Source organism: Janthinobacterium sp. MP5059B (genome assembly GCF_001758645.1).
GTDB classification, from domain to species: Bacteria; Pseudomonadota; Gammaproteobacteria; order Burkholderiales; family Burkholderiaceae_D; genus Janthinobacterium; species Janthinobacterium lividum.
The window spans coordinates 230,687-287,360 of sequence record NZ_LRHX01000016.1; the positions used below are offsets into that span (position 1 = coordinate 230,687).

At 63.0% G+C, this 56,674-nt stretch carries 57 protein-coding genes and 1 pseudogene (2 of these 58 cut by a window edge); 29 read left to right on the plus strand and 29 right to left on the minus strand.

Annotated elements, in window-relative coordinates:
* The 9 genes from JAB1_RS30345 to JAB1_RS18110 all read left to right on the plus strand — a co-directional run.
* Positions 1-420, plus strand: the 3' portion of a protein-coding gene (locus JAB1_RS30345) for a hypothetical protein (protein ID WP_254672156.1). It extends 174 nt beyond the left edge of the window; the window shows 420 of its 594 coding nt (coding positions 175-594); the start codon falls outside the window, past its left edge; the stop codon is at positions 418-420.
* A 359-nt stretch (positions 421-779) separates the two neighbouring features.
* Positions 780-2,261: a flagellin gene (locus JAB1_RS18075; protein ID WP_070281289.1), complete on the plus strand. Its 1,482-nt coding sequence runs from the start codon at positions 780-782 to the stop codon at positions 2,259-2,261.
* A gap of 84 nt (positions 2,262-2,345) precedes the next feature.
* The gene (locus JAB1_RS18080; RefSeq protein ID WP_070281290.1) at positions 2,346-2,714 is read left to right on the plus strand and encodes a flagellar protein FlaG; all 369 of its coding nucleotides are present in this window, start codon (positions 2,346-2,348) and stop codon (positions 2,712-2,714) included.
* 244 nt (positions 2,715-2,958) lie between these two features.
* Positions 2,959-5,637: a flagellar filament capping protein FliD gene (gene fliD, locus JAB1_RS18085; RefSeq protein WP_254672157.1), complete on the plus strand. Its 2,679-nt coding sequence runs from the start codon at positions 2,959-2,961 to the stop codon at positions 5,635-5,637.
* A gap of 21 nt (positions 5,638-5,658) precedes the next feature.
* The gene (fliS, locus tag JAB1_RS18090; protein WP_070259350.1) at positions 5,659-6,105 is read left to right on the plus strand and encodes a flagellar export chaperone FliS; all 447 of its coding nucleotides are present in this window, start codon (positions 5,659-5,661) and stop codon (positions 6,103-6,105) included.
* Positions 6,106-6,108: 3 nt separating this feature from the next.
* A complete protein-coding gene (locus tag JAB1_RS18095) occupies positions 6,109-6,435 on the plus strand; it encodes a flagellar protein FliT (protein WP_070259351.1) in 327 nt (108 codons plus the stop codon).
* 17 nt (positions 6,436-6,452) lie between these two features.
* On the plus strand, positions 6,453-7,640 hold the full coding sequence (locus JAB1_RS18100) for a flagellar hook-length control protein FliK (RefSeq protein ID WP_070281291.1): 1,188 nt from the start codon (positions 6,453-6,455) through the stop codon (positions 7,638-7,640).
* Positions 7,633-7,959, plus strand: a complete 327-nt coding sequence (locus JAB1_RS18105) for an EscU/YscU/HrcU family type III secretion system export apparatus switch protein (RefSeq protein ID WP_034787205.1) — start codon at positions 7,633-7,635, stop codon at positions 7,957-7,959. The genes JAB1_RS18100 and JAB1_RS18105 overlap by 8 nt, the downstream gene beginning before the upstream one ends.
* A gap of 25 nt (positions 7,960-7,984) precedes the next feature.
* Positions 7,985-8,731: a flagellar brake protein gene (locus JAB1_RS18110; RefSeq protein ID WP_080753686.1), complete on the plus strand. Its 747-nt coding sequence runs from the start codon at positions 7,985-7,987 to the stop codon at positions 8,729-8,731.
* 139 nt (positions 8,732-8,870) lie between these two features.
* On the opposite strand, the gene fliE is transcribed toward JAB1_RS18110, so the two are convergent.
* Positions 8,871-9,173: a flagellar hook-basal body complex protein FliE gene (fliE, locus tag JAB1_RS18115; RefSeq protein ID WP_230539976.1), complete on the minus strand. Its 303-nt coding sequence runs from the start codon at positions 9,171-9,173 to the stop codon at positions 8,871-8,873.
* A 338-nt stretch (positions 9,174-9,511) separates the two neighbouring features.
* Here fliE and fliF point away from each other — a divergent pair, with 338 nt between their 5' ends.
* The 13 genes from fliF (at position 9,512) to fliR (ending at position 20,817) form a co-directional block, all read left to right on the plus strand.
* Positions 9,512-11,227: a flagellar basal-body MS-ring/collar protein FliF gene (gene fliF / locus JAB1_RS18120; protein ID WP_070281292.1), complete on the plus strand. Its 1,716-nt coding sequence runs from the start codon at positions 9,512-9,514 to the stop codon at positions 11,225-11,227.
* A complete protein-coding gene (gene fliG / locus JAB1_RS18125) occupies positions 11,220-12,218 on the plus strand; it encodes a flagellar motor switch protein FliG (RefSeq protein ID WP_034787109.1) in 999 nt (332 codons plus the stop codon). Before fliF ends, fliG begins: the two co-directional genes overlap by 8 nt.
* 43 nt (positions 12,219-12,261) lie before the next feature.
* Positions 12,262-12,963, plus strand: coding sequence for a flagellar assembly protein FliH (locus JAB1_RS18130; protein WP_052140559.1), 702 nt, complete (start codon positions 12,262-12,264; stop codon positions 12,961-12,963).
* Between the two features lie 89 nt (positions 12,964-13,052).
* A complete protein-coding gene (gene fliI, locus JAB1_RS18135) occupies positions 13,053-14,369 on the plus strand; it encodes a flagellar protein export ATPase FliI (protein ID WP_225317475.1) in 1,317 nt (438 codons plus the stop codon).
* A 32-nt stretch (positions 14,370-14,401) separates the two neighbouring features.
* Entirely contained in the window at positions 14,402-14,842 is a 441-nt protein-coding gene (fliJ, locus tag JAB1_RS18140) for a flagellar export protein FliJ (protein ID WP_070259362.1), read from the plus strand.
* Between the two features lie 19 nt (positions 14,843-14,861).
* Positions 14,862-16,130: a flagellar hook-length control protein FliK gene (locus JAB1_RS18145; RefSeq protein ID WP_070281294.1), complete on the plus strand. Its 1,269-nt coding sequence runs from the start codon at positions 14,862-14,864 to the stop codon at positions 16,128-16,130.
* Between the two features lie 186 nt (positions 16,131-16,316).
* Complete coding sequence (fliL, locus tag JAB1_RS18150; RefSeq protein WP_070259366.1) at positions 16,317-16,829, plus strand: flagellar basal body-associated protein FliL; 513 nt, start codon at positions 16,317-16,319, stop codon at positions 16,827-16,829.
* 6 nt (positions 16,830-16,835) lie between these two features.
* Positions 16,836-17,822: a flagellar motor switch protein FliM gene (gene fliM, locus JAB1_RS18155; RefSeq protein ID WP_034754035.1), complete on the plus strand. Its 987-nt coding sequence runs from the start codon at positions 16,836-16,838 to the stop codon at positions 17,820-17,822.
* A 50-nt stretch (positions 17,823-17,872) separates the two neighbouring features.
* A complete protein-coding gene (fliN, locus tag JAB1_RS18160) occupies positions 17,873-18,307 on the plus strand; it encodes a flagellar motor switch protein FliN (protein ID WP_034754038.1) in 435 nt (144 codons plus the stop codon).
* On the plus strand, positions 18,304-18,894 hold the full coding sequence (gene fliO / locus JAB1_RS18165) for a flagellar biosynthetic protein FliO (protein WP_070281295.1): 591 nt from the start codon (positions 18,304-18,306) through the stop codon (positions 18,892-18,894). Before fliN ends, fliO begins: the two co-directional genes overlap by 4 nt.
* Before the next feature lie 82 nt (positions 18,895-18,976).
* Positions 18,977-19,660: a flagellar type III secretion system pore protein FliP gene (gene fliP, locus JAB1_RS18170; protein WP_223279098.1), complete on the plus strand. Its 684-nt coding sequence runs from the start codon at positions 18,977-18,979 to the stop codon at positions 19,658-19,660.
* A 10-nt stretch (positions 19,661-19,670) separates the two neighbouring features.
* Complete coding sequence (gene fliQ, locus JAB1_RS18175) at positions 19,671-19,940, plus strand: flagellar biosynthesis protein FliQ (protein ID WP_034754044.1); 270 nt, start codon at positions 19,671-19,673, stop codon at positions 19,938-19,940.
* 22 nt (positions 19,941-19,962) lie between these two features.
* Positions 19,963-20,817, plus strand: a complete 855-nt coding sequence (gene fliR, locus JAB1_RS18180) for a flagellar biosynthetic protein FliR (RefSeq protein WP_070281296.1) — start codon at positions 19,963-19,965, stop codon at positions 20,815-20,817.
* A gap of 9 nt (positions 20,818-20,826) precedes the next feature.
* Here the strand turns inward: fliR and JAB1_RS18185 are convergent, their stop codons facing one another.
* From JAB1_RS18185 to flgB, 13 genes are all read right to left on the minus strand, one after another.
* Entirely contained in the window at positions 20,827-22,086 is a 1,260-nt protein-coding gene (locus tag JAB1_RS18185; protein ID WP_070281297.1) for an MFS transporter, read from the minus strand.
* A 48-nt stretch (positions 22,087-22,134) separates the two neighbouring features.
* The gene (locus JAB1_RS18190; RefSeq protein ID WP_070281298.1) at positions 22,135-22,578 is read right to left on the minus strand and encodes a MarR family transcriptional regulator; all 444 of its coding nucleotides are present in this window, start codon (positions 22,576-22,578) and stop codon (positions 22,135-22,137) included.
* A 167-nt stretch (positions 22,579-22,745) separates the two neighbouring features.
* Positions 22,746-23,987, minus strand: a complete 1,242-nt coding sequence (flgL, locus tag JAB1_RS18195; protein WP_070253731.1) for a flagellar hook-associated protein FlgL — start codon at positions 23,985-23,987, stop codon at positions 22,746-22,748.
* Positions 23,988-24,039: 52 nt separating this feature from the next.
* On the minus strand, positions 24,040-26,007 hold the full coding sequence (gene flgK / locus JAB1_RS18200) for a flagellar hook-associated protein FlgK (RefSeq protein WP_070253730.1): 1,968 nt from the start codon (positions 26,005-26,007) through the stop codon (positions 24,040-24,042).
* 88 nt (positions 26,008-26,095) lie between these two features.
* Entirely contained in the window at positions 26,096-27,022 is a 927-nt protein-coding gene (flgJ, locus tag JAB1_RS18205; RefSeq protein ID WP_070253729.1) for a flagellar assembly peptidoglycan hydrolase FlgJ, read from the minus strand.
* 10 nt (positions 27,023-27,032) lie between these two features.
* Entirely contained in the window at positions 27,033-28,148 is a 1,116-nt protein-coding gene (locus JAB1_RS18210) for a flagellar basal body P-ring protein FlgI (RefSeq protein WP_034787148.1), read from the minus strand.
* A gap of 2 nt (positions 28,149-28,150) precedes the next feature.
* Positions 28,151-28,801, minus strand: coding sequence for a flagellar basal body L-ring protein FlgH (locus JAB1_RS18215; protein ID WP_070281299.1), 651 nt, complete (start codon positions 28,799-28,801; stop codon positions 28,151-28,153).
* A gap of 50 nt (positions 28,802-28,851) precedes the next feature.
* A complete protein-coding gene (gene flgG, locus JAB1_RS18220) occupies positions 28,852-29,634 on the minus strand; it encodes a flagellar basal-body rod protein FlgG (protein ID WP_034754070.1) in 783 nt (260 codons plus the stop codon).
* Positions 29,635-29,706: 72 nt separating this feature from the next.
* Positions 29,707-30,450, minus strand: a complete 744-nt coding sequence (locus tag JAB1_RS18225; protein ID WP_070253727.1) for a flagellar basal body rod protein FlgF — start codon at positions 30,448-30,450, stop codon at positions 29,707-29,709.
* 60 nt (positions 30,451-30,510) lie between these two features.
* Positions 30,511-32,058 (minus strand): flagellar hook protein FlgE, encoded by a 1,548-nt coding sequence (locus JAB1_RS18230; RefSeq protein WP_034787155.1) that lies wholly within the window; start codon positions 32,056-32,058, stop codon positions 30,511-30,513.
* A gap of 53 nt (positions 32,059-32,111) precedes the next feature.
* Positions 32,112-32,807, minus strand: coding sequence for a flagellar hook assembly protein FlgD (locus JAB1_RS18235; protein WP_070281300.1), 696 nt, complete (start codon positions 32,805-32,807; stop codon positions 32,112-32,114).
* A gap of 15 nt (positions 32,808-32,822) precedes the next feature.
* Complete coding sequence (gene flgC, locus JAB1_RS18240) at positions 32,823-33,224, minus strand: flagellar basal body rod protein FlgC (protein WP_034754081.1); 402 nt, start codon at positions 33,222-33,224, stop codon at positions 32,823-32,825.
* Positions 33,225-33,226: 2 nt separating this feature from the next.
* Complete coding sequence (gene flgB / locus JAB1_RS18245; RefSeq protein ID WP_034754084.1) at positions 33,227-33,679, minus strand: flagellar basal body rod protein FlgB; 453 nt, start codon at positions 33,677-33,679, stop codon at positions 33,227-33,229.
* Between the two features lie 191 nt (positions 33,680-33,870).
* Between flgB and flgA the strand changes: the two genes are divergently transcribed.
* The 3 genes from flgA to JAB1_RS18260 all read left to right on the plus strand — a co-directional run bounded on the left by flgA (position 33,871) and on the right by JAB1_RS18260 (position 35,462).
* Entirely contained in the window at positions 33,871-34,566 is a 696-nt protein-coding gene (gene flgA / locus JAB1_RS18250; RefSeq protein WP_034787159.1) for a flagellar basal body P-ring formation chaperone FlgA, read from the plus strand.
* Positions 34,567-34,677: 111 nt separating this feature from the next.
* A complete protein-coding gene (gene flgM / locus JAB1_RS18255) occupies positions 34,678-34,986 on the plus strand; it encodes a flagellar biosynthesis anti-sigma factor FlgM (protein ID WP_034787161.1) in 309 nt (102 codons plus the stop codon).
* 8 nt (positions 34,987-34,994) lie between these two features.
* Positions 34,995-35,462, plus strand: a complete 468-nt coding sequence (locus JAB1_RS18260) for a flagellar protein FlgN (protein ID WP_034787165.1) — start codon at positions 34,995-34,997, stop codon at positions 35,460-35,462.
* A 60-nt stretch (positions 35,463-35,522) separates the two neighbouring features.
* On the opposite strand, the gene JAB1_RS18265 is transcribed toward JAB1_RS18260, so the two are convergent.
* The 11 genes and pseudogenes from JAB1_RS18265 to JAB1_RS18315 form a co-directional block, all read right to left on the minus strand.
* Entirely contained in the window at positions 35,523-36,377 is an 855-nt protein-coding gene (locus JAB1_RS18265) for a hypothetical protein (RefSeq protein ID WP_139144601.1), read from the minus strand.
* Between the two features lie 71 nt (positions 36,378-36,448).
* Positions 36,449-36,811, minus strand: a complete 363-nt coding sequence (locus JAB1_RS18270) for a translation initiation factor Sui1 (protein WP_070281302.1) — start codon at positions 36,809-36,811, stop codon at positions 36,449-36,451.
* Positions 36,812-36,875: 64 nt separating this feature from the next.
* On the minus strand, positions 36,876-37,664 hold the full coding sequence (motD, locus tag JAB1_RS18275; RefSeq protein ID WP_070281845.1) for a flagellar motor protein MotD: 789 nt from the start codon (positions 37,662-37,664) through the stop codon (positions 36,876-36,878).
* A gap of 5 nt (positions 37,665-37,669) precedes the next feature.
* On the minus strand, positions 37,670-38,416 hold the full coding sequence (locus tag JAB1_RS18280; protein ID WP_034785295.1) for a flagellar motor protein: 747 nt from the start codon (positions 38,414-38,416) through the stop codon (positions 37,670-37,672).
* A pseudogene (locus tag JAB1_RS18285) lies at positions 38,398-39,136 on the minus strand (RNA polymerase sigma factor FliA). Before JAB1_RS18285 ends, JAB1_RS18280 begins: the two are co-directional and overlap by 19 nt.
* Before the next feature lie 45 nt (positions 39,137-39,181).
* A complete protein-coding gene (locus tag JAB1_RS18290) occupies positions 39,182-40,045 on the minus strand; it encodes an antiactivator of flagellar biosynthesis FleN protein (RefSeq protein ID WP_070281303.1) in 864 nt (287 codons plus the stop codon).
* A complete protein-coding gene (gene flhF, locus JAB1_RS18295) occupies positions 40,038-41,366 on the minus strand; it encodes a flagellar biosynthesis protein FlhF (protein ID WP_034785293.1) in 1,329 nt (442 codons plus the stop codon). Before flhF ends, JAB1_RS18290 begins: the two co-directional genes overlap by 8 nt.
* Before the next feature lie 267 nt (positions 41,367-41,633).
* A complete protein-coding gene (flhA, locus tag JAB1_RS18300; protein ID WP_070281304.1) occupies positions 41,634-43,730 on the minus strand; it encodes a flagellar biosynthesis protein FlhA in 2,097 nt (698 codons plus the stop codon).
* A complete protein-coding gene (flhB, locus tag JAB1_RS18305) occupies positions 43,727-44,920 on the minus strand; it encodes a flagellar biosynthesis protein FlhB (RefSeq protein ID WP_034785289.1) in 1,194 nt (397 codons plus the stop codon). The genes flhA and flhB overlap by 4 nt, the downstream gene beginning before the upstream one ends.
* A gap of 259 nt (positions 44,921-45,179) precedes the next feature.
* Positions 45,180-46,178 (minus strand): fumarylacetoacetate hydrolase family protein, encoded by a 999-nt coding sequence (locus tag JAB1_RS18310; RefSeq protein WP_070281305.1) that lies wholly within the window; start codon positions 46,176-46,178, stop codon positions 45,180-45,182.
* Between the two features lie 87 nt (positions 46,179-46,265).
* A complete protein-coding gene (locus JAB1_RS18315) occupies positions 46,266-46,976 on the minus strand; it encodes a 16S rRNA pseudouridine(516) synthase (protein WP_070281306.1) in 711 nt (236 codons plus the stop codon).
* Positions 46,977-47,232: 256 nt separating this feature from the next.
* Between JAB1_RS18315 and JAB1_RS18320 the strand changes: the two genes are divergently transcribed.
* Complete coding sequence (locus JAB1_RS18320) at positions 47,233-47,592, plus strand: hypothetical protein (RefSeq protein WP_070281307.1); 360 nt, start codon at positions 47,233-47,235, stop codon at positions 47,590-47,592.
* Between the two features lie 367 nt (positions 47,593-47,959).
* Here JAB1_RS18320 and JAB1_RS18325 read toward each other — a convergent pair whose 3' ends face one another.
* The 4 genes from JAB1_RS18325 to JAB1_RS18340 all read right to left on the minus strand — a co-directional run bounded on the left by JAB1_RS18325 (position 47,960) and on the right by JAB1_RS18340 (position 51,118).
* Positions 47,960-48,961, minus strand: coding sequence for a S49 family peptidase (locus tag JAB1_RS18325; protein WP_034785283.1), 1,002 nt, complete (start codon positions 48,959-48,961; stop codon positions 47,960-47,962).
* Between the two features lie 39 nt (positions 48,962-49,000).
* Positions 49,001-49,378 carry a Rieske 2Fe-2S domain-containing protein gene (locus JAB1_RS18330; protein WP_092608465.1) on the minus strand — a complete coding sequence of 126 codons (378 nt, stop codon included), beginning with the start codon at positions 49,376-49,378 and terminating at the stop codon, positions 49,001-49,003.
* Positions 49,375-50,034 carry an HAD-IIIA family hydrolase gene (locus tag JAB1_RS18335; RefSeq protein ID WP_034785432.1) on the minus strand — a complete coding sequence of 220 codons (660 nt, stop codon included), beginning with the start codon at positions 50,032-50,034 and terminating at the stop codon, positions 49,375-49,377. Before JAB1_RS18335 ends, JAB1_RS18330 begins: the two co-directional genes overlap by 4 nt.
* Before the next feature lie 88 nt (positions 50,035-50,122).
* Positions 50,123-51,118 carry an RluA family pseudouridine synthase gene (locus JAB1_RS18340; RefSeq protein ID WP_034785281.1) on the minus strand — a complete coding sequence of 332 codons (996 nt, stop codon included), beginning with the start codon at positions 51,116-51,118 and terminating at the stop codon, positions 50,123-50,125.
* 686 nt (positions 51,119-51,804) lie between these two features.
* Here JAB1_RS18340 and JAB1_RS18350 point away from each other — a divergent pair.
* From JAB1_RS18350 to moaA, 3 genes are all read left to right on the plus strand, one after another.
* Entirely contained in the window at positions 51,805-54,951 is a 3,147-nt protein-coding gene (locus JAB1_RS18350) for an Rne/Rng family ribonuclease (RefSeq protein WP_070281308.1), read from the plus strand.
* Between the two features lie 92 nt (positions 54,952-55,043).
* Positions 55,044-56,381, plus strand: a complete 1,338-nt coding sequence (gene chrA, locus JAB1_RS18355; protein ID WP_070281309.1) for a chromate efflux transporter — start codon at positions 55,044-55,046, stop codon at positions 56,379-56,381.
* Positions 56,382-56,410: 29 nt separating this feature from the next.
* On the plus strand, positions 56,411-56,674 hold the 5' portion of the coding sequence (gene moaA, locus JAB1_RS18360) for a GTP 3',8-cyclase MoaA (protein ID WP_070281310.1). It continues 858 nt past the right edge of the window; the window shows 264 of its 1,122 coding nt (coding positions 1-264); the start codon lies at positions 56,411-56,413; its stop codon lies off the right edge, out of view.

Sequence of the window (56,674 nt, forward strand, 5' to 3'; positions counted from 1 at the left end):
GAGCGTCAACATTTGCTGGGCTGTTTCATATTGCCCGGCCACTATCAGTGCTTCAATATAATCGAGCCAACTCGTGGCCTGGTCCGGGTGCGCGCCCAGCACGACAGCAAAATAAGGCACGGCAGCAGCCGCATCGCCGACCCGCATGGACAGCAAGCCAAGCTGCCGATTGGCAAATGGTTCCTGCGGCGCCAATTCCAGGACAGCCAAAAACAGTTGTGCAGCTATGTCCAGTTCGCCATCACGCAAATGCTGCTGCGCCATGTCCAACGCCGCATTGATGGTCTGTGTCACGTCTTGCGACAGCGGCGCGGCGGCGGAGCTGTTTGCGTCCATATCAGTCGTTATCATAAAAGCTCGAGGTTAGGCCAGATCGCGCTGCCACGACAGCCACGGCAGGCGGAATGTGCAATTTGGTAACAATATTACCAGCTATGCCATGCGCCAAGACGACGAGCACGGGGGGAAAGGGGCGGCTAATAGATGCTTTGCAGAATGATGAGGCAGACTGGCATGACTGATGGACAAGTAAAGCAGGCGTGCAAAATAATGAAAATAAACATTTTTCCACCCTCAAGTTTTTCCCGCCTCTGTCGTCTAGCGTGCCGCGGTACGGAAAAATGAGGGTAAAAAAATAAAATAAAGAATGTTTTTCCCTATCAACTTTTTCAGGCAGCCACCGATAAACATTACAACGACGGTTTGATTGCTTCAAAGTACAGAGGCAGACCAACGTGAATAGCACATAGCGCAATGTAGTACCTGTCTGGAGAATTAAAATGGCTGCAGTAATTAACACCAACATCGCTTCCCTGAACTCGCAACGCAACCTGTCGACTTCGCAATCGTCCTTGAGCACCTCGCTGCAACGCCTGTCCTCCGGTCTGCGTATTAACAGCGCCAAAGACGATGCCGCCGGCCTGTCGATTTCCGACCGCATGACGTCGCAAATCAACGGCATGACGCAAGCCACCCGCAACGCCAACGACGGCGTATCGCTGGCGCAAACGGCTGAAGGCGCTCTGTCGAGCTCGGGCGACATCCTGCAACGCATCCGCCAACTGGCCGTGCAATCGTCGAATGCCACCAACTCGGCCAGCGACCGTCAAGCGCTGCAAACCGAAGTCGGCCAGCTGAACTCGGAACTGAACCGTATCGCCACCACCACCTCGTTCAACGGCCAGGCTTTGCTGGACGGCACGATGGGTACGGCCAACTTCCAGGTCGGTGCCGATGCCAACCAACTGATTTCGGCCAATGGCGCGAACTTCCTGACCAGCACCTACGGCAACAACCGCGTGGAAAATGCTGCAGTGCAAGCATCGACGGCCAGCAACGCTGTCGCTTCCGGCAAGCTGGCAATCTCGGGCAAGTTTGGCGCCGCCACCATCGACACGACGACCACGTCGTCGGCCAAGTCGGTCGCCGCCGCAGTCAATGCCAAAACGGCCAATACCGGCGTGACGGCTGAAGCCCGCACCGACGTCAACCTGGACTTGGGTGCTGAAGCGTACTCGTTCAAGATTGCCTCGGACAATGCTGCCGACGTTACCGTATCGTTCGCCGTCACGGGCGCCGCCAACACGGCTGCTGACTTTGCCGCTGGTATCAATGCGATCAATGCCCAAACAGCGAAGACGGGCGTCACCGCCCAATTTGACTCGGTCAATCAAGGCATCAAGCTGAGCAATGCTTCCGGCGCCGATATCAAGATCACCAACGGCACCAATGCCAACGTCAAGCTGGCAGTATCCACCTATGACACGGCAGGCATTAAAGTGGCTGGCCCATTCACGGCCGCTACCGCAGCTGGCGGTGTTGCAACTGCCAACGGCCGCGTCACCTTCGACGGCGACAGCAGCTTCTCGGTCAGCGAAACAGCCGCAACCGGCCTGAAACTGACGGGTGGTGTCGCTGTTGGCGCCAACCAGGGTTCGACGCTGAAATCGGTCGCCACGCTGGACGTCACCACGTTCGACGGCGCCCAGCTGGCACTGAAGATCACGGATGCAGCCCTGTCCACGGTCAACAGCCAACGCGCACAGTACGGTGCTTTGCAATCGCGCTTCTCCTCGGCGATCAGCAACCTGCAATCGACGACGGAAAACCTGTCCGCCTCGCGCAGCCGCATCGTCGATACCGACTTTGCTGCAGAAACGGCCAGCCTGACCCGTGGCCAGATCCTGCAACAAGCTGGTACCGCCATGCTGGCACAAGCGAACTCGCTGCCAAACGGCGTGCTGAGCCTGCTGCGCGGCTAATCTTCGATTAGCAACGCCACATCGCTGGACTCAGGTTCCCCTGCCGGATTTCTTCGGCAGGGGAATTTTCACTAGGGGAGCAACATGACTATCGACACCATAGCTGCCGCCTCCGCAGCGCGCATCGACAAGAACTACCCATCCGCGGAAGCGGCTATCGCACGCCCGCAGACGGCACGCAGCGCGAACACCGGCATCGACGCGACGGCCAACAAAGCCAAGGAACCGAGCCGCGAAGAGTTGGACCAGGCCGTTTCGGAACTGAACCAGTCGCCACAGGTCAAAACTCAGGGCTTGCAATTTTCCATCGACGAAGACAGCCAGCGTACCGTGGTCAAAGTGATTGACCAGGAAACACAGGAAGTTCTGCGCCAGATCCCCACCCGGGAAGCGCTGGAAATCGCCAAGTCATTTGCCTCGGCAAAAGGCCAGCTGATCAGCCAGAGCGTCTAGGCCCATGCCGACAGCAAGCGCAGAACCAATGCAGTATCGCAACATAGCAAGGGAAGCGCGAGCCAGGGCCAGCCAGACAACCTCCGGTCTGGCCCTGCCTTTTATCATGTCACTCATGCAACACTCCTCCACATTTCCCGCCTGACTTTTCCGCAAATAGGAAACAGGGCCATAAAAGCCCCTCTCAAGTCCTGATTAATTCTGCCGATAACAGCTTATATTAGTGTTTTCCTAGGAGCAGACAGTGGCCATCGCACCAACCTTATCCTCCCCGGGCATCGGCAACAGCATCCTGGACGTGAACTCCATCATCGAAAAGCTGATGACCGCCGAATCGGCGCCCCTGGCAGGCTATGACAAGAAAACCGCTTCCTACCAGGCCAAGCTGAGTGCGCTGGGCACCCTGAGCGGTGCCGTGGGCGCCTTCCAGACGTCGCTCTCCGGCCTGAGCAACAGTAACAACTTCCGCGCCGTTTCGGCCAGCCCCGGCGACCCGCTGGTATTCACGGCCACGGCCGGCGCCAAGGCCGTGGCCGGCAACTACAATATCAATGTCAGCCAGCTGGCGCAATCGCAAACCTTGACCTCGGCCGGCTACGCCAGCAAGATCTCCACCATCGGCTCGGGCGCCAAGACGACCATTTCCTTCCAGCTCGGTAAAGTTGCCGGCGGCACCTTCGGTCTGAACGGCACGGCGCTCAGCGGCGCGACTTTGCAAAATGGCATCAGCAACGGCTCCCTGACACTGAATGGCACGGCCATTCCCACGGATAGCACGATCAAGAGTGCGCGCGCGCTGGCCGAAGCCATCAATGCCAAGAGCAGCACCACGGGCGTAACGGCCACGGCGCAGCCGGCCGCCAGCAGCGCCACCCTGTTCGCCGGCTATGGCAATGTTGCCACCGGTGCCGATGGCACCTATGCACTGTCCGTCGGCGGCATCAATATCGTTACGCAGGGCAATGGCGTGGGTGCCGGCGCCGGCATCACGGGCGCCTCGCTCGACACCACCCTGGCCGGCCCGAACGCCGTCTCGAATGCGCTGGCAGAGGCCAACATTACCGTCAGCGGCAAGGCTGCCGACGGCACCCTGCAATTTACGCGCGCCGACGGCACGAACATCCAGATCGAAGAAGTCGTCACGGGCGACGTCAAGGGCGGCATCGGCCATGCATCCACGGCCACCAACACGGGCTTCAACGTCACCGTCGCCAGCTCCATCACGCTCAGCTCGACCAATGGCAGCCCTATCACGGTTGCCGGCAGCAATCCGGCCGCCGCCGGACTGACGGCCGGCACGGGCGGCGCCTATATCGGCAGCGGCTTTACCCAGGATGCCACGCAGGCGACGGGCACGGTGGTCATCGACTCCACGAACAACTCGCTGCAAGGCATCCGCGACGCCATCAACAATGCGGGCCTGGGCGTGACCGCCAGCATTGTTTCCGATGGTTCGGACAAGCCCCACCATCTGGTGCTGAGCTCGGCAAAGTCGGGCGCCAATTCGAGCATGAAAATTTCGCTCAGCGGCAGCGATGGCCAGCCTGCAGACAGCGCGCTGAGCGACTTGCTGTCGTACGACGCGTCGGGCACGCAAAACCTGAATCAGAACAGCGCCGCGCAAAACACCATGCTCAGCGTCAATGGCATTCCCATCACGAACAGCTCGAACAGCATCGACAGCGCCATCGAAGGCGTGACCCTGAACGTGCTGAAAGTAGGCAGCAGCTCCCTGTCCATCTCGAAAGACACGTCGACGGTGAAGACCAGCGTCACCGCCTTCGTCAAGGCCTACAATGACCTGAACGCGTCGATTTCCAAGATGACGTCCTACAATGCGGAGACCAAGCAGGCTGGCGTCATGCTGGGCGATTCGACCACGCAATCGATCCAGTCGCAGCTGCGCAAACAGCTGAGCACCTCGATCACTGGACTGGCCGGCAACCTGAAGACCCTGGACCAGGTCGGCATCACCTTCCAGAAAGACGGTAGCCTGGTGCTGGATTCGGCCGTGCTCGACAAGGCTATCAACGCCAATTTCTCGGATGTGGCCGGCCTCTTCTCCGCGCTGGGAAAAACCACGGACAGCAACGTCAGCTTCACCAGTTCGACGGCCGCCACCAAGCCTGGCACGTATGCACTGAACATTACCAACATGGCCAGCCAGGGCACCCTGAGCGGTGCCCTGACCTTGCCGGCGTCGACGACGATCGCCAGCGATACCACCTGGAGCGTCACGCTGAACGACACGGACCCTGCGGCGGCCAAGAATACGGCCACCGTGACTATTCCTGCCGGCAACTACACACCTGCCCAGCTGGCCGGCATGATCCAGTCATCGATTAATGGCGTAAAAGCCTTCAGCGAAAACGGCGCGTCCGTGACGGCATCCATCGACGGCAGCGGCCGGCTGGTGGTAGCGTCGGCCCGGTATGGTTCCGTCTCCAACCTGGCCGTGGCCAGCGTGACCGGTACGGGCGTCGAGTCGCTGATCGGCGCCGGCATCACCCCCACCAAGGGCACGGACGTGGCCGGCACCATCGGCGGCCAGCCCGTCATCGGTTCGGGCCAGACCCTGACAGGCGCGCCCGGTTCGCCGGCCGACGGCCTGAAGGTCGAAGTGACGGGCGGTGGCCTGGGCGACCGGGGCACGGTGAGCTTTTCGCAAGGCTACGCTTACCAGCTGAACAACATGGCCGCCTCCTTCCTTGGCACGGACGGCCTCATCACGGGCCGCACCGCGGGCATCAATAACAGCATCAAGGATGTGGCCGACCAGCGCCAGCGCTTTGCCGACAAGCTCAATACCATCGAGGCGCGCTACCGCGCCCAGTATTCGCGCCTGGACGTGACGCTGAGCAAATTGACGTCCACGCAAACTTATTTGACCCAGCAGCTGGCCTCCATCGCCGCCAACCGCTAAGCCCAACCATCAGGAGAACATATGTTTGGAACCCAACAACGCGGCGTCAATGCCTATGCCAAGGTCGGCCTGGAAACGGGCATCGTTTCGGCCTCGCCGCATAAGCTGATCGTGATGCTGTACGACGGCGCCCTGGTGGCCGTGCTCAGCGCGCAGATGCACATGAAATCGGGCAATGTGCCGGAAAAAGGCAAGTCCATCTCGAAAGCCATCCAGATCATCGACAATGGCTTGCGCGCCAGTCTGGACAAGGAAGCGGGCGGCCAGATCGCCGAAGGCCTCGACGCCCTGTATGAGTACATGAGCGCGCGCCTGCTGACGGCCAACCTGAACAACGATATTACCCTGCTGGAAGAAGTGCAGCGCCTGCTGACCGACCTGCGCGAAACCTGGAACGCCATCGGCGCCACCCCCGCCGCCATTCCCGGTGCCGATTTGAAACGTATGCCCAGCCTTGCGAGCGCCTGACCCATGATGACGAATCAAGAAGTCCTGACCACCTACGAAGCCATGCAGACCCTGACGGGCCAGATGGTAACCGCCGCCACCAACGCCGACTGGGACGAGCTCGAAGCGCTGGAACAGCGCATCAGCGCGCATGTAGCCACGCTGAAGGCGAATGAAGAAAAAGTCGTGCTGGAAAGTGCTGGCCGCCAGCGCAAGGTTGCCCTGATCAAGCAGATCCTGGAAGACGACCGCAAGATCCGCGACCTGACCATGCCATGGATGGCACAATTGTCCAAGCTGATCAACAGCACCGGCACTGAACGGCGCCTGGCCAACGCCTACGGCGCGTAAGCGCACACGGGGGCGCCATGTTGCCGAAGATGGATGCGATCGGCATGACGCCCTTGACCCCGGTCAAGGCCACGCGGGTGGCCGATGCCGTCGCCGACCCGCGCCAGGCCGAGTTCCAGCGCTCGCTGCAGGGACTCATCGGCAAATCCATGCAGGGACAAGTACTGGCCCGCATGGGCGACGGCAGCTTCCTCGTGCGCGTGGCCGGCACCCCCGCCCGCATGCAGCTGCCCGCCGGCGTCCAGCCGGGTACGGAAATCCCCCTGACCTTGATCGGCATCAATCCCCGCCCCTCTTTTCAGATCGGCAATAACCGCGACCAGCCCGCCAGCGCCCTGCTGACGTATGCGGATGCGGACGCAGAACCGGACGCGGCCGAAACGCGTGGTCCCCAGGCCGGCGCCGCCCAGGCGGGCACGCGCGCCAGCAGCACGGCCGCCACCCTGCTCAGCCGTGCCCCCCTGACGCCAGCCAATCTGCTGCCCGCCCTCGCAGGCGACACGCCTGCGCCCGAGCTGAGCACCACCGCGCGCGCCATCAGCAGCGTGCTCAGCCAAGCCGAAAGCGTGCCCGGCGCGCCCCTGTCGCTGGTCGGCAAGACGCCGCTGATGGCCACGCCGGGGGCCGCCCCGGCCCAGGTAGCCCAGAACCTGCGCGATGCGGTCGGCAGCAGCGGCCTGTTCTATGAATCGCATGTGGCCGAATGGGCCGAAGGCAAGCGGCCGCTGGCGTCGCTGCTGCTGGAGCCGCAAATGCAGAAGGCGGCACAGGGCGACATGGCCAGAACGGGTACCGACCTGGCCTCGGCGCAACTGATCAATTTACAGCTGCATACGCACGAACAGGCGCGCGTGCAGTGGCAGGGCGAAGCCTGGCCCGGCCAGAAGATGCAGTGGGATATCAGCAAGGATGCGCCGGAAGGACAGCAGCACGATAGCCGCGATGGCGACGAGGAAGCGACGGCCTGGCGCAGCAATGTGCGCTTCCAGTTTCCCCTGCTGGGCGATCTGGCCGCGCACGTGGTCTTGCAGGGCGGCCGCGTGGCCATCCAGCTGCAAGCGGGCAGCGAAGGCAGCGCCGACACCCTGCGCCAGCATGCGGCGCAACTGGAAGCGTCGCTAGCCGCGGCGGGATGGCCATTGTCGTCGCTGACGATCGCCGGCAAGCCGGACGCTGCCGAGCCAGCGGAAGCAGATGATGCTTGACGACACCAGGCGCAAGGTGCCGCAGACGGCCGTCGCGCTGGCCTACCAGAGCGGCACGCCGGCGCCCAAGGTGGTGGCCAAGGGCAGCGGCCTGATCGCGGACCAGATCATCAGCACGGCGCGCGAACACGGCGTCTTCGTGCATGAATCGAAGGAATTGGTGGCGCTGTTGATGGATGTCGACCTGGATCGCCAGATTCCGCCCGGCCTGTATCGGGCGATTGCGGAACTGCTGGCCTGGTTATATCATATTGAATCTGCGAATGGCGGGCCGATCCCGCCGCCGCCCGACACCAGCGTCAACCTCACCGATACATAGACAGGCATCAATGCAAGCACATATTATGGATTCCGGCCTCGAAAACTGGCATGATTTTGAAGTGGAATCGCGGCGGGAAATCATCGCCTTGCTGCGCAGCATCAGCGAAAAGAACCAGCTGATCCGCATGCTGATCCACGGTGAATCCGATGTGTGCGTCACCTCCATACTGGAAGTCGATGCCGAACGCGATACCGTCATCCTCGACCGTTCCGTGAACGCCGACCAGAACCGGCGCATGGTGGCCGCCACAGGCATCTCGTTTGAAACCTCGCTCGACAAGATCCGCATCCTGTTTGCCAGCGCCCTGGTGGAAGAGTGCAATTATGGCGGCACGCCCGCCTTGAAAATTGCTATTCCAGAAACGCTGATCCGCTTGCAGCGGCGCGAGTATTACCGCATGACGACGCCCGTGAGCAATCCCGTGCGCGTGGCGATTCCCCTGCCGCCCTCGCTGGGCGGCGCCGACACCTTGTTCCCGCTGGCCGACATCAGCTGCGGCGGCATCGCCATCCTCGACAATAAACTGATGCTGGGCGAAACCATCGGCAGGGACTATCCGGGTTGCCGCATCGACTTGCCCGATGTCGGCATCGTCACCGCGACTTTACAAATTCGCAATTCGCTGGACATGACCCTGCTGAACAACAAGCTGAACCGCCGCCTGGGCTGCCAGTTCGTCGACCTGCCGCGCAGCATGCTGGCGCACGTGCAGCGCTATATCACGCGACTGGAGCGCGAGAGAAATGCGCGCATGGCGGGGTTGGGTTAAGGAAGAATTGAAGGCCACAAAACGTCCCGCCAAAGCGTAGCGAGCGGCGATGATTTGCGGCCGAGACGCGCAGCTGTACTGAAGTACAGCGAGCATCGCAGGCCGCAAAGGGCGCCGCGCAGTAGCTTTGGTGCGACGTTTACACCTGCATGTTCATGATCTCATGATATGCAGAAACTAATTTATTCCTCACCTGCACCGTCGCCTGGAATTCGATGCTCGACTTTTGCATCGACACCATCACGTCCGACAGGCTGACCTTTTCATCGCCCATGGTAAAGCGCTGGCCCAGCGCCGACGAGGCCTTTTGCGCGCCGCTCACGGAGTCCAACGCGCTCTTGAAGGCATCGGCAAAATTCACCTTCGCTGCCGGCATCTCGGTCTGGATCGCCGGTATTTTCGCCTCCGGCCGCGTGGCCGCCGACTTCAGTTGCGCGATCATCGCCTCGATCCTGCTGCTATCGATACCGCCTGTTTTCACTTTGCCTCCCGATTCTGGTCTGCTGCATAACTGTTCCTTGCCTGTTGCACCCAGAGAACAAAACCCTGGCTTGCCAGGCAACGACGGGTACAATAACTTCCGTCACATGTTGCCAGGGTTCCACAATACCAGCGCCAACGCCAGCCGCTCGGCCGAGCAGGCGGCAAAAGCGCCTTCTATTTGGACGATTGAAGCGCGTGACAGTGGCGGATAATTCTGCATATCGCCCCCTCCTCCCGAGGAAGCGGCCCCCACGCAGCACCGAATACCCGTCAAACCACACGCCCTGGAAGGCAATCATGGCTGTAGCCGAAGAAATCGATGTAAACCGCATACCGCCTGAACCGGCGCCTGCCCGCTCGCCCGTGGAATCCGTGCAAGCCTTCGCCAAGACGCCGATGGGCAAGAATTTCCTGCGCGGCCTGGGCGTGGCGGCATTGATCGCCATCGGCGTGGCCCTGTACATGTGGAACCAGCCGCCCGAATACAAAGTCCTGTTCTCCAATTACACGGACCGCGACGGCGGCGCCATCACCGCATCGCTGGACCAGCTGGGCATCAAGCACAAGTTTTCCGAAGGCGGCGGCGCCATTCTCGTGCCATCCGAACAAGTCCACGATGCGCGCCTGAAACTGGCCGCGCAAGGCTTGCCGAAAGGCGGCAACGTGGGCTTCGAGCTGATGGAAAACCAGAAGCTGGGCGTGTCGCAGTTCCTGGAACAGGTCAATTTCCAGCGCGCGCTGGAAGGCGAACTGGCGAAATCGATCGAATCGGTGTCCGCCGTCGATACGGCGCGCGTCCACCTGGCCCTGCCGAAACCATCCGTCTTCGTGCGCGAACAGCAAAAACCGACGGCTTCCGTGCTGCTGAACCTGCACCCTGGCCGCGGCCTCGACCAGCTGCAGGTGAGCGCCATCGTGCATCTGGTGGCGTCCAGCGTGCCGGAATTGCTGCCAATCAATGTCACCGTGGTCGATCAGGCCGGCACCCTTCTGTCGAACCAGGAAAAGGACAAGGACCGCGCCAACGGCATCAAGAGCCTGGACCCAAACCAATTAAAGTACGTGCAGCAGTTGCAGCAAAGCGTGATCAAGCAAGTCGAATCGATCCTGCTGCCCATCGTCGGCGAAGGCAATGTGCGCGCCGAAGCGACGGCCGACGTGGATTTCTCGCAAAGCGAGCAGGCCGCAGAAACCTACAAGCCGAATTCGCCGCCGGAAGCATCCACCATCCGCAGCCAGCAGACGAGCGAATCGACGGGCGCCGGCAATGCCAACCCGTCCGGCGTGCCGGGCGCGCTGTCGAACCAGCCGCCAGGCGTGGCAACGGCTCCGCTGACGGCCGAGGCACCTGGCGCCCCGGGCGGCGCACCGACGGCACCGACACAGAAGGAATCGACGACGAATTACGAAGTTGACAAGACCGTGCGCTACGAACAGAAATCCATGGGCGGCCTGCGCCGCCTGTCGGTCGCCGTCGTCGTCAATTACCGCCGCACCTTCGACAAGGATGGCAAGGTCACCGTCAAGCCGATCTCCCCTGCCGAAATGGTCCAGATCAATAATCTGGTGAAGGAAGCGATGGGCTACAACAAGGAACGCGGCGACAGTTTCAGCGTGGCCAACTCGCCCTTCGACGGCATCGACCGCGCGCCGGAAGGCAAGCTGGAGTGGTGGCGCGACCCGGCCAACTTGCCGCTGGCCAAGGAACTGGCGAAATTCCTCATCACGGCCCTGATTCTGCTGTATATCTTCATCAAGATCGTGCGTCCGATGCTGCGCCCCGTGATGCGCAAGATCGACGATTTCGGCGCGCCGCCGCCCGTCATCGAGCCGGAACTGGCCAAGGACGGCGAAGAAAACGAAGTCCTGCTCAGCGAAGCGGAGCTGGAAGAACTGGAAGAAGATACGGCCCGCGGTTATCGCGAAAACCTGGCGATGGCCAGGAAACTGGCGCAGGAAGACCCGCGCGTCGTGGCCAACGTAATCAAAGCATGGATAGGCAATAATGACTGAGACAACGGGACTGCAAAAAGCATCGATCCTGATGCTGGCACTGGGCGAGAGCGAAGCGGCCGAGGTCATGAAATTCCTCGGCCCGCGCGAAGTGCTGAAACTGGGTGCCGCCATGGCCACCATGAAGGGCATCGCGCACGAGCAGGTGGTCGAGGTGCTCGACGACTTCCGCGCGCAGACGGAACTCAATTCCACCGTCGGCCTCGATTCGGACGAATACATCCGCCAAGTCCTCACCAAGGCGCTGGGCGACGACAAGGCGTCCGTGCTGCTGTCGCGCATCCTGGGCGGCAAGGATGCGTCCGGCATCGAATCGCTGAAGTGGATGGATTCGCAATCCGTGTCCGAGCTGATCCGCAACGAACACCCGCAGATCATCGCCACCATCCTCGTCCACCTGGAACGCGACCAGGCTTGCGAAATCCTCGGCCACTTCACGGACCGCCTGCGCAACGACGTGGTCTTGCGCATCGCCACCCTGGACGGCGTACAGCCGGCCGCCTTGCGCGAACTCAACGACGTGCTGACGAAACTGCTGTCAGGTAACGAAAACATCAAGAAATCGTCGCTGGGCGGCGTGCGCGCGGCGGCCGAGATACTGAACTTCATGAGCGGCGAGCAGGAAGGCTCCGTCATGGACAATATCAAGAACTACGACAACGACATGGCGCAAAAGATCATGGACGAAATGTTCGTGTTCGACAACGTGATCGATATCGACGACCGCGGCATCCAGCTGCTGCTGCGCGAAGTGCAGTCGGAAATGCTGATCATCGCCCTGAAAGGCGCCTCGCAAGAGCTGCGCGACAAGATATTCAAGAACATGTCGCAGCGCGCCGGCGAGATGATGCGCGAAGACCTGGAGTCGAAAGGCCCCGTGCGCCTGTCGGAAGTGGAATCGCAGCAGAAACAGATCCTGCAGATCGTGCGCCGCCTGGCGGACGAGGGGCAGATTGTCTTAGGCGGAAAAGGCGAGGATTCGTTTGTCTAATTTGATTCCCAAAGAGCAGCAAACCGCCTACCAGCGCTGGGAAATGACCTCGTTTGGCGACGAGCGTCCCAGCGTGGTGGCGGCGCGCAAGCTGCTCGAACCGGACCCCGAGCCCGAGTTCGACCCATTTGCCGAGCTGCACGAGGAAGAACCGGCTCCGCCGCTCGAATATCCGACGCAGGAAGAACTCGACGCCATCCGTGAGGAGGCGCGCGCCACGGCCTTCGACGAAGGCCGCGCGGCCGGCTATGCGGAAGGCCATGCGGCCGGACATGCCGATGGGCACGCGCAATCGTATGCGGAAGGCAAGGCGGCTTCCGCCATCGAGCTGGCGCATCTGCAAACCATCGCCGTCGACTTCGGCACGGCCGTGCACCAGGCCGACGAACTGATCGCCAATGACGTGATGGAACTGGCCCTGCAGCTTGCCAAGGGCATGCTGAAGACGGCCTTGCCCGTGCGTCCCGAACTGATGCTGCCCGTGGTGCGCGAAGCCATCGAATACTTGCCTGTACTGCAACAACCTGCCTTGCTGATGCTCAACCCGGAAGACGCGCAAGTCGTGCGCGACGGCATCGGAGACGAGCTCGACAAGGGTGGCTGGCGTGTCATCGAAGACCCCAGCGTGGAACGCGGCGGTTGCAAGATCGACACGGCCAGCAACCAGATCGACGCGCAGACGTCCACCCGCTGGCACCGCCTGACGCATGCGCTGGGCAAAGACCTGGACTGGCTGGCGCCGTGAGCGAGTCCGTCAAAGGCCCCACAGCCCATGCGGCGCGCTGGCGCGCCTACCTGAGCGACTGTTCGGCCGTGGTCGGTTTTGTCGAACCGATGCAGATTTCAGGCCGGGTCACGCGCGTGGCCGGCCTGGTGATGGAAGCCGTGGGCCTGCGCCTGGCCGTAGGCGCCGCCTGCACCGTGCCGCTGCCGAATGGCGGCCGGGTGGAGGCGGAAGTGGTGGGGTTTGAAGGCGAACGCCTGTTCTTGATGCCGCAAAGCGACGTCGAAGGCATCGTGCCCGGCACGCGCGTGTTTTCCGTCGAACCGGCCATTCCCCGCCCCGGCAGCGTGGCGCATCCGCGCCGCCGCCCCAGCGACCGCGCGCGCCACCTGCCCGTGGGTCCGCAACTGCTGGGTCGCGTGCTCGATGGCGCAGGCCGTCCGCTCGACCAGCTGGGCCCGCTGCACACGACCGACAGCGCCCCCATCAACGTGCGCCCCGCCAATCCCCTGGGCCGCGCGCCCATCGTCGACACGCTCGACGTGGGCGTGCGCTCGATCAATGCCATGCTGACCGTGGGCCGCGGCCAGCGCATGGGCCTGTTTGCCGGTTCCGGCGTGGGCAAGAGCGTGCTGCTGGGCATGATGGCCCGCTACACGGAGGCGGACGTGATCGTCGTCGGCCTGATCGGCGAACGGGGACGCGAAGTCAAGGAATTCATCGAGCAGATTCTCGGCGCCGAAGGCCTGGCCCGCTCCGTCGTCGTGGCCGCGCCGGCCGACACGCCACCGCTGATGCGCCTGCAAGGGGCCGCGTATGCGACGGCGATTGCCGAGTATTTCCGCGACCAGGGGCAAAACGTGCTGTTGATCATGGATTCGCTGACCCGCTACGCCATGGCCCAGCGCGAAATCGCCCTGGCCATCGGCGAGCCGCCTGCCACCAAGGGCTATCCGCCGTCCGTCTTCGCCAAGCTGCCCGTGCTGGTTGAGCGGGCCGGCAATGGCGAGGAAGGCGGCGGCTCGATCACGGCCTTCTACACCGTGCTGACCGAGGGCGACGACCAGCAGGACCCGATCGCCGACTCGGCGCGCGCGATTCTCGATGGCCACATCGTGCTGAACCGCCGCCTGGCCGAAGCGGGACACTATCCGGCCATCGACATCGAGCAATCGATTTCGCGTGCGGCCCATTCGATCACCACGCACGAGCACCAGCAGCAGGCGCGCAAACTGAAACAGCTGTATTCACGCTATGAACGCAGCCGCGACCTGATCAGCGTGGGCGCCTACAGCGCCGGCACCGATCCCGTGCTGGACCAGGCCATCGCCCTGCATGAAAAGATTGAAGCGTTTTTACAACAGCAAATCACGGAGCGGGTCAGCATGGACGAGAGCTTGGGGCAACTTACCGCTCTATTCGAGTGATTAGGGCTTGCATAGCGGGAATATAATCAGTCATGGCTTCTCCTTCCCAACTTGCAACCCTGATCGACCTTGCCCAGCGCGAAACGGACGACTGTGCCAAGCGCCTGGGCGCGGCCCTGAAAGCGCTCGACGATTGCCGCGAAAAGCTCGACATGCTGTCCGGCTACCGCGACGACTATGCCAAGCGCTTCGAGGCCAGCATGAGCAGCGGTATCACGCCCATGGCTTACCGCAACTTCCAGGCCTTCATGGTCAAACTCGACAGCGCCATCCTGGGCCAGCAGCAAGTGGTCGAGCATGCGCAGGCGCGCAGCGACAATGAAAAGATGCGCTGGCAACTGGCCGAACGCAAGCGCATGTCGTACACCACCCTGAACAACCGGGCGCAGGAACAGGCGCTGAAGCTGGAAAACAAGCGCGACCAGAAAGCAATGGATGAGCACGCGGCGCGACAAGCCTATTACAAACGCTAAGCAACACTGAGGCAGCATCATGCAAACCCAGCCAACCCCGATTTCCCAGATAGTCTCGCCGAATGCCACGCCGGGCGCCGCCAACCGCAGCCAGCCGTCCACCAGCGGCACGGCCGGCGACTTCCAGCGCACCCTGAACCGCCAGATCGAGCAACGCCAGGCCAGCCGCAATATGGCGCAAGCGCAAGTACAAGCACCTGCGCCGACGGCCCGCCCTGCTGCCACGCCAGCACCCGCCCAGGTGCCAGCGACCGAAGCGAAGCCCGCGCAGGCAGACACCGAACAGGCGGCCAGCAGCGAACAGCCGCCCGCGCAATCGAGCGAGGCGGCGACACCCGACAGCGCCACGGCCGAGGCCAGCGTGCCTGCCGCCCCCGCCGCAACAGTCACGCCGCCAGCCGATCCGGCCGCCGAGATGCTGGCCCTGGTGGGCAGCATCCAGCTGGCCATTCAGCCGCCAGCGGCCAAGGCCGTGCCGGAACTGCCGGCCCGCGCCAGCGGCAAGGCCGAGGGCAAGAACCTGGCAACAGGACCCTTGCTGGCCGCCGGCCAGGGCAGCGGCAAGGCCGCCGCCACCGTCATCGCGCAAGCCGACAGCGGCGACTTTGCCGACAGCCTGCTCCAGGCCCAGGGCAAGACGGCCGCCGCGCCAGGCGCCAGCGTGCCGGCCGGCAAGGCCGAACCTGGCAAGCTGGTCATCGACGCGCAACTGGCAGCCACCGCCAAGGCTGGCGCCGCCATGGCCGAACCGATCCTCAAGGAAACACCTGCCGACCTGAGCCGCCTGGCGGCCCAGTTGCAGCCGGGCGCGCTGCAGCAGGCCGCGGCGGCCGTAGCCGTGCCGAGCGACAAGCTGGCGGGCCGGGTCGGCACGCCGGCCTGGGACCAGCAACTGGGACAGAAAGTCGTGTGGATGGCGGCCGGCGGCGACCAGAGCGCCACGCTGACCCTGAATCCGCCCGACCTGGGACCCGTGCAAGTGGTACTGACGGTCACCAATGACCAGGCCGATGCCGCCTTCATGTCGGCCCAGCCGGAAGTGCGCCAGGCGCTCGAAGCGGCCATGCCGCGCCTGCGCGAAATGATGAGCGAAGCGGGCATCGCCTTTGGCAGCGCCACGGTCTCGGCCGGCACGCCGGAACAGCAGGACCAGGGTAACCGGGAAGCATCTGGCGGACGCCGTGGCAATGGCCAGGGTGGCGGCGTCTCCGGTGGCGAGATCGCCATCGCGCCGGCCACCGGCACACGCAGCCGGCCCAGCCTGAGTGCCGTGGATACCTTTGCCTGAGGGTAATTCGTCGTCCTCGGGCCACAGGCGTGCCCCACAGCGTAACTTTTCGTCTAAAAACAGCGAGTTGAGGGCGCTTCCGCCCTCTTTTCACTGCATCCTTCTGCGCAGAATTTGCCGATAATGACATAATGGCGTCGTGATCCACTTCCATGCACTCGAGTACCATTGAAAGCAAATCCAAAAATGAAAGCAGATCCGAAAGCAGATGCAGGCCTGGCTCCCGCCGGCGCCTCGAAAAAGAAGCTTCTGATCATCGTGCTGGCCTCGGTGCTGGTGGCTGGCGGTATCGGTGGCGGTGCCGCCTGGTACTTCCTGCATGGCAAGGCCGATAAAGAAGAATCGGCGCCCAGCAAGAAAAAACATGCCGCGTCCAAGGCAGGTCCGCCCGTCTTCGTGCCCGTCGATGCCTTCACCGTCAACTTGCAGCCGGAAAATGGCGAACAATACCTGCAGATCGCGTTTACCCTGCAGGTGAGCAGTCCGGAAGAAATGGATTCCATCAAGCTGAACATGCCGAAGGTGCGCAGCCGCTTGCTGCTGCTGCTGTCCGGCAAGAAGGCATCCGAACTCAATACCGTGGAAGGCAAGCAGCAGCTGGCGGCCGAAATCATCAATCAGGTGAACCAGCCGTTCGAGGACAAAGGGCCGGAGCAGGACGTGACGGACGTATTATTTACCGCATTCATCATTCAATAAGCAGCCATGGCCGATAATTTCCTCTCCCAGGAAGAAGTCGATGCCCTTCTGAAGGGCGTCAACGGAGACCAGGACGACGCGCAGGCGCCGGAAGATGTCACGGGAGTTCGTACCTACAACCTGGCAACCCAGGAGCGCATCGTGCGCGGCCGGATGCCAACGTTGGAAATTATCAACGAGCGTTTCGCCCGGCTGCTGCGCGTGGGCCTGTTCAACTTCCTGCGCCGCAGCGCCGAAGTGTCGGTCGGTTCCGTGCGCGTCTCGAAATACAGTGAGTTCATCCGTAATCTGGTGGTGCCGACCAATCTGAACCTGGTGCACATGAAGCCGCTGCGCGGCACGGCCCTGATGGTCTTCGATCCGGGCCTGGTCTTCCTGCTGGTCGACAACCTGTTCGGCGGCGACGGACGTTTCCATACGCGCGTCGAAGGGCGCGACTTTACGCAGACGGAGCAGCGCATCATCCTGCGCATCCTCGACATCGTCTTCGAGGCGTACACCAAGTCGTGGGAGCCGGTCTTCCCCGTCGAGTTCGAATATATCCGTTCAGAAATGAACACGCAGTTCGCCAACATCGCCACGCCGAACGAGGTAGTGGTGGCGTCCACGTTTACGGTGGAACTGGGCTCCGTTTCCGGACAAATCCACTTCTGCATGCCGTATTCGATGATCGAGCCGATCCGCGATTCGCTGACCTCGAGCCTGCAGGGCGAGGCGCTGGAAGTGGACAAGCGCTGGATCCGCCTGATGACGCAGCAGATCCAGATCGCCGAAGTCGAGCTGGTGGCCTCGCTGGGCACGGCGCGCGTGTCGTTCGACGAAATCCTGAACATGAAGGTGGGCGACATCATCCCCCTGAATATTCCCGAACTGATCGCCGCCACCGTCGACGGCGTGCCCGTGATGGATTGCACCTACGGCGTGTTGAACGGACAATATGCATTGAAGGTGGAGAAACTCCTCGCCAATGCCGATAACATGAATAACCACTAAATAAAATACCCGGGCCGCTGCGGTCCGCATCAGTACAACAGGAGAAACACATGTCTGACAACCAAGACGACCAAAGCGCGGAAGACGATTGGGGCGCGGCCATTGCCGAGCAGGCCAAGGCGGAAGCCGAAGCGCTGCAGAACCAGGCCGCCAATACGGCCAGCGCGGCCAGCGCAGCCGTGTTCAAGGACTTTTCCAAGCAGGCATCGAAGTCGGAAACGCACAACGATATCGATTTCATCCTCGATATCCCCGTGCAACTGACGGTCGAACTGGGCCGCACCAAGATCGCCATCAAGAACCTGCTGCAGCTGGCACAGGGTTCCGTGGTCGAGCTCGACGGCCTGGCCGGCGAACCGATGGACGTGCTGGTGAACGGCTGCCTGATCGCCCAGGGCGAAGTGGTGGTGGTGAATGACAAGTTCGGCATCCGCCTGACCGACATCATCACGCCTTCCGAACGTATCCGAAAACTCAATAAATGAAGCCTGGCCTGTTGATTTCCACCGTGCTGCCGCTCCTGGCGGCATGCAGCATTGCCCAAGCTGAACCGGCAGCCGCCTCGGCACCGGCGGCCAGCACCGCCAGCGCTTCCATCGCGGTGGCAAGCGAGACGCCGCCAGCCGCGACGGTGCCGGCCGCCACAGCGGTGCCGGCCTCCGCGCCGGCCGCCGACCTGCCCGCCATGCCGCCCGGCGCACCGATGACGATGGCGCCGACCAGCTCGGCCGGCAGTCTGCTGCAAACCATCCTGGCGCTGATGTTCGTGCTGGCCCTCCTGATCGGCCTGGCCTGGTTCATGAAGCGCTATGGCCCCAAGGTTATGGGCGGCAACAACAAGATGCGCGTCGTCAGTTCGCTCAACCTGGGCGGACGCGAACGCATCGTCCTCGTCGAAGTGGCCGACCAGTGGATCGTCGTCGGCGCCTCTCCCGGCAGGATCAACGCGCTGGCCACCATGCCGCGCCAGGAAGGCGAGTTGCCGCAACTGGCCACGGCGCAAAACGGCCCCGCGGCCGCCAATTTTTCCGAGTGGCTGAAACAGACCATCGAAAAACGCAATGGGAAATAAGCAGCAGATGGCGTGGTCCACCTTGAAGACTCCCCTGACCTGGCTGCTGGCGGCAGCCGCCCTGGCCTTGCCGCTATGGGCCATGGCCCAGCCGGGCATCCCGGCCTTCAACAGCACCCCGGCGCCGGGCGGCGGCCAGAATTACTCGCTGCCGGTGCAGACGCTCATCCTGATGACGTCGCTCACCTTTTTGCCGGCGGCCTTGCTGATGATGACCTGCTTTACGCGCATCATCATCGTGCTGTCCCTGCTGCGCCAGGCCATCGGCACGCAATCGGCGCCGCCGAACCAGGTGCTGGTGGGCCTGGCCCTGTTTTTGACCCTGTTCGTCATGGGCCCCGTGTTCGACAAGATCTACACGGATGCGTACCAGCCCTATCAGGAAAACAAGATCACCATGCAGCAGGCGATGGACAAGGGCGTCGATCCCCTGAAAACCTTCATGCTCAAGCAGACGCGCCAGGCCGACCTGGCCCTGTTCGCCAAGATGTCGCGCTCGCCGGCCCTGCAAGGTCCGGAAGACGTGCCGCTGCGCATCCTCGTGCCGGCCTTCGTCACCAGCGAACTGAAGACGGCGTTCCAGATCGGCTTTGCCATCTTCATCCCGTTCCTGATCATCGACATGGTGGTCGCCAGCGTGCTGATGTCGATGGGTATGATGATGATGTCGCCGGCCACGATCTCGCTGCCGTTCAAGCTGATGCTGTTCGTGCTGGTCGATGGCTGGCAGTTGCTGCTGGGCTCGCTGTCACAGAGTTTTTACTAGGGGAAATACGATGACACCCGAAAGCGTCATGACCCTGGGCCGCCATGCGATGGAAATCACCCTGATGGTGGCGGCGCCCATGCTGCTGGTCGCCCTCATCATCGGCTTGATCGTGAGTATCTTCCAGGCGGCCACGCAGATCAACGAGGCGACCCTGTCCTTCATCCCCAAGCTGGTCGGCATTTTCGTCGCCATCGTCGTGGCGGGCCCCTGGATGCTGTCCGTCATGCTCGACTACATGCGCCAGGTCTTCACGGGCATCCCGAACCTGGTGGGTTAGTGCAGCCATCGCTGATCCTCCTATGCTGACCCTGTCCAGCATCGAACTCAATACCTGGATCGCAGCACTGCTGTGGCCGCTTAGCCGCATCCTCGGCCTGATCGCGGCCGCTCCCCTGTTCGGCAACGCGGCCGTGCCCGCCACGGTGAAAGTGACCCTGGGCGCGCTGCTGGCCATGATCATCGCCCCCACCGTGCCGGCCTTGCCTGCCGTCAACCCGATGTCCTTGCCCGGCTTGCTGATCCTCACGCAGGAGATGCTGGTGGGCCTGGCCATGGGCTTTTCCATCCGCATCGTGTTTTCCGCCATCGAAATGGCCGGCGAGATCAGCAGTCTCACCATGGGCCTGGGCTTCGCCTCGTTCTTCGATCCGCAAACCAAGGGCAGGTCTTCGGCCATCAGCCAGTTCCTCGTCATGCTGGCCACGTTGATGTTTTTGACCGTCAACGGCCACCTGGTCTTGCTGGCGGCGCTGGCGGAAAGCTTTGTCAGCCTGCCGATTTCGTCGAGTCCCATCAGCGGCGGGGGATTCCAGCAATTGGCGGCCTGGGGTGGGGAAATCTTCCGTTCCGGCCTGCAAATTTCGCTGCCCATCATCGCTGCCTTGCTGCTGACCAACGTGGCGCTGGGCATCTTGACACGGGCCGCGCCGCAGTTGAACATCTTTGGTATCGGCTTCCCCGTCACCCTGGGCGTGGGCTTGCTGGTGATCGGCATGGTCCTGCCCTACCTGGCCACGCCATTCCAGAACATGTTCCTGCGCGGCATAGAAACAGCGCGCCTGCTGCCGCGCGGCTTTGCCACGCGCGACCGGCCACCGCCGCCCGCGCCACCAAATCCCTTGCGCCCCGCAGCACCGGCAACGTCAGCACCATAAGAACAGGCATCAAGCCTGGTCTGTGCTCAACGCCACGCGCCAGCGCCGCAAGTCGACATTCAAACGCAACTGGTGATGCCTGACCAGGTAGCGCACGCCGACGAGGGCCGCCGCCAGGCCCGACAGGGCGGCTATGCCCAGCGCCCAGCGCGGGCCGAAGGTGTCGGCCACCCAGCCCACGATGGGCGCGCCCAGCGGCGTGCCGCCCGCCGAGATGGCCAGCAGTATCGCCATCACGCGGCCCCGCATGGCGGGCGCCGTCGACAGTTGCACGCTGCTGTTGACGCTGGTGGTAAAGGTTTGCGCGGCGATGCCGATGACCACCAGCATCATGCCGAACAGCCAGTAATTGGGCATCACGGCGGCCAGCGCGCAGGCCAGGCCGAACAGCGCAGCCGCCCCCAGCAGCAAGGCCAGCGTGGGCTGGCCACGTCCCGCCGCCAGCAAGGCGCCGGCCACGGAACCGCACGCCATCACGGAACTGAGCACGCCATACTGGCTGGCGCCCGCATGGAAGGCCGTCACCGACATGGTCGACAGGAAAATCGGGAAGTTCAGTCCGAAGGTGCCGATCAGGAACAGCATCAGCAAGATAGCCATCAGGTCCGGCCGCTGGCGCACATAGCGGAAGCCTTCGCCCAGGCTGGCGCGCGTGGCCTTCAGGCGCGGCGCGCGGCGCAGCAATTCCACGCGCAGCAGCAACAGCGAACCGATCACGGCGGCAAACGAGACGGCGTTGATGATGAAGACCCAGCCGCTGCCAACACTGCTGATGAGCAAGCCAGCGACCGCCGGGCCCAGCATGCGCGCCGCATTGAACGAGGTGGAATTGAGTGCCACGGCATTCGTCAAATCTTCCTCGCCGACGATTTCGGCAACAAAAGTCTGGCGCACGGGCGAATCGAAGGCCGTCACGCAGCCCAGCAGGAAAGCAAACACATACACGTGCCACAGTGCTACCTGTCCACTGATGCACAATATCCCGAGTCCCAGCGCCAGCAGCCCCATGGCCGCCTGCGTGCACAGCAGCAATTTCCTGCGGTCGAGCAAATCGGCCGCCATGCCAGTGAGCGGCAGCAACAGCAGTTGCGGGCCGAATTGCAAGGCCATGACGATGCCGACGGCGCTGGCATTGTGCTGCGTCAATTCGCTCAGCACCAGCCAATCCTGCGCCGTGCGCTGCATCCACGTGCCGATATTCGACACGAGGGCGCCGCCGGCCCAGATACGGTAATTGGGAATGCGTAGCGAACGGAATGTGTTGTTCATCTGGGCGTGCGGGCTCCTTGCCGGGGTCGTGGTGAAAAATTCAGCGGATCACTCCGCCAAGCGTTTGAGTAATGCCACCGCCTTGTCCAGTTCGGTGACTTCGTCCGGCGTGAGCCGGGTTTCAATGGTGCGCGCCAGCCAGTCTTCGCGCGCGGCGCGGCTGGCCGCGATCCAGGCGCGGCAGCTGTCCGTCAGCGTCAAGATGGTTTGCCGGCCGTCAGCCGGATCGGGCGAGCCCGTCACCATCTGCGCCTCCGTCAACGCTTGCACGGTGGCGGCCATCGACTGGGGCCGCATGCCTTCGGCGCGCGCCAGGCTGCTGGCCGTGGCGGGACCGTCGCGTTCGAGGCGGCTGAGCACGGATGCCTGCGACATGCTGACATCGCCCAGGTGCGCCTCTTCGCGCAGGCGGCGGCGCAATTTGCCGACCAGGATGCGCAATTCGCCGGCCAGTTGCAGAACTTGTTCGTGGTTTTCTTGTGGGGTGCGCATACTAGCCATGTGGTGGATCAACAGCCCCAAGTATAACAGATAGGCAGGTAGACTGCACAGTTTGACTGTATATCTTGTCAAGACGGCCATCTTGCGGACGCAAAAAAGCCGGGGCGGGAGATGGCCTCCCTGCCCCGGCTTGCCGCTCATTCTGCGATGCCGGCCGCTTAGCTGATGTAGTTGAACAGCGACAAGCCCGAGATGGAGGTGAATGACTTCTGCGCCGCCTGCAGGGTGATCTGCTGCTGGCTGAACAGGGAAATCGCCTTCACCATGTCCAGATCCTGCAAGCCCGACAGGGTGCTCGCATATTGCAGGTCGAGGTCGTCGCCGGCGCTGTCGAGGGTATCGAGTTCCTTCAGGCGCGAACCGACTTCCGCGCGCACCGACAGCACGTTGTCGTAGGCCGTGTCGAGCAGATCGTGCGCCGCGTTCAGACTGGCCGTCAGGCGCGCCTGCCCCGCGTCGCCCGTGGCCGGCTGGCCCAGTGCGCCGATCAGGTTGGTAATCGTGGTAAAGATCGATTCCTTGCTGCTGGGCTCCAGGGTGAACTTGTCCAGGTCGGCCGGCTTGCCCGCGACATTGACTTGCTGACCGTCAAAGTTGATGGCGTCGCCCGACTTGTAGGCCACCGGCACGGCGGGATTCGGGATGGTCTGGCCCAGGGTCACGTCCGTCACGGTATAGGTCGTCTTGGCATCCGTGCCCGTGCCCGTCACCTGGAAGTCGATCGTGTACTTGTGCCCCGTCAGCTTGGTGGGATCGGTGACGGTGCCGCCGGAAATGATGCCGGCGCCGCCGCGCGTGAAGTTGCCCGGATCGGCCGCCGTGGTGAACTTGCCATTGCCCGTCAAATTGTTCTCGAATACGGTCGCGCCCGAGTCGCTGGTGGCTAGGTAGCGCGCCGAGCCCACTTGCAGTTCGCGCTGGCCCTGGTCGCCCACATAGGTGGCGCCGCCCGGCGTCTGGCTGAACGGCTGGGTAGTCGATTTGTAGCCGGAAAACAGGTAGCCGCCCGCGTTGTCGGACGTGTTGGCGATGCCCATCAGGTCGGTCAAGCGGCCTTTCAACTCCGTGGCCAGGCTCTGGCGGTCGATATCCTTCAATGCCGGATTACCAGCCTTCAGCACCAGTTGCTGCACATCGGCGATCAGCGAGGTGGTGCTGGCCAGCGCCAGCTCTTCCTGCGACAGGAAATTCTTGGCGTTCGAGCGGTTCGTCACGAATTGCGTGTTGATCGTTTGCGACTGCGTCACTTCCAGCGCGCGCGCCGAGGCGATCGGGTCGTCGGCCGGCGTCAGGTTGCGGCGATTCGCCGACAGCTGCATCTGGGTGCGGTTCAACGCGCCCTGCAGATTGTTCAGCTGCGTGCTGCCCGCGTCATAGATCATTTTGGTACTGATGCGCATGATGCTGCCCTTCCTGATGGCGGCGGGGCGCTATGCGCCGCCGCTTGAATAATTAACGTCCGAGGCCGATGACCACGTCGAACAGGGTACTGGCGATCTGCATGACCTTGCCGCAAGCCTGGTAGGCTTGCTGGTAGCGCAGCAGGTTGGCCGCCTCTTCATCGAGATTGACGCCGGAAACGGCCTGCTGCTGCGTGCTGGTTTGTTGCAACAACGCAAGACTCGCCAGGCCGCTGACTTGTACTTCGCGCGTCTTGTTGCCGACATAGCTGACGGTTTCCGCGTACGAACCCTGGAACGTGGCCTTGCCGCCATCGAGAATGTTTTTCGTCTGCAAGCCAGCCAGCAAGGAGGCATTGCGGTTGTCGCCCACGCCGCCCGAGTTCGGCGCGATGGTGAATTTATCGCCTTGCGCAGGCGCGCCCGTCATGTTGACGTTGATGCCGCCAAAGCTGAAGCTGTCGCCTTCCGTGTACGGGATGTTCGCCGTGCCGGCCGGATACGTGGTGGTGGCGCCGTTCAAGCCTTTCACCGTCACGGCCTGGCCCGCGGGGAAACCCGACAGCGAAGTGGTCGCCTTGTCATACGTCAAGGTGACGGTGCCCGTCAAGGCGTTGCCCGGCGTTAGATACGCCTTGTCCACGCTACCTGCGCCGAGCTTGCCGCTGCCCGTGTTGCTGACGGGCGCGCCCGTGGCGATCGGCGCGCCGGCGGCCAGCTTGTTGCGGTCGGTAATCGCCACGGCCAGGTCGGAAGCGCCGTGCGCGGTCGGCCTGACCATGAAGTTGTCGCCTTCGGCAGCCGCGCCCGTGATCGAGAAATCCACGCCGTCGATGGTTTGCGGCACGGTTTGCGGATAGGGGTTGATGGTCGTTTTCGCGCCGTCGCTCTGGCGCGTCACCACATAATTGGCGCCGTCATACTTGACGGCATAATCGCTGGCCGTCAGCTTGGTCGGATCGCTGACCTTGGCCGACAGCACGGTCGTGCTGGTCGCGTTGTTGCGGTAGTCGGCGCCGATGACGGGATCGGGCAACTTGAAGAAATCACCCCCCATGTCGCCATTCAAGTCCTGGCCCAGCTTGTGCTGCTCATTGAAGGTGGAGGCCAGCGCGATGGCGACCTTGCCCAGCGAATTCTGGATGCGGTCCAGGCTGCCGCTGCGGAATTCCAGCAAGCCGCCCAGCGCACCGCCGCTGAGGGAACTTTCCGACAGCTTGGTGACGGAAGTGCCCGTCACATAGCCCACGTCCAGGCGGTTCGGGTCCGTCGGCGACGGCGTGGTGGCCAGTTCAAAGTTCTTGTCGCCCACCACCAGCGGCTGGCCCGAGCCGATCGAGACGGTAATCGAGTTGCCTGCGCCAGGCTGAACAGTTGCCTTGACGTATTTGTTCAGCTCCGTGATCAGCTGGTCGCGCTGGTCCAGCAAATCGTTGGGCTGATTGCTTTCATTCACGGTCAGGTTGGTAATCGCGGTATTGAGTTCCGCGATCTGCTTGGCGTAGGAGTTGATCACCTTGACGTTCGAGGTGATCTGCGAATTGACGCCGTCGCCGATTTCCGTCAGGCGCGCGCTGAGGCCCTGGAAGCGCGCGGTCAGCGAATTTGCGCTCGACAACAATGCCTGGCGCGACGAGACGGAAGATGGATTCGAGCTGAAATCCTGCACGCCCTTGAAGAAATCGGCCATCGCCGGCGACAGCCCGGCCGTGGGGTCGGCCAGCATATTGTCGATCTGGCTGATCTGCGTGTAATACGCATCGAGCGAACTGGTGGCCGACTGCGCGCCATTCACCTGGGCCGCCATGAAACCGTCGTACTGGCGCTTGACTTGCGATACCTCGGTACCATTGCCAACAAAGCCATAACCGGCATTATTGAACTGCGCCGTCTGCTGCAGCACCACCTGGCGGTTGTAACCGTCCACGTTGGCATTGGTGATGTTATGCCCGGTCGTCGACAGGCCCACCTGCGCTGCAAGCAAACCGCTCTTACCGATGCTGAGTAGATTCGAAGTCATGGTGTCTTATTGGTTACCGTCAAATGTATTTACGGCAGCCGCGGCGAAAACTTGAAGCGCGCGGCCTGCACAAGGGTATGGACGCGGCTTAGCCGACCAGCGAATTCTTGATGATTTTTGTCAGTTTGGCAGCGTAATTCGGATCCGTCGCGTAGCCGGCCTTTTGCAAGCCGTGGGCGAACGTGCTGGCGTCGCCCGCGCTGGCCAGGACTTTTTCGTAGCGTTTGTTGTTGGTAATCAACTGTGCATAATCCTTGAAGCTGTCCGCGTAGCTGTCATAGGCGCGGAATTTTTCCACCTTGCGCTGCGCCTTGCCATTCACGTATTCCGTGGTGACGGCTTCCGTGACCTTGCCCTTCCAGTCGCTGGATGCCTTGATGCCGAACAGGTTGTGGCTGCTGCTGCCGTCGCGGGCGATGATTTCCCGCTTGCCCCAGCCCGTTTCCAGCGCCGCCTGGCCCAGCATGAACTTGGCCGGGATGCCCGTGGCGCGGCTGGCTTCTTCCGCATGCACGCCCAGTTTTTCCTGGAAGGCGCGCACGTGCGGCGCCTGCGTGGCGTTGGCCTTGTCGCTCAGGGTCTTGCCGCTGGCGGCGGCGCTACCGGCGCCTTCCGTCAGGGCGCCCTGCTGCTGGCGGAAGGCGGCCAGCGCCTGTGCCATGCTCGATGAACGGGGCGACGGCGCTTCGGCGCCATCGGCGGCCAGCGCCTGGTTCGACGACGACAGCTGGCGGATCAGCACGTCGGCCAGGCCCGTGCCCCGCTTGGCCAGGTTCTGGCTCGTCTGCTGGTCCAGCATCGAGGTGTACATCTTGCTTTGCTGGCTATCCATGATGCCGTCCTGCGGCGTGGCTTCGCGCATGCTTTTCATCATCATGTTGATGAACATGGCTTCGAATTGCGTGGCCGCCTCTTTCAGGGCGGCGGGGTCCTTCGCCTTGGCGGACTGGCGCAAGCCATCCATGCCCTTGACGTCATAGGCGGCGGTATTGCTGAGGTCGGTTTGACTGATCATGGCGTGCCCATCAAATGATTTCGAGTTCGGCGCGCAGCGAACCGGCCGCTTTCATCGCCTGCAGGATGGCCAGCAAGTCTTGCGGCGACGCACCGATGGCGTTGAGGGCCTTGACCACGTCGGACAGCGAGGCGCCGCCCTTGACCAGCATGACTTTGCCCGGTTCCTTCTTGATATCGATCTGCGCCGTCTGCGTGACCACCGTGCGCCCGCCCGACAAGGGCGCCGGCTGGCTCACTTGCGGCTCGACATTGATGGTGACGGACAGGTTGCCGTGAGAAATGGCGCATGTTTCCAGGGTCACGGACTGGTTCATCACGACGGAACCGGTGCGCGCATTCATGATGACCTTGGCCGCCAGGCGGGCCGGATTGACTTCGATGCTTTCCAGCTGGCCCAGGAAGGACACGCGCTGGTCGCTGCCGCTCGGCGACTGCACCTGGATCACGCGGCCGTCGAGCGCGGCGGCCGTGCCGGCGCCGTAGCGGCTGTTGATGGCGTCGACCACGCGGCTGGCGGTGGCGAAATCGGTGGCATTCAATTCCAGGCGGATGGTGTTGTTGGCGCCCAAGGCCGAAGGCACGCTGCGCTCGACGGTAGCGCCGCCCGAGATGCGGCCCACGCTCAGGTGATTGATGACGACGGAACTGCCTGCCGCCTGCGCGCCCACGCCGCCCACCAGCACGTTGCCCTGCGCCATGCCGTACACCTGGCCATCGGCGCCCTTCAATGGCGTCATCAGCAAGGTGCCGCCGCGCAAGCTTTTCGCATTGCCCATCGACGATACCGTCACGTCGAGCAACTGGCCCGGCTGGGCAAACGCGGGCAAGGCCGTCGTCACCATCACGGCGGCCACGTTTTTCAGCTGCAAACTGGTGCCTTGTGGCAAGTTGATGCCCTGCTGCTGCAGCATCGCCGCCACGCTCTGGATGGTAAATGGGGTTTGCGTGGTCTGGTCGCCGCTGCCGTCGAGACCGACGACGAGGCCATAACCCATCAGCTGATTCTGGCGCACGCCGGCGATGCTGGCCAGATCCTTGATGCGCTCGGCTTGCGCCACGGGCGCCAGCAGCGAGGCAGCCAGGCCGCAGATGGCGAGAAAACGGGGAAAGGTCAACGTTGCCATGATCAGAAAGGCAGCAGGCTGAGGAAGAAGCGCGACGCCATCGAGGCCATTTCGGCGCGGTCGATCTGGCTGTTGGTGCGGTATTCGACGCGCGCTTCGGCCACCTGGGTCGATGGCACGACATTGCCCGTGCCTATGGTGTCGGGATTGACCATGCCCGAGAAGCGGATGAATTCCGTGCCCTTGTTCATGGCGATCTGTTTTTCGCCGGCGACGATCAGATTGCCATTCGGCAGCACTTCAATGACCGTCACGCCGATCACGCCGGAAAACGTGTTGCTGGCGGACTGGTTGTCGCCATCGGCAAATTTCGTCGCGCCATTTGCCGCCACGGTGCCGCCCAGGCGGCCCTGCAGCATGCCCGGCGTGCTGAAGCCCACGCTGCCCGACTTGTTGCCGGAACTGGCGCCCGCCTTGACGGCATTCGTGCGCTCGGTGATGGCGATCGTCATGGTGTCGCCCACGTGGCGCGCGCGGCGGTCTTCGAAGGCGGGACGGTAGGTCGACGGCTGGTAGATGGAGCCGTTGTTGACGACTACCGGTTCCGGCATCGGCGCGCGCGTGCTGGTGGGATATTGCACGATGGACGTAGGCGTGATGGCGCAGCCGGACAGCAGGGCTGCAGAGAACAAAGCGATGATGGGGTATTGCATGGCGAACCTCCGCTGCCATCCGGCGGCGGATGGCATGACGACTATGAAAATTAAAGTTGCGACAATTTCTGCAGCATTTGATCGGATGTGGTGATGGCCTTGCTGTTGATCTCGTAGGCGCGCTGCGTCTGGATCATGTTGACCATTTCTTCGGCCACGTTGACGTTCGACGTCTCGATATAGCCCTGCATCAGCACACCGGCGCCGTTCGTGCCCGGGGTGTTGGTTTGCGCCACGCCGGAAGCGCCCGTTTCCATGTACAGGTTCTCGCCCTTCGATTCCAGGCCGGCGGGATTGACGAAGGTGGTCAGTTGCAGGGAGCCGATTTGCGATGGCGCAACGGTGTCGGGCAAGGTGACGGACACGGTGCCGTCGCGCGCCACGGTCAGGCTCAGCGCATTGGTCGGCACGGTGATGGCGGGCTGGATTACAAAACCTTCGGACGTCACCAGCTGGCCGTTGGCGTCCGTCTGGAACGAGCCGTCGCGCGTGTAGGCGGTGGCGCCGTCCGGCATCAGCACCTGGAAAAAGCCCGTGCCGTTGACCATCACATCGCGCGAATTGCCCGAGGCCTGGGGATTGCCCTGCGTATGGATGCGTTCGGTTGCCACGGTGCGCACGCCGGTGCCGATCTGCAAGCCCGATGGCAGCTGGGTTTGCTGCGACGATTGCGCGCCCGGCTGGCGCACATTTTGGTAGAGCAAGTCTTCAAACACGGCGCGCGACTTCTTGAAGCCCGTGGTGCTGACGTTGGCCAGGTTATTGGCGATCACGTCCATCTGCGTCTGCTGCGCTTCCAGGCCGGTCTTGGCAATCCAAAGGGAACGAATCATGATTTTTCTCCAATAACAGCGCTAACCAGCCCTGTAGACTATTTCTATGTGGCCATTATGCGGTGGCCCCCGTCAATTCAAAGCGAGGATCTGGGTGGCTTTCGCCGCGTTATTCTCGGCATTCTTCAACAAGCTCATTTGCGTTTCGAACTGGCGCGCCAGGGCGATCATGCTGACCATGGAGTCGACGGGGCTGACATTGCTGCCTTCCAGCGCGCCCGTGGTCAATTTGACGGCCTGGTCGGCTTGCGCCACCGTGCCATCCTTCAGGCGGAACAGGCCGTCATCGCCGCGCACCAGTTGCTGCTCGGGGGGGTTGACCAGTTTGATGCGTCCCAGCACCGTCGACGGGCCTGGCGGCACGTCGGTGGAAATCGTGCCCACCGTGCCATCGCTGGCGATGGCCACCGTCACGCCGGGCGGAATCGCCATGGGGCCCGTATCGCCTTGCACCATCAGCCCGCCCTGCGTTTGCAGCATGCCGTTTTCATTGAGTTTCAAGGCGCCATTGCGCGTGTAGGCTTCGGAACCGTCGGCCGACTGCACCGCGATCCAGCCGCCGTTTTCCACGGCCACGTCGAGCGCGCGGCCCGTGTGCTGCATCGGACCCTGCGTGAAATCGGAACCGACCGTCGAATCGACGACAAAGGCGCGCGTCGGCATCATGCCGTCGGCCACCACGGGCACGGCGCGGAACGAGTCGAGCTGGGCGCGGAAACCCGTGCTGGTGGCGTTCGCCAGGTTATTCGCCGTAGTCGCCTGCTTGTCCAGGATGTGCTTGGCGCCCGAGCCGGCGGTGTAGATGAGACGGTCCATGTGTTTTCTCCGTGCAAAACGAAAGCCGGGAGCAGTCCGAAAGAACCGCTCCCCTTACTCTTAACGCAGGTTGACGAGGGTCTGCAAAACGGAATCCTGCGTCTTGATGGTCTGTGCATTCGCCTGGTAGGCGCGCTGGGCCGTGATCATGTTGACCAGTTCCGCCGTCAGGTCGACGTTCGACACTTCCACGGCCGAGGCGCGCAAGTTGCCCAGGTTGCCCGTCTTGGGCTCGCCCGTGACGGGCTTGCCCGAGGCCGAACTTTCCACCCAGGCGTTGTTGCCCAGCGGTTCCAGGCCGTTCGGGTTGGTAAAGTTGCTCAACACCACTTGGCCCAAGGCGCGCGTCTTGCCATTGTTGTACTGGCCCTGGATGACGCCGTCGTCACCCACGATGAATTGGCTCAGCTGGCCCGCCTTGTAGCCGTCCGCTTCCGTTTTCTTTTCCGCCGTGGCGGTGCCCAGCTGGGTCGACTTGGTGAAGTCGACCTGGACCGACAGGGTCGCATTCGCGCCCGTGGCCGGGAAGATCGGCAGGTTGACGGTGACAGGCAAGGTTTGCGGCGGCGTCAGGGCCAGCATGGCGGCCCGGTCCAGGCTGCCGACCGTGTTGAAGACCAGCGAACCGGTCTTGACGGCTGGCACCACGGTCACGGCGCGGATGGCAGCGTCGATCTGGTCGGGCGTGCGGCTCGAGTTGACGCCGTTCGGCACGGCACTGCCGTAAGTGGCGGCGATGGCGGCCAGTTGCGCCGGCGTGGCGCCCGCGGCGGCGGCGGCCGCCGAGACGGCGGCACCAACCGCATTGCCATAGGCGACGGCGGCCGTCGTCACATTGGCCGGCACCAGCGGCACGGCCGTGGCGGCAGCCTGGTAGGCGGCGCGCGCGGCCAGCGAGGCCGGGTCCGTCTGCAGGGCGGCCGCGACCTTCATGCTGGTTACTTCCGTGCCGTCAATGGCCGAGTAGACATCCCAGGTGTTGGTGCCCGTCTTGACGTAGAAATTGGCCATGTTGTGGGAATTGCCCAACGAATCGAAGACTTCGACGGGGAACTGCTTGTGGTACGAGGTGTCGTCCGTCGACTTGAACGGCACCGTGGTCGGCATGGCCGTGTTCGAATTGAGGTTGACTTGCGTGTCGACCTTGGTCGTTGCCTGGGGCTTCATGTCCGACTGATCGATTTGCAGCGGCACGACGGCGCCGGCGACGATCTTGCCGTTGACGTCGGCCGGATAGCCGGTCAGCTGCGCCAGCTGGGCGTTGACGATGAAGCCGCTCTTGTCGACCTGGAACTGGCCATTGCGCGAGTACTGGATGGCGCCGTTGACGCTGGTACGGAAGAAGCCGCCGCCATTGATGGCAATGTCGAGGGGATTCGACGACGTTTCCAGGTTACCCTGGTTGAATTGCTGGGCGATTTGCGAGACCGACACGCCGATCCCCGCCTGGTTGCCGCCCACGCCATACAGCGAGTTGGCATAAATGTCGGCGAACTGGGCCTGCGACTGCTTGAAACCCACGGTCGACGAGTTGGCGATGTTGTTGCCGATGACGTCCAGCGATTTGGCGGCGCCATTCAAGCCGCTCAGGCCTTGTTGGAAAGACATTGTGTTCTCCTGGTAGAAATTAGGGGTAGAGGGTCACGCTAAGGGGAAGCGGCTTACAGAATCTGTTTCACGTCGGCCATGGTGATGCTGCCCACGCCCGGGACATTCAATTTCACGCCATTCGCGCCCGTCGACACGCTGGCGACCGAACCGAACATCAACGCCGTCGCATCCTTGAGCTTGGTGCCACCGCGCGTGGCTTCCACCGTGAAGGTGTAGGCGCCGTCGGCCAGCACGACCGGCTTGCCATCCTTGTCGAGATCGGCGGTGGAACCGTTCCAGCCCAGCGGCAAGGTGCCCGCCGCCTGTGCGCCCAGGTCGATGGAATGGACTTCCTTGCCATCCTTGTAGATGACGACCTTGACCTTGTCGGCTGCCGTGGCCAGGTCCACGCCCAGCAGCGCGGCGCTCTTGCTCAGGTTGATATCCTTGCCCGCTGTCAAGACGCCATGGCCGATGATGTTGGCCGCCTGCATCGATTCGGCTTGCTGATAGCTGGCCTTCAGGCTTTCCACGGTCGTATTGAGCTTGTTGACGCCCGTCACGGTGGACAATTGCGCCAGCTGGCTGGTCAGCTGTGCATTGTCCAGCGGATTCATCGGATCCTGGTTTTTCAGCTGGGTAACCAGCAAGGTGAGGAATTTGTTCGTTTCCGCTTCGACACTGCCTGGCTCGGCCGTGCTCTTCTTCGGATTCATCGTCGCCATCAGGTCGGTGACTTTGGAGGTGCTGGTATCGATGGTTGCCATAATGATCAGTCAGCCTTATTGGCCGATGGTGAGGGTTTTCAGGAGCAGCGACTTGGCCGCGTTCATGGTTTCCACGTTGGTCTGGTACGAGCGCGAAGCCGACAGCATGTTGACCATCTCGTCGACCGTATTCACGTTCGGCATGGTGACGTAGCCCTTCTCGTCGGCCAGCGGGTTCTTCGGGTCGTAGACCAGCTTCATCGGCGACGGGTCTTCGATCACCTTCTGCACCTTGACGGCCGTGGCGCCATTGGCCATGGGCACGGCTTCGAACACCACCTGCTTGGCGCGGTAGGCTTCGCCCGTGGCGCTGGTGGCGCTGTCGGCATTGGCCAGGTTGCTGGCCACCGTGTTCAGGCGCTGCGCCTGGGCGCTCATGGCCGAACCGGAAACATTGAAGATATTAAATAGCGACATGATTATTGTCCTCCCTGGATGGCCGTCAGCATGCCCTTGATCTGCGAGTTAAGGAACGTCACGGCCGCCTCGTAGCGGATGGCATTGTCGGCAAAGGCGTTGCGCTCGAGATCCATGTCCACCGTATTGCCATCGACGGCGCCCTGGGCCGGCGCGCGATACAGCAGCGGCGTGCCGTCGGCCAGGGTCTCGACCTTGCCGCCGCCGGCTGCGCCCGCAGCCGCGGCCACGCCCTTGCCCGGCATATGCTGCGGCGCCGTGCCCTTCAGGGCCGGCGGCACGCCATCCTTGCGCGCCATCGCGCCCTTCAGCGCGGCGGCGAAATCGACATCGCGCGCCTTGTAGTTGGGCGTGTCGGCATTGGCGATATTCGAGGCGAGCAATTCCTGGCGCGTCGAGCGCAGGCTCAGCGCCGTCTCGTTGAAGCGCATGTAATCGTCGAGTTTCCCTATCATGTCAGGCTCCGGAAAGATCTGCCACTGGCGCCCGAGATGGCGGAAGGATGGCGGATTAGTGATGACAGGAAACATAGTACGGCGCCCACCAGCAAGACCATCGCCGGATCAGACCTTACTTTTACCCCTTAATCGGGGCTTCGAACGGGGCCGCGCGCACTATCATGGCACTATTCCAGAGGCCTATCACCATGAAAACACCGCTTGCTTTCCTCTTCGCTCTTGCCTCCCTGCCACTGCTGGCCCAGGCGCAAAACGCCGGCCGCCAGACGCCGGAAGCGCTGCGCAACAGCGTGGAACAATTCCTGCAAGTGCAAAGCAACGGCTTGCCCGGCAAGGTGACGGTGACCGTCGGCGCCGTCGATCCGCGCCTGAACCTGGCCGCCTGCCCCGCGCCGCAAGCATTCATGGCGCCGGGCGCGCGCGCCTGGGGCAAGACCACCGTCGGCGTGCGCTGCACGGCGCCAAGCAACTGGACCATCTATCTGCAAGCGAACGTGGCCGTCGTCGGCGATTACGTGGCCAGCGCCGTGCCGCTGGCGCAAGGGCAAGCCATCGACGCCAGCCAGCTGGTAACGATGCAGGGCGACCTGGCCGCATTGCCGGCAGGCATCGCCACGGACATGGCCCAGGTGGTGGGCGCCAGCACGAATATTTCCTTGCCACCCGGCACGCCGATGCGCCTCGACACCCTGCGTCGCAAGCCGGTGGTAATGCAAGGCCAGCTGGTACGCGTGGTTTCCAGTGGCAATGGTTTCCAGGTGGCATCAGAAGGGCGCGCCATCGGCAGCGCCGGCGATGGCCAGACGGTGCAGGTACGCACGCAGAGCGGCCAGCAGATCAGCGGCGTGGCGCGCGCAGGCGGCTTGGTGGAGGTCGCCTTTTAAACACGGATGGACAGCGATATTGTGGTCTGGCGCACTAAAGTTTCGGGAGAAGGTGCCGATAATGACACATATCCCGGAGTTTTTTGACTTCGACCAGACGAGGATCACGCTGTGAAAATTACCGACAACACCATTAAAAGCAATCCCGGCCTGCCGGTGGCGCCCGCGAGTACCTCCGGCGCCCGGAATGCCGAGAAAGCCCAGGCAACACCGACAACGTCGGACAATGTACGCCTGTCGCCGCAAGGACAGGCATTAGCGGCCAGTGCAACTGCCGGCAGCGGCGCCGTGTTCGACACGAAAAAAGTCGAACGCATCAAGCTGGCGATCGCCGACGGCCAGTTCCAGGTCAACTCAGAAAAAGTGGCGGACGGTCTCCTCGACACGGTCAAGGACTTGCTGCACTCACGAAATAGATAGGTTTCCTCATGCAATCAGTGACTCCGTTTTCCAGCCTGCGCGACGAGCAACAGCTCATGACCACATTGCTGGCATTGATGAAAGAAGAACAGCGGCATCTGGTTGCGGCTGACATCGATGCAATCACGGAGCTCACGGTGCGCAAGACGGCACTCGTAGGACAATTGAGCCAGCTGGCGGCGCAACGCCACCAGGCGCTGGCGGCGGCCGGTTTCATGGCGGCCGAAGCGGGCATGGAAGACTGGCTGGTAGGCGCCGGCGAAGCGGAAGCGGCGCCCCTGTGGAAAGCCCTGCTGGAGACGACGCGCGAAGCCAAGGAACAAAACCGCCTGAACAGTCTGCTCGTCAACAAGCATATGGTACATACGCAAGGCGCCCTGAATGCCATGCGCCCCCCGGCCCAAAGCGGCAATTTCTATGGCCCCAGCGGCCAACCGACGACGAACACGGCCAGCCGGCGCGTCGTCATCGGCTAATCCCCCTTAGTTAACAGCAACCTTAACAGCAACCCGGCAAGGCGCAGCGGCCTTGCCAGCTCAACCGTGCGCGGGACGGCCCGCATGCTGCCGGTATTTCGCCACGATGGCTTGCGCCCTGGCGCTGGCCGCGGCTTGCTGCTCCGGCGTCAGCTCCGCCTGCAGCCAGTGCCAGTACTCATCCTGATACGGATTGGTGACGCCGGGCGCGAGGATATCGTCGTATACCTGGCGCAGGGCCAGCAGGTAGCCATACGCTTGCGGTGCATCCTTCCGCACCACCTCGCCATCGCGCAAGTACGCCATCATCAGGGTAGCCACACTGGTCAGTTCCGCCTCGTCCGCCTGCGCCGTCAGCTGGGCGATGGCTTGCCGCTTCCATGCCTGCACCAGCGGATCGTCGGGACGGTTGCGCAGCGCGCTGCGGTCGCCGAACGGGCCTTCCGACAGGAACAGGGTGGCCGCGCCCGGCACGCCCGCCTTGGCGGCGGTGGCCAGATAGCCGAGGCGGTCCTCGCGCTGGCGCTGTGTCAGGCCCGCGCACAGCTGCTGCTGGGCGGCTTTTTCTTCCACCGTCATTTCGCGGCCCAGCTCGAATTCCATGCCCGGCAAGCGCCCTTCCTGCTGGAAGACGATGCAGTCGTCGATCAGGCTGAACGCCGCATACGCGTCTTCCGCCCTGCCGCTGGCGGCCAGGCGCGCAAGCTGCCGCGCCAGGGTCACGGGAACGGGTGCGGCATCGGCGACGGGGGCGGCGCCGATATTCAGATACGACGCCAGGCTGCGCCCCGCCGGCGCGCTGGCGGCAGCCGCATCCGCTTGCGGCGCGCCGGCGTCGGGCGCGGGCCAGTACACGAGCGCCAGTACCGCCGCGATGGCAGCGGCGCAGGCGATGCAGGTCAGTTTGCTATTCATGATGAGGTGGCGCATAAAAGGAAATGCACGTTACCACAGGCCTGCGGCAGCGGGCCGCACGCCTCCGCACGTCAGCCGCCGGCCTTTTTCGGCTGGTGGCCCAGCTTGACCAGCGCGGCAAGGATGGTGTCGACATGGTCGCCCTGCACCTCGATCACGCCATCCTTGACCGTGCCGCCCGAGCCGCACTGCGTGCGCAACTGCTTGCCCAGCAGGGCCAGCGCCATGGCGTCCAGCGGCAAACCCTTGACCACGGTGACGCTCTTGCCGCCACGGCCCTTGGTCTGGCGCGAGACGCGCACCACGCCATCGCCCGCGGGCGCCGCCTTGGATTGCGCCTTGCATGCGCATTGCGCCAGCGGCTGGCGGCAGGCGGGGCACATGCGGCCCGTTTCGGTGGAATAGACGAGACCGCCCTGGGAGCTGCTTTTCATGAGGGAACGATAAAAGAGGAAGAAAGCGCGATTGTACCAAGCGGCAGCCAGCAGTTGACGAGCGTCAGTTGGCTGGCGCAGGTGCTGGCGCCACCGGCGCCGTCGGCACTTCCGTCACCGTTTCGGGGATGCCCGACAAAATCGTCACGGCGACCCGGCGGTTGCGCGCGCGCCCTTCCGCCGTTTCGTTCGGCGCCACGGGGATATTGTCGGCGTGGCCGACGGCCGTCAGGCGCGACGCCTTGACGCCGCTGGCGATGAACAGGCGCACCACGGCGCTGGCGCGCGCGGCCGACAATTCCCAGTTCGAGGCAAAGTTGGAATTACTGATCGGCTGCACGTCCGTATGCCCTTCCACCTGCACGTCGTGCGTATCGTCCTTGAGCAGCACGGCGACGGCGCGCAGGGCCTGGTCCGATTCCACCGTCAGGCGCGCCGCGCCCGGGTCGAACAGCACGCTGGCATTGATTTCCACGCTCACGCCGCGGCTCGTCTGCGTGACCCGCACCTTGCCTTCCTTCACCAGCGGCGCCAGGGTGGAGGTCAGGTCCTGCGCCAGGCGCGTCATGTGTTCGCGCTCGCGGCGGATGGCTTCCGTGCGGCGTTTCAGGGCCGGGTTCGGCAGCGGAATGGCTTGCGGCGCTTCCATGATGATGGGCGGCGCGCCCTTTTCCAGGCTGAATGCCTGGCCGATGGCATTCTGGAAGACGCGGTATTTGCCTTCGTTGACTTGCGAAATCGCGTACATGACAACGAAGAAGGCGAACAGCAGGGTGATGAAGTCGGCATACGAGATCAGCCAGCGGTCCTGGTTGTCCGGTTCCTCGTCATACTTCCTGCGCGCGCGCCGCATCATGGTCAGTGCTCGTGCAAGAGGCTGGAAACGCGCTCTTCGATGATGCGCGTATGGTCGCCCGTGGCGATGTCGTACAGCACGGCGGCCGTGATTTCGTATTGCAGCACGCGGCGCGAGACGATGGCCTTGAGTTTATTCGCCACCGGCAGGAACAGCAGGTTGGCCAGGCCGACGCCATAGATGGTCGAGACAAACGCCACGGCGATGCCGCCGCCCAGTTTGCTCGGATCGGTGAGGTTTTCCATCACGTGGATCAGGCCCAGCACGGCGCCCAGGATGCCGATGGTGGGCGAATAACCGGCCGCCGATTCCCACACCTTGACGGCCTGGCGCTCGGCCATTTCGTAGGCGGAGATTTCCACGTCGAGCAGCTGGCGCAGCTTGTCGGGCGCGATGCCGTCGACGATCATCCTCAAGCCCTTGGCGTTGAAGCGGTCGGCCGTGTTTTCCATCAGGCGCTCGAGCGCCAGCGGGCCGTCGCGCCGCGCCGTCAGGCTCCACTGCCCGATGTCGCGTGCCAGCGCGGCACGCGTGTCGGCCGGTGGCAGGAAGACCCAGCGCAGCATTTCCAGGCCGCGCACGAAGGTGCGCAGCCGCGTTTGCAGCAGCACGGCGCCGAAGGTGCCGATGACAACGATGGCAAAGGCGGCCGGCTGCAGCAGGGAGGCCATCTTGCCGCCTTCCAGTGCCTGACCGACCAAAAGGCCCGCCAGCGCCAGCGCCAGCCCGATTACGCTGGACCAGTCCACGCCTTGCTTCCCTTCAAAGGTGGTTGCGCGCAGGCGCGCGACGGCCTGGGTATGCAGCTGCGAGACGCGCGATTCCGACACGCCCATCACCGCGCCGATCTCCTTCAGGTTCAGCTCTTCTTCGTAATACAGGCCCATGAGTATTTTCTCGCGTGGTGGCAGCGCGTCGATGGCATCGATCACGGATTGCCGGAAATCGGTATCGAGCAGGGAACGCAAGGGGTCGCTGTCTTCGTCCACGCAGTGGCGGTCGAGGAAGCTGTCATTGCCGTCCGGGTCATGAAAGTCTTCGTAGTACACGAGCTGGTGGCCGCCGCCGTCGCCCAGCATTTCCTGGTAGTCGGCCAGCGACATCTTCAGCAGCTTTGCCACTTCCGACTCCGTCGGCGGATGGCCGAGGCGCTGCTGCAAGGTGCTCATCGCCTCCTCGATCTTGCGCATGTTCTGGCGCATGCTGCGCGGCAGCCAGTCGCTGGTGCGCAATTCGTCGAGCATGGCGCCGCGGATGCGCAGCACGGCATACGTCTCGAACTGCGCGCCATGCGTCTCTTCATAGCGGCTAATGGCATCGAGCAGGCCGATCATGCCGGCCTGGATCAGGTCATCGACCTCGACCGAAGGCGGCAATTTCGCCTTCATATGGTGCGCCAGACGCTTCACCAGCGGAATGTGCTCCGTCAGCAAATAGTCCTTGTTCGATTTCCCTTTGACCGTGTACATAGGCTGCTTATTGTTTTCTCATCTTATCTGGTGCTACGGTTCGATTCAGGCGCTGAACTGGTGCGGGCTCCCCGTCTGGTACAAGGTGCCGCCAAGCACCGGTGCCGCCGAACGGGCCAGCCGCTCGGCCAGTCCGCGAAACGCCACCGACGCGCCCGCCAGCGGAAACGCATCGACCACGCTGCGGCCCAGCCGCGCCGCGCGGTGCAGATACTCGTCGGCAGGCACCGAACCCATCGAGGTCAGCTTCACGGCCAGGTAGCGGCTCGCCGCCTGCGCCATATTATCGTATACCACTTTTGCCTCGGATTCGGAAGCGCCGGTGACGAGAATGCCGAACGGACGGCGTCCCAGTTCCTGGCTCAGGCGCTTGATCAGGCAGTACGCCGCCTTGATCGAGGTGGCGCTGGTCGACACTTGCACGACGATATCGGACGAGGCCATCAGCGGCACGGGGAAGCAATCGCCCTCGTCGGCCATGACGCCGTCGACCAGCACGATGCCGCTCTGGCGCGCCAGTACCTCGAACGTCTTGCCCAGCCGGCGCAGTTCGTCCTCGCCCGCATAGTCCATGCTGTCCATCAAATGGTTGCGCGCACCCAGGCTGGCCACGCCGAAGCCTTGCGGCACCTGGTGGATGACCTGGTTCAAGCCGCACTGCTGGCGCGCCACGTCGCGCAGGCTGGCGCCGTGCGCCAGTCCCAGGCGCGCCGCCACGCCATCGCTGCCGCCGCTGGCGTCGAGCAGCAGCACGTCATTGCCGCCGTAGACGAGCGACGCGCCCAGATTGACCAGCATGGCACCCTTGTCGTCCTGCGGCGTGGCCGAGAGGAACGTCATGACGCGCGGCTGCGGGCCGGCCAGCATGCGGCGCAAGCCTTCGGCCTGGTCGAAATCGAAATTAGCCAAGGTGCACCCCGCGCGCTTCATTATTGCGGGCGGCCGCCTGCGCCATCAGGAGCGGCAGTTCGGCATCGGAAAACTGCGTCGCCGCCGCATCGCGCTTGAGCTTGAAGGCGCGGTCGATCAGGTAGCCGCGGTCGGCCAGGTACAGGTCTTCCGGCACGCGCTGGCCGTTCGACACATAAAACAGGTTCAGCTTCTGGCGGATCACCACGTCGAGCACGTTGCCGATCGAGGCCGCTTCATCGAGCTTGGTCATGATGCAGCCGGCCAGGCCGCTGCCCTGGTAGGCGCGCACCACTTCGTTGAGGGTTTCCTGGGTCGCCGTGGAATTCAGGCACAGCAGGCGTTTCACATCGGCGCCGGCGCCCGACAGCATGGCCACCTGTTCCGTGACCATCTGGTCGCGCTGGCTCACGCCCACCGTATCGATCAGCACCGTGTGCTTGTTCTTCAATTCCTTCAGGGCGATGCGCAAGTCCGCCTCGTCCTTCACGGAATGCACCATCACGCCGAGGATCTTGCCGTAGATGCGCAGCTGTTCGTGCGCGCCGATACGGTAGGCATCGGTGGTGATCAGGGCCAGCTTTTCCGGACCGTGGCGCATCACGCAGCGGGCCGCCAGCTTGGCCGTGCTGGTGGTCTTGCCGACGCCCGTCGGGCCCACGAGGGCAAACACGCCGCCCTGCTCCAGCATGGCGTCTTCATTGGCCACCGTATTCAGGTTGCGGCTCAGGACGGTCTTGATCCAGCGCATGCTTTGCGCGCCATCAAGGCCGGCCGGCAGCTTGTCGATCAGGTAGCGCGCCAGGCTGGCCGAGAAGCCGGCGGCCAGCATTTCGCGCAGCACGACGGCTTTTTGCGGCTCGCGCTGCTGCGTCGAACCCCACGAGATTTCCGCCAGCTGGGTTTCCATCATGCCGCGCATGGCGCGGATTTCATTCATCATGCCGCTCATCTCGGCGGCGGCGTTTTCCTTGACGTGCGCCAGCGCGCTGGCCATCATCTGCTGCATGCGGGCCATGTCCACTGGCTCGGAGGCAGCCTGGCGCGGTGCGGCGGGACGTGGCGCGGCCGGGCGCTGGGCCGGGGCGGCCGGACGCTGCGGCGTGGCGAACTGGGTCTGCAACTGGGGACGGGGCTGGGCCATTTCGGAAGCGGCCGGCGGCGACGCCAGCGAAGCGGCATCGTCATTGGCCAGCGCGAGGATTTCCACCACGCCATCGGCCTGGCGGTTCGACAAGATCACGGCATCGGGGCCCAGCGCCTCACGCACCTTGCGCAGCGCATCGCGCGACGAGGCGCCCGTAAATTTCTTCACATTCATGACCGGCCTCCCAAGGCGGGGGTGGCGCAATATTGGCTGAACTGTGTGACCATCATCGACTCCTGTTGCTTGAGTGCTGTCTTCCACATGGACACAGATCACCCGGACAGTTTCCATTATTAGCGATGCTTGCAGGAAACGATCGAAGGAACAGGACGGGAAAGTACCCGTTATTCAGTTTGCCGAGAGGAAATTGATGTTTATTTGACCAAAGGCAAGGGCTGGGGTCAGGCCCGGCGGGTCTGACCCCGGTACTAATGCTGTCAACTACTGTGCCCCCACCAGCGCCGTGACGCGGATGGTCTTGGTTTCCGGCACTTCCGCATGCGACAGCACTTTGAGCTGCGGCAAGGCGCGGCGCAGGAAACGCGACAGCAAGGCGCGCAGCGGCGCCGGCACCAGCAGCACCGGCGTCAGGCCCAGCGCTTCCTGTTGCTGGGCAGCCAGGCCTGCCTGGTGCGCGATGGTGTCGGCCAGGCCCGGCTCGATGCCGGCGCCGTCGCCGCCATTGCCCATCGCTTGCATCAGCAGGCGCTCCAGGCGGCTGTCGAGGGTCATCACGGACAGTTCGGCCGAGCCGGGGAACAGTTGCTGCACGATGGCGCGGCCCAGGGCCACGCGCACCAGCGCCGTCAGGTCGTTCGGGTCTTGCGTGCTGACCGTATGCTCGGCCAGGGTTTCGATGATGGTGCGCATGTCGCGGATGTGCACGCCCTCGGCCAGCAGGTTCTGCAACACCTTCTGCAAGGTCGACAAAGACAGCATCTTCGGCACCAGGTCTTCCACCAGGCGCGGCGACTCCTTGCCCAGGTGGTCGAGCAGCGACTGCACTTCCGCGCGGCCCAGCAGCTCGGAAGCGTGCGAGGTGATCAGGTGGTTCAGGTGCGTGGCCACCACGGTGCCTGCGTCGACCACCGTGTAGCCCATCGATTGGGCCTGGTCGCGCAAGCTCGCGTCGATCCAGGTGGCGGGCAAGCCGAAAGCGGGATCGTTCGTGGCCAGGCCCGGCAAGGTGCCGCTGGCCATGCCGGGATTAATCGCCAGGAACTGGCCGTTGAACGCTTCGCCCACGCCCACTTCCACGCCCTTGAGGGTGATGCGGTAGGCGGACGGCTTCAATTCCAGGTTGTCGCGGATATGCACGGGCGGCGCCAGGAAACCCACTTCCTGGGCAAATTTCTTGCGGATGCCCTTGATGCGCTTGAGCAATTCGCCACCCTGCGTCTTGTCGACCAGGGGAATCAAACGGTAGCCCACTTCCAGGCCCAGGGTATCGACGGGCATGATGTCTTGCCAGCTGGCTTCTTCCTGCTCGGGCGCCACGGTCGCTTGCGGCACTTCGGCCGGTTTTTCGGACGCCTCTTTTTCCTGCATGCGTTTCTTGCTGATCAGAAAGGCGGCACCGGCCAGCAGCGAGGCCAGCAGCAAGAAGACCATGTTCGGCATGCCGGGAATGAGGCCCATGCCGCCGATGATGGCCGCGGTAATATACAGTACTTGCGGTTTCGCAAACAGCTGCCCCACCAGCTGGGTGCCGATGTCCTGTTCGCTGGCCACGCGCGAGACGACGATACCGGCCGCCGTGGAAATGATCAGCGAAGGAATCTGCGCCACCAGGCCGTCACCGATGGCCAGCAGGGTGTAGTTCTTGAGCGCGTCGGCAAAGCCCATGTCGTGCTGCAGCAAGCCCACCAGCAAGCCGCCGACGATATTGATGACGGTAACCATGATGCCGGCGATGGCGTCGCCGCGCACGTATTTGCTGGCACCGTCCATGGCGCCATAGAATTCCGCTTCCTGCGCCACTTCCGTGCGGCGGCGGCGCGCTTCATCTTCACCGACCAGGCCGGCGTTCAGGTCGGCATCGATGGCCATCTGCTTGCCAGGCATGGCGTCCAGCGCGAAGCGGGCGCCCACCTCGGCGATACGGCCCGCACCCTTGGTCACCACGGTAAAGTTGATGATCGTCAAAATAATGAAGACCACGATACCGACCGTGTAGTTGCCGCCGATCAAGAAGTGACCGAACGCCTCGATCACTTTACCGGCCGCGTCGGCGCCCGTATGGCCTTCCGTCAGCACCACGCGCGTGGAAGCCACGTTCAGCGACAGGCGCAGCATGGTCGACACGAGCAGGATGGTCGGGAAGGCCATGAAGTCGAGCGGCTTGACCGTGTACAGCGCCGTCAGCAGCACGATGATCGACAGCGCGATATTAAAACTGAAGAAGATGTCGAGGATGAAGGCCGGCAGCGGCAGCACCATCATCGCCAGCAGCATGATGATGATGACAGGCGCGGCGATGCCCTTGCTGGCGTTGCCGCCCATTCCGCTGAGCCAGGCTGGCATTCTCAGGCCGTTCATGGTGTACTTCCTTTATTCTTGTCTTCTGCGCCGGCTGCGGGCGGTGTCTGTGAGGCGGGATTCTGCGGGTCGAGCTCGGGCGGCACGTCGAGTTTCTTCGGCTTGTCGGGACGCTCGCCCTGGCCCTTGCCATAGCTGCGCAGCTGGAACACGTAGGCCAGCACTTCGGCCACGGCGCCGTACAGCGCCTCGGGAATTTCGTCGCCGATGTCCGTGTGCTTGTACAGCGCGCGCGCCAGGGCCGGCGCTTCCAGGATGGCAACCTTGTGTTCGCCGGCCAGTTCGCGGATCTTCGCCGCCACCTCGTCGATGCCCTTGGCCACCACCTGCGGCGCGCCGCGCGAATTCTCGCCGTACTTCAAGGCCACCGCGTAGTGGGTAGGATTGGTCACCACCACGTCGGCCGTCGGCACATCGGCCATCATGCGGCGGCGCGACATTTCATGCTGCATCTGGCGTATCTTCGCCTTGATCTGCGGATTGCCGTCCGACTCTTTCGACTCTTGCTTGACTTCCTGCAAGGACATTTTCATCTTGTTAGCGTAGTGCCACATCTGGTACGGACCGTCGATGGCGGCAATCAAGCCCAGCGCGCCGACGATCAGCAAAAAGGCCGTGATCAGCAAGCTGATCAGATGAGCCGAACCGGCGCGCAAGGATTCCACCGACAAGCCCAGCACGGCGTCCTTTTGATGCTGCATCACCATCCAGGCGACGACGCCGACAACGAGGGTCTTGGCGATGGCCTTGAGCAATTCCACCAGCGCATTCTTCGAAAACATGTTGCCCAGGCCGCGAATCGGGTTGAGCTTGCCAAAATTGGGGGTGAACGCCTTGGAACTGAACAGCCAGCCGCCCACCAGCACGGGCGACGCCAGGGCGACGAGCATGATGGCCAGCGCGTACGGCAGGCAAGTCAGCAAGACGGAGCCCACGTCGTAGCCGATGCGCAGCATCATCGCATCGGGATTGAGTATCTGCTCCCGGTCCAGGGTCAGCCCGGACACCATGACAGCCGTCAACCGCCGCACGATGGCGTCGCCGGCAAACCACAGGCAGCAGCCGGACGCCATCAGCACAGTGAACGTTGCCACTTCACGCGATCGCGGAACGTCGCCTTCCTCACGCGCCTGCTCGAGGCGCTTCGGTGACGCGGCTTCGGTCTTTTCTGCGTCGCTGTCTTCCGACATCAATCAACTCCGGTGAAGTCCTGCAGCCTGGCTAGGCGCAATACGGACTGGGCATGTGGCATTATCGGTTCAATTACCGCAACGCCATCAAGGGAAAAGGAGGGCGAATCCCCTGCTTTTCCTTTGCCTGAATGAAACAGCCGCAGGCGCCCACTTCAAAGGAGACCGAAAAATGGTCAGGGCAAGGCGCAGCCCCGAAGACAGTACGAACAGTACGGCGAGGGGTTGCAACGCAGTCATGGCCATTTTCTCGGGGCTCCTAACGGCTTTTCCTCGCCTCGGCCTGCTTGACGGTCTGCTCGATGGCGCCAAACAAGGACTTGCCGTCGTCCCCCAGCATCTCCAATCGAACAACATCGCCAAACAACAGAAATGGCGTGCTGGCGACGCCATCGGCGATCATCTCCTGGTTACGTCGCTCAACGATGCTGGAAAACCCCTTCTTAACTTCCTTGTTGGCGACCCCGCCCGCGCTGACCACGCTGCCGGCGCGCGCGTTGCGCGTCTGGCACAGATGAGCGAGCAATTGCGGGTAATTGAACGCCATGTCGGCGCCCGCGTGGGGCTGGCCCGTCAACTTGCCGTTCAGGCTGCAGCGCAGGGCGTGATGCACCTTGCCGCCGCGCCAGGCATCGCCCAGCTCGTCAGGCGTGATGGCGACAGGAGAGCAGGCCATGGCCGGTTTCGCTTGCAGGAAACCATAACCACTCGCCTGCTCGTCGGGCACCAGGTTGCGCAGGGTGATGTCGTTGACCAGCATCAACAGCTTGATGTTCAGGTGCGCCTGGTCGGGCGTGGAGCCCATGGCCACGTCGTCCGTGATGGCGGCGATGCCTGCCTCGTAATCGATGCCCCACTGCTCGTGCGCCAGGATGATCTCGTCGTGGGCACCGAGGAAATCGTCGCTGGCGCCCTGGTACATGCGCGGTGCGTCGCGCAAGTTGGCCGGTGCCTCGCGGCCTGCGGCCTTGCAGGCCCGCTCGATCTGCGGCAGATAGGAGGCGCCGGCCACGCGCAGGCTGCTGCGCGGCAAGGGCGCCATGCAGTTGGCGGGGTCGAACTCGAAGGCGCGATGGCCGCGGCCGCTATTGATGGTCTGGTACAGCAAATCGAGCTGGGGCGCGATGAAACTCCAGTCGTCGAGCGCCTTTTGCAGGGTCGGGGCAATGCCATCGGCCAGATGGGCCGTTTTCAGGTCGCGCGACACGACAGCCAGCTGGCCGTCGCGCGTGCCATCCTTCAGGGTAGCTAATTTCATGGGCGGGAAACTTCGTCAAATGCAGGCAATGGAGACTAAAGACGCCAAAAAGCCGGGACATCCCCGGCTTTGGCGGTCAGGAAGGGACTAGGCCAGGAGCGCGATCTGCTCGGGCGTCAGGTAGCACCACTCGCCTTCGGCGATGCCCAGCGATTCCAGGGTCAGGCTGCCGATGGCGGAACGGTGCAGCGCGCTGCAATGGTTGCCGGCGGCGGCCAGCATGCGCTTGACCTGGTGGTATTTGCCTTGCTCGAGCACGATTTCCAGCTGGTGCTCGCCCCGCTTGACGCAGACGAGGGCCGCCAGCGGGGCCGGTTCGTCGTGCAATTGCACGCCAGCCAATAGCAGGGCCACCAGTTCATCCGTTACGGGTTCTTGCGTGGTGGCCTGGTAAATCTTGGGAACGTGGCGCTTCGGCGACGATTGGGCATGGATAAACGGGCCATCGTCGGACATCAGCAACATGCCGGTCGTATCGTGGTCGAGCCGGCCGACGGGCTGGACTTCGCGCCAGGTGAATTGTTCCGGCAGCAAGGTCAGCACGCCAGGGTGATGGCTGGGCTTGCGCGAGCATTCGAAGTTGGCAGGCTTGTTCAGCGCCAGGTACAGGTGCTGGCGGACCACCCACTCTTCTTCGAACACATGCAGCACCAGGCCTTCGGTCTCGACGGTGGTGCGGTAATTGGTCTGGGTGAAGCCATCAATGACGACATCGCCATCCTCGATGAGGGAACGACAATATTTACGGGTGCCAAAACCCTGCGATTGCAGGATGCGGTCTAGGGATAATTTACTCATGGGCGTGACTTTACCAGAAGCGGCTGGCAGCGTGAAGCGGCGGCACCTGGCGCCCGCGCGGCGGTCCAGGCAGCATGAAACCATGGCACACGCAGAAATACCAAAAAGAACAAGGTGAGATTTGGCGAGAAATGGTTGATTCCTTTGAGAAATATCAAGCGCTCGGAATATCGCATTGATAGACTGAAACTTCGGTAGGAATCCGCCTAACGAGCTTTAGGAATAATAACCAGGCAACGACCCACAAGGACATTGTATGAAGCATACCGATACCATCGCCTTACAAGGCAGCATCGCCGACATGCGCCAGCGCATCGCTGCGGAACAGGCGGCCATGCACAAAGTCAGACTCGGCGTGGCACGCTGGAGCAGCACCCCTGCGCCGCAGGATGCGGACGCGCCGCCATCGCCAGCCAGCCAGACGCACTGGCATGCCGAGGCGCAATGCCATTTCATGTGCTGGCTGGAGCTGGGTGGTTTTGCGCACGCGGATGCGGAAACCGACAGCGTGACCGCGCCTGCCACGGCGGACACACCGTCCGACACCAACGCCAGCGCCGGCGCTGCGGCAGCCAGGCAGCCGCTGCCCGCGCACTGCAACGGCTGCGCCGTCTGAGCGCGGCCCGTCCGACCAGCCATGCCCTGCCTTCGCATGCCTGCCTTGCCAGCGCACCCAGACGCATCCGCCGACACCGGCCCATCCAGCACACACAAAAGGAAACGGCGGCATTGCGCCGCCGTTCCCAAGCCCCATCGGGACTTTAGTGAGGAATGTAAATTCACTCAAAACCACATCTGCGATGCGGCGAGTAGTTCCAAGACCTGCCAATCAAGTTAGTACTGACAACATAGTTGATATATCGCCCCTCCTTGAAAAGAACTACGCTTTCACTATAGCCCAAGCAGCCCCGTTTTCAAGCCAATTTACCACCTTATTGAAAATCATTCTCGATTGGCTTGCCTGTCAGCCAAGAGTGATGTCCTCAGCGCAACGCCGGTTGTGACTGCTGCACGGCCGCCTTCATGGCGCCCGCGCCCATGGCGGCGCCAAACTTTTTGAGCACCCGTTCCGGCAAGCCTTCATGCTGCGTGTAGTCGACGATGTCTTCCGCCTTGACGATATCGCGCGCCACGCTGTCGACCGTACCGAAATCGTCGGCCAGGCCCATTTCCACGGCTTTCGCGCCCGTCCAGTACAGGCCGGAGAAGGTATCGGCCGTTTCCTTCAGGCGCTTGCCCCGTCCCGTGCGCACGACGTCGATGAATTGCTGGTGGATTTCATTGAGCATGCTCTGCGCATACGCCTTGTGTTTTTCCGTCAGTGGGCTGAACGGGTCCATGAAGCCCTTGTTCTCGCCCGCCGTCAGCAAGCGGCGCTCGACGCCGACCTTTTCCATCACGCCCGTGAAGCCGAAGCCATCCATCAGCACGCCGATGGAACCGACCACGCTGGCCTTGTTGACGTAGATGCGGTCGGCGGCGGCGGCGATGTAATAGCCGCCCGAGGCGCACATTTCATCGACCACCACATATAAAGGCTTGTCCGGATAGCCCTTGCGCAGGCGCTGCATCTCGTCGACGATCATGCCGGCCTGCACGGGACTGCCGCCCGGACTATTAATATGCAGCACCACGGCCACCGAACCGGCATCGGAAAATGCCTTGTCCAGCGCGGGGATGACGACGGCGGCCGAGCCGCTGCCTTCGGACTCGATGGCGCCGCTGATGTCGATCAGGGCCGTGTGGCGGCCCAGGGTTTCGCTGTCGTCGGCCGTGTTGTAGTCATAAAACACCCACAGGGCGAACAGCACGATCAGCAGGCTGAAGACCTTGAAAAAGATGCTCCAGCGGCGGTGTGCGCGTTGCTCTTGCAAAGTGGCAAATACCAGCTTTTCCAGCACGTCGCGCTCCCAGTGTCCCGCAGGGGCGCCGTGGCCGGCGGCTGGCGCGCTGCTGGCCAGCTTGTCATTCGTGTTATCGCTCATGGTTCACTTTGCTTAAATTACAGAAAGCCCGTCCCGGCCTCAGGCCGGCAGTGGCTGGACATACTCGTCGGGTTGCCAGTACAGCTGGCCATCGCGCTCGGCCACGGCAATCGGACGCAAACGCCCGCCCTTGCAGGGGCCGCCCGCGCACAGGCCGCTTTCCGGCACATAGATGGCGCCATGCGTCGAACACATCAGGTACAAGCCGCTGGACTCGAAAAACTCGCCCTCGGCCCAGTCCAGTTCGATCGGCACGTGGGCGCAGCGGTTCAGGTAGCCATACGCCTTGCCGCCGTGGCGCACGACAAAACCGGTGGTCGCTTCGCCACCGGCCGAGACGGGAAAGCGCACGCCCTTGCCGCCATCGGCCACGGCGTCGGCGGCACAAATGAATACATCGACAACATCGTTCATCATGCGTGCTCGCTCAGCCATTGATGCAGGTCGGCCACCGTGGCGGCCGAATACAGGGGATGGCAAGCTTGCAACTGCTCCACCGGATGCGCTCCATACTCTACGGCAATACTGGCCGCGCCTGCATTGCTTGCCATCAACAAATCATGACTGGTGTCGCCGATCATCACGGTACGGCGCATATCCTGCCCCAGTTCGCGCGTCAGTTCCTGCAGCATGGCCGGATGGGGCTTGGAAAAGGTTTCGTCGGCGCAGCGCGTCGCATCGAACAGCGACAGCAGCTTGACGGCATTCAAGGAGCGGTTCAGGCCGACACGGCTCTTGCCCGTGGCCACCGCCAGGAAATACGCCTGCTGCGACAGTTCCTGCAGCATTTCGTAGACGCCCGGAAACAGGGCCAGCTCATGGTCGCGCGACAGGTAGTGATAGCGGTAGCGCTCGGCCATGCGCGCATGGTATTTCGGCTCCACGTCGGGCATCACCAGCTGCATGGCTTCCTGCAAGCCCAGGCCGATCACATGCGAAGCGAGCAACTCGGTGGGAATTGGCAAGCCCAAGTCTTTGGCCGAAGCCTGGATGCACTTGACGATGGTCGAGGTACTGTCTATCAGCGTACCGTCCCAATCGAAGACGATCAGATCAAATTGCTTTCTTGCCATGTTTCCCGACGGCATAGCCGCCGGCTCCTTGATAGTGAATGACGGCGACTGACTACCTTGTGAGTAGTGTCGCGCGCACGGTGCTTACTTATCGTGCGGCAACGGCCAATGGTTTGCCCAAGCTTACCAAGAAACGCTCGCATTCGGCAGCCAGCGGCGCGTTCAGGGTCATCGTCTTGCCCGTTTCCGGATGCGTAAACGTGATCTGGTGCGCGTGCAGGAACATGCGTTTCAGGGCACCGCGCGTGCTGTCGGCTTTCAACAGGGCACGGTTGAGGGCAAAGTCGCCATATTTATCGTCGCCGGCGATGGGGAAACCGGACGAAGACAGGTGCACGCGGATCTGGTGCGTGCGTCCCGTCTTCAATTCCGCTTCCAGCAAGGCGAAGTTGTGATATTTATGCAACAGTGAAAACACCGTGTGCGATGCCAGGCCATCGGCCTGCACGGCCACCCGTCGCTCGCCTTCGGCCGTCGTATATTTATGCAGCGGCAACTTGATATGCTGGCGTGCATTCTTCCAGTCGCCGGCCACCAGCACCAGGTAACGCTTGTCGGTGACGCCGTCGCGCATCTGTTCATGCAGATTCGTCAACGCCGAGCGTTTCTTTGCCAGCAACAGCAGTCCGGACGTGTCGCGGTCCAGGCGGTGCACCAGTTCCAGGAACTTGGCGTCGGGGCGCGAAGCGCGCAATTGCTCGATCACGCCGAACGACACGCCCGAGCCGCCATGCACGGCCACGCCGGCCGGCTTGTCGATGACGAGCAGCTGCGCATCTTCGAAGATGATCTTGAATTCGGCGGCCGGCGCGCCCGTGGGCGCCTTTTCGGCCACGCGCACGGGGGGAATGCGCACCACGTCGCCGGCGGCGAGACGGTACAGCTGATCGATACGGCCTTTATTAACCCGCACTTCTCCCGATCGCAAGATCCGGTAGATGTGGCTTTTAGGCACTCCCTTGCACACTCTTAATAAGTAGTTGTCGATGCGCTGGCCTGCTTCTTCCTCGGCGATCGTTACGAATTGGGCTTGCGGCTGAACCGGGGGTGTTGAAGGGGGAACAACATCATTTTGACTCTTCATTTACTATGTCTTCCCAGAAATCTCTCTAAGTCCTTCATTTTGAATATATAATTGTTTTTGCTGCGGCCCTGGCTGCTGCGAGTGTAAGAATAAAAGCACATTTTACACAGGGGCGTCTCCACCGGCCTCGCCAAATTGCAAATTCGGTGGAAAAAAATGTATATGCACCATCCCTGCGCGAATCAAGGTTGCACCGTAGTTGTAATCGGATAACGCGTGGAGATGCTGAAGTGAGTGTATTGGATTATAAGGATAAGTACCCGTTAGCGCGACTTATCGAGTCGGGCTCGCGGGTTGATGAAGTTGATAACGCTTGCCGTTTTCGCCAAACCCCGTATGCGGCCACAATACTGAGGGTTGTCGATGAATAGGCTGAGGCCAAGCCTCGCCATCGCGATCCCTGTAATGAGCCGGCTTACGATTTGGCTCTGAATTTGCTGACCACTTGCATTCTCTGCCCCCGACATCCGGGCTGCTTCAGATGAGTTGCAAGTGTCCTGTGCACTCGGCATGACGATCGACCTCACCGCGCCTGTTGCGGCCGTAACGTATACCTCGTACGCGTTGTTGCTCCGCACGCCTAGGCATTTCCCCCGCCAGCACTCCCGTTCTCGCATATATCCCTGTACTTCGCCGCTTCCCCGGAAGTGGCTTTGAGATGGCCTACGGGTCGCGGAGTTATAAAAATGAAACGCATGTTGTTTAATGCCACGCAGCAAGAAGAACTGCGCGTAGCGATTGTCGACGGACAAAAACTGATCGACATCGATATCGAGACAGCCGGGCGCGAACAGCGCAAATCCAACATCTACAAGGGCGTGATCACGCGCATCGAGCCATCGCTCGAAGCGTGCTTCGTCAGCTATGGCGAAGACCGCCACGGCTTCCTGCCTTTCAAGGAAGTTGCCCGCACGTACTTCCGTGAAGGCGTGGACGTGCGTAACGCTTCCGTCAAGGAAGCGCTGCGCGAAGGCCAGGAAATCATGGTCCAGGTGGAAAAGGAAGAGCGCGGCAACAAGGGCGCCGCCCTGACCTCGTTCGTCTCGCTGGCCGGCCGTTACCTGGTCCTGATGCCGAACAACCCGCGTGGCGGTGGCGTATCGCGCCGCGTGGAAGGTGAAGAGCGCCAGGAATTGCGCGAAACCATGGATAAACTGGACTTGCCTGCTGGCATGTCCGTCATTGCCCGCACCGCCGGCATCGGCCGCAACGTCGATGAACTGCAATGGGACTTGAATTACCTGATGCAACTGTGGCGCGCCATCGAAGGCGCCGGCAAGTCGGCCAACGGCGCTTTCCTGATCTACCAGGAATCGTCGCTCGTCATCCGCGCCATCCGCGACTACTTCCAGCCCGACATCGGCGAGATCCTGATCGACACCGACGAGATCTACGACCAGGCGCACCAGTTCATGAGCCACGTGATGCCCGACATGGTGCACCGCGTAAAACGCTACAGCGACGACGTGCCGCTGTTCTCGCGCTTCCAGATCGAACACCAGATCGAAACGGCCTACAGCCGCACCGTGCCGTTGCCATCGGGCGGCGCCATCGTTATCGACCACACGGAAGCGCTGGTCTCCGTCGACGTCAACTCGGCCCGCGCCACACGCGGCTCGGACATCGAGACGACCGCCTTCAACACCAACTGCGAAGCGGCCGAAGAAGTGGCCCGCCAGCTGCGCTTGCGCGACTTGGGCGGCCTGATCGTCATCGACTTCATCGACATGGAAGTGGCAAAGAATCAGCGCGAAGTGGAACAGCGTCTGAAAGATGCGCTGCACCATGACCGTGCCCGTGTACAAATGGGCAAGATTTCCCGCTTCGGCCTGATGGAACTGTCGCGCCAGCGCCTGCGCCCTTCGCTGTCCGAAGGCTCGCACGTGACGTGCCCGCGCTGCTCCGGCACCGGCCACATCCGCGATACGGAATCGTCCGCCCTGCAGGTGCTGCGCATCATCCAGGAAGAGGCGATGAAGGAAAACTCGGCCACCATCCACGTGCAGGTGCCCGTGGACGTGGGCGCCTTCCTGCTGAACGAAAAGCGTGGCGAAGTACTGAAAATCGAGAACCGCCACCGCATCGCCGTGATCCTGATCCCGAACAAGCATCTGGAAACGCCGCACTACAAGCTCGAGCGCATCAAGCACGACGATCCGCGTCTGGAAGACAGCCAGGCCAGCTACAACCTGGCTGAAAGCGCTGAAACCGACATGGCTTACAGCAAGCGCCAGAAGGAAGAAGCCAAGCCGCGCCAGGAAGCCGTCGTCAAGACGATCACCCCTGACCAGCCGGCACCGCTGGTCGAGCGCAAGCCCGTCGAAGCGAAACCGGCTCCAGTGGCCGCGCCTGCCGCACCACAGGGCCTGATCGCCAAGATCATCAGCTTCTTCACCGGCGCCCCGGCACCGGTGGCACCGGCACCCGCCCCTGTCGCACCAGCCAAGCCGGCCGGCGCCGACCGCGGCGACCGCAACAGCCGTGGCCCGCGTGGCCGTGGCCGCAACGGCAAGCCTGGCCGCGAAGAACGCGAACCGGGCCAGGGCCGTCCAGCCCAGGACGATACAGCAGCGGAAGCACTGGAAAAAGCGGCACGTCCGCCACGCCCACCGCGTCCGCCACGCGAACCGCGTGAAGCCCGCGAAGGCGGCGATGCAACGGCAGCACCACGCGAACGCGGTGAGCGTCCTGAACGCGCCGAGCGTCCGGAACGCGCAGAACGTGCCGAACGTCCGCCACGCCAGCCACGCGAAGGTCGCGAACCGCGCGCCGACAAGGCTGTTGTTGCTGAAGTGAAAGCTGAAGAGCTGGCACTGGTTGGCGCCACCGCCAGCGCAGTGAATGTCGTCGTGCCGTCCAACGGCCCGGAATCCGACGCCGCACCGGCCAACCTGCTGAAAGCGCCGGCCAATGCCGGTCCTGAAGGCGAAGAGACGGAAAACGACGTGGAAGGCGAAGAACCGCGTCGTCGCCGCCGTCGTGGTGGCCGCAACCGCAACCGCCGCGACCGCGAAACGGGCGAGCTGATCGAATCGGCAAACGGTGAAAACGAAGGCCAGGATGCGCCGGTAATCAGCTTCACGGTTGCTCCGGCGCCGGAAGCTGCCGCCGATGCCGCTCCAGTAGCCGTCGTGGCTGCCGCCGCTGTCGTCGCCGTCGCTGCGCCAGTGGAAGCTGCTGCCGAAACCGCTCCTGCCGTCGTGGCTGAAGTGGTCGAAGTGGTCGAAATCGCCAAGGTCGTGGACATCGCCAAGGTCGAAGAAGCCGCACCAGCCGCTGAAGTGATCGTAGCGCCAGCCCCTGTGGAAGCGGCTGCAGCGCAAGCTGAACCAGCCGCTGCCGAACCAGTACCAGCTGCCGAGTACAGCTTTGCCGAGAAAACGGAAGCTGCACCGGCGCAAGCGCCTGCTCCAGCGGAAGTCATTGTCGAAGCGGCGCCAGTCGTGGAAACGGTTGCTGTCCTGGAAACCGTCGCCGTAGCTGAAGAGGCGCCAGTCGCCGAAGCGGCACCGGCCGTGGTGGAAGCGGCCCCGGTGGTTGCCGAAGTGGCTCCCGCCCCTGTTCCTGCACCTGTTCCGGCGCCAGCCCCTGTCGTTGCTCCTGCTCCTGCTCCTGCACCGGCTCCTGCTGCGCCAGTCGCCGCGCCGCTGGACTTGAGCGCAGTGCTCGGTTCGGCCGGCCTGACCCTGGCTGCCACCGATCCGGAAAAACTGCGCCTGGCGCAGGAAGCCGCTGCCAAGGCAGTTGCTCCCGTGCGCAAGCCGCGCGAACGCAAGCCATTGCCGCCGCAATCGGATGAGCCGTTGATCCAGGTCAACACGCAACGTCCATAAGCGCGCCGGGTTCGCCCAGCCGCCAATGATGAAAGGGGAAGCTCAGGCTTCCCCTTTTTTACGTCCACTTCTTTGCCAGCCATCCGCCCGCCATGCACGAGAACGCCAATCAAGCTCCCGCCCCCGTCAGCCTGCGCAGCGCCTTCCGCTACTGGCTCAAGCTCGGTTGCGTCAGTTTTGGCGGCCCGGCCGGGCAAATCGCCATGATGCATGCGGAGCTGGTGGAAAAGCGGCGCTGGATTTCCGAGCAGCGCTTCCTGCACGCCCTCAACTACTGCATGCTGCTGCCGGGGCCGGAAGCGACCCAGCTGGCCATCTACATCGGCTGGCTGATGCACCGCACGCGCGGCGCCCTGGTGGCGGGCCTGCTGTTCTTGCTGCCCTCGCTGCTGGTGCTGATCATGCTGTCCTGGCTCTACATGGCGTATGGCCACGTGGGCGCCATCACCGGCGTCCTGTACGGCATCAAGCCGGCCGTCGTCGCCATCGTGCTGGCGGCCGCCTGGCGCCTGGGCCGGCGCACCTTGCGCAGCCCCGGCCTGATCGCCATCGCAGCGAGCGCATTTGTCGCCATCGCCGTGCTACAGCTGCCATTTCCGCTGATCGTGCTCGCCGCCGCCCTGCTGGGCATGGCGGGCGGGCGCTGGCTGCCGGGCCACTTTCATCTGGGCGGCACGCAACATGTCGGCGCGGCCCGCTACGGCGCCGCCCTCATCGATGACGACACGCCCACGCCGGAGCACGCGCGCTTCAGCTGGCCGCGCCTGCTGGCCACCTGTGCGCTGGGTCTGGCCCTGGCTTTCCTCGCCTGGCTGGGCCTGGCGCTGGCGGGCGGCGCGGACCAGCCGCTGGCGCAGATGGGCGTGTTTTTCAGCAAGGCGGCCCTGCTCACGTTTGGCGGCGCGTATGCCGTGCTGCCCTATCTGGTGCAGGGCGCCGCCGACCACTACCACTGGATCACCAGCGCGCAAATGATGGATGGCCTGGCGCTGGGCGAAACGACGCCCGGTCCCCTGATCATGATCGTCGCCTTCATCGGTTTTGTCGGCGGCTGGGGCCATGCCGTGACAGGGGAGCAGCTGTGGCTGGCGGGCGTGTGCGGCGCGCTCGTCGCCAGCTGGTTCACCTTCCTGCCCTCGTTCATCTTCATCCTGGCCGGCGCGCCGCTGGTGGAAGCATCGCGCGGCAATCTGCGCCTGAGCGCGCCCCTGACGGCCATCTCGGCGGCCGTGGTGGGCGTCATCGCCAGCCTGGCGCTGTTCTTTGGCCGCCATGTCTTCTGGCAAGAAAACCCGCTGCCGCACTGGGACTGGCTGGCGATGTTCATCGCGCTGGCGGCCGGCGTGGCGCTGATCAGGTTTCAAGTGGGCACCATCAAATTGCTGCTCGCCTGTGCCATCTTCGGCCTCGTGCTATCGTATCTGCCTTGAACGACTCAACGTAAGTGGTACCACCTTTCATGGCTGACAAGATTATCTACCTCGCCGAAGCCCGCAACGGGGCACCGGCGATCCCCGCGCAGCTGGAAAGCCCCAGCGGCAATGTGGCCGACAGCCTGGGCCGGCCCTTGCACGACTTGCGCATCTCGATTACCGACCGCTGCAATTTCCGTTGCGTGTATTGCATGCCGAAGGACGTGTTCGACAAGAACCACGTGTATCTGCCACACACGGATTTGCTGTCGTTTGAGGAAATCACGCGCATCGCGCGCCTGTTCGTCGCG

Coding starts and splice junctions, on each gene's coding strand:
- JAB1_RS18075 (WP_070281289.1), top strand. CDS start 780: ATGGCTGCAGTAATTAACACCAACATCGCTTCCCTGAACTCGCAACGC.
- JAB1_RS18080 (WP_070281290.1), top strand. CDS start 2,346: ATGACTATCGACACCATAGCTGCCGCCTCCGCAGCGCGCATCGACAAG.
- fliS (WP_070259350.1), top strand. CDS start 5,659: ATGTTTGGAACCCAACAACGCGGCGTCAATGCCTATGCCAAGGTCGGC.
- JAB1_RS18095 (WP_070259351.1), top strand. CDS start 6,109: ATGATGACGAATCAAGAAGTCCTGACCACCTACGAAGCCATGCAGACC.
- JAB1_RS18100 (WP_070281291.1), top strand. CDS start 6,453: ATGTTGCCGAAGATGGATGCGATCGGCATGACGCCCTTGACCCCGGTC.
- JAB1_RS18105 (WP_034787205.1), top strand. CDS start 7,633: ATGCTTGACGACACCAGGCGCAAGGTGCCGCAGACGGCCGTCGCGCTG.
- JAB1_RS18110 (WP_080753686.1), top strand. CDS start 7,985: ATGGATTCCGGCCTCGAAAACTGGCATGATTTTGAAGTGGAATCGCGG.
- fliE (WP_230539976.1), bottom strand. CDS start 9,173: ATGATCGCGCAACTGAAGTCGGCGGCCACGCGGCCGGAGGCGAAAATA.
- fliF (WP_070281292.1), top strand. CDS start 9,512: ATGGCTGTAGCCGAAGAAATCGATGTAAACCGCATACCGCCTGAACCG.
- fliG (WP_034787109.1), top strand. CDS start 11,220: ATGACTGAGACAACGGGACTGCAAAAAGCATCGATCCTGATGCTGGCA.
- JAB1_RS18130 (WP_052140559.1), top strand. CDS start 12,262: ATGACCTCGTTTGGCGACGAGCGTCCCAGCGTGGTGGCGGCGCGCAAG.
- fliI (WP_225317475.1), top strand. CDS start 13,053: ATGCAGATTTCAGGCCGGGTCACGCGCGTGGCCGGCCTGGTGATGGAA.
- fliJ (WP_070259362.1), top strand. CDS start 14,402: ATGGCTTCTCCTTCCCAACTTGCAACCCTGATCGACCTTGCCCAGCGC.
- JAB1_RS18145 (WP_070281294.1), top strand. CDS start 14,862: ATGCAAACCCAGCCAACCCCGATTTCCCAGATAGTCTCGCCGAATGCC.
- fliL (WP_070259366.1), top strand. CDS start 16,317: ATGAAAGCAGATCCGAAAGCAGATGCAGGCCTGGCTCCCGCCGGCGCC.
- fliM (WP_034754035.1), top strand. CDS start 16,836: ATGGCCGATAATTTCCTCTCCCAGGAAGAAGTCGATGCCCTTCTGAAG.
- fliN (WP_034754038.1), top strand. CDS start 17,873: ATGTCTGACAACCAAGACGACCAAAGCGCGGAAGACGATTGGGGCGCG.
- fliO (WP_070281295.1), top strand. CDS start 18,304: ATGAAGCCTGGCCTGTTGATTTCCACCGTGCTGCCGCTCCTGGCGGCA.
- fliP (WP_223279098.1), top strand. CDS start 18,977: ATGGCCCAGCCGGGCATCCCGGCCTTCAACAGCACCCCGGCGCCGGGC.
- fliQ (WP_034754044.1), top strand. CDS start 19,671: ATGACACCCGAAAGCGTCATGACCCTGGGCCGCCATGCGATGGAAATC.
- fliR (WP_070281296.1), top strand. CDS start 19,963: ATGCTGACCCTGTCCAGCATCGAACTCAATACCTGGATCGCAGCACTG.
- JAB1_RS18185 (WP_070281297.1), bottom strand. CDS start 22,086: ATGAACAACACATTCCGTTCGCTACGCATTCCCAATTACCGTATCTGG.
- JAB1_RS18190 (WP_070281298.1), bottom strand. CDS start 22,578: ATGCGCACCCCACAAGAAAACCACGAACAAGTTCTGCAACTGGCCGGC.
- flgL (WP_070253731.1), bottom strand. CDS start 23,987: ATGCGCATCAGTACCAAAATGATCTATGACGCGGGCAGCACGCAGCTG.
- flgK (WP_070253730.1), bottom strand. CDS start 26,007: ATGACTTCGAATCTACTCAGCATCGGTAAGAGCGGTTTGCTTGCAGCG.
- flgJ (WP_070253729.1), bottom strand. CDS start 27,022: ATGATCAGTCAAACCGACCTCAGCAATACCGCCGCCTATGACGTCAAG.
- JAB1_RS18210 (WP_034787148.1), bottom strand. CDS start 28,148: ATGGCAACGTTGACCTTTCCCCGTTTTCTCGCCATCTGCGGCCTGGCT.
- JAB1_RS18215 (WP_070281299.1), bottom strand. CDS start 28,801: ATGCAATACCCCATCATCGCTTTGTTCTCTGCAGCCCTGCTGTCCGGC.
- flgG (WP_034754070.1), bottom strand. CDS start 29,634: ATGATTCGTTCCCTTTGGATTGCCAAGACCGGCCTGGAAGCGCAGCAG.
- JAB1_RS18225 (WP_070253727.1), bottom strand. CDS start 30,450: ATGGACCGTCTCATCTACACCGCCGGCTCGGGCGCCAAGCACATCCTG.
- JAB1_RS18230 (WP_034787155.1), bottom strand. CDS start 32,058: ATGTCTTTCCAACAAGGCCTGAGCGGCTTGAATGGCGCCGCCAAATCG.
- JAB1_RS18235 (WP_070281300.1), bottom strand. CDS start 32,807: ATGGCAACCATCGATACCAGCACCTCCAAAGTCACCGACCTGATGGCG.
- flgC (WP_034754081.1), bottom strand. CDS start 33,224: ATGTCGCTATTTAATATCTTCAATGTTTCCGGTTCGGCCATGAGCGCC.
- flgB (WP_034754084.1), bottom strand. CDS start 33,679: ATGATAGGGAAACTCGACGATTACATGCGCTTCAACGAGACGGCGCTG.
- flgA (WP_034787159.1), top strand. CDS start 33,871: ATGAAAACACCGCTTGCTTTCCTCTTCGCTCTTGCCTCCCTGCCACTG.
- JAB1_RS18260 (WP_034787165.1), top strand. CDS start 34,995: ATGCAATCAGTGACTCCGTTTTCCAGCCTGCGCGACGAGCAACAGCTC.
- JAB1_RS18265 (WP_139144601.1), bottom strand. CDS start 36,377: ATGAATAGCAAACTGACCTGCATCGCCTGCGCCGCTGCCATCGCGGCG.
- JAB1_RS18270 (WP_070281302.1), bottom strand. CDS start 36,811: ATGAAAAGCAGCTCCCAGGGCGGTCTCGTCTATTCCACCGAAACGGGC.
- motD (WP_070281845.1), bottom strand. CDS start 37,664: ATGCGGCGCGCGCGCAGGAAGTATGACGAGGAACCGGACAACCAGGAC.
- flhF (WP_034785293.1), bottom strand. CDS start 41,366: ATGAATGTGAAGAAATTTACGGGCGCCTCGTCGCGCGATGCGCTGCGC.
- flhA (WP_070281304.1), bottom strand. CDS start 43,730: ATGAACGGCCTGAGAATGCCAGCCTGGCTCAGCGGAATGGGCGGCAAC.
- flhB (WP_034785289.1), bottom strand. CDS start 44,920: ATGTCGGAAGACAGCGACGCAGAAAAGACCGAAGCCGCGTCACCGAAG.
- JAB1_RS18310 (WP_070281305.1), bottom strand. CDS start 46,178: ATGAAATTAGCTACCCTGAAGGATGGCACGCGCGACGGCCAGCTGGCT.
- JAB1_RS18315 (WP_070281306.1), bottom strand. CDS start 46,976: ATGAGTAAATTATCCCTAGACCGCATCCTGCAATCGCAGGGTTTTGGC.
- JAB1_RS18320 (WP_070281307.1), top strand. CDS start 47,233: ATGAAGCATACCGATACCATCGCCTTACAAGGCAGCATCGCCGACATG.
- JAB1_RS18325 (WP_034785283.1), bottom strand. CDS start 48,961: ATGAGCGATAACACGAATGACAAGCTGGCCAGCAGCGCGCCAGCCGCC.
- JAB1_RS18330 (WP_092608465.1), bottom strand. CDS start 49,378: ATGATGAACGATGTTGTCGATGTATTCATTTGTGCCGCCGACGCCGTG.
- JAB1_RS18335 (WP_034785432.1), bottom strand. CDS start 50,034: ATGGCAAGAAAGCAATTTGATCTGATCGTCTTCGATTGGGACGGTACG.
- JAB1_RS18340 (WP_034785281.1), bottom strand. CDS start 51,118: ATGAAGAGTCAAAATGATGTTGTTCCCCCTTCAACACCCCCGGTTCAG.
- JAB1_RS18350 (WP_070281308.1), top strand. CDS start 51,805: ATGAAACGCATGTTGTTTAATGCCACGCAGCAAGAAGAACTGCGCGTA.
- chrA (WP_070281309.1), top strand. CDS start 55,044: ATGCACGAGAACGCCAATCAAGCTCCCGCCCCCGTCAGCCTGCGCAGC.